Source organism: Candidatus Flexifilum breve (assembly GCF_016713355.1).
The window spans coordinates 1-55927 of the sequence record NZ_JADJPI010000021.1 but is presented as its reverse complement, the minus strand read 5'-3'; the positions used below and the strand labels follow the sequence as shown (position 1 = coordinate 55927).

Annotated in this window: 60 protein-coding genes, 1 tRNA gene and 3 pseudogenes; 30 read left to right on the top strand and 34 right to left on the bottom strand. The window is 58.2% G+C overall.

The genetic code is table 11. The features are described 5' to 3' along the window. The first annotated feature begins 32 nt into the window (after positions 1 to 32). The 4 genes from IPK17_RS18705 (at position 33) to IPK17_RS18690 (ending at position 3567) form a co-directional block, all read left to right on the top strand. On the top strand, positions 33 to 863 hold the full coding sequence (locus IPK17_RS18705; RefSeq protein ID WP_343419211.1) for a prolipoprotein diacylglyceryl transferase: 831 nt from the start codon (positions 33 to 35) through the stop codon (positions 861 to 863). 358 nt (positions 864 to 1221) lie between these two features. Continuing rightward, positions 1222 to 2079: a nitrilase-related carbon-nitrogen hydrolase gene (locus IPK17_RS18700; protein ID WP_343419210.1), complete on the top strand. Its 858-nt coding sequence runs from the start codon at positions 1222 to 1224 to the stop codon at positions 2077 to 2079. After that, positions 2076 to 2906 carry an NAD+ synthase gene (locus tag IPK17_RS18695; protein WP_343419209.1) on the top strand — a complete coding sequence of 277 codons (831 nt, stop codon included), beginning with the start codon at positions 2076 to 2078 and terminating at the stop codon, positions 2904 to 2906. Before IPK17_RS18700 ends, IPK17_RS18695 begins: the two co-directional genes overlap by 4 nt. 262 nt (positions 2907 to 3168) lie before the next feature. Continuing rightward, entirely contained in the window at positions 3169 to 3567 is a 399-nt protein-coding gene (locus IPK17_RS18690; protein ID WP_343419208.1) for a type II toxin-antitoxin system VapC family toxin, read from the top strand. Here the strand turns inward: IPK17_RS18690 and IPK17_RS18685 are convergent. The 9 genes from IPK17_RS18685 to IPK17_RS18645 all read right to left on the bottom strand — a co-directional run bounded on the left by IPK17_RS18685 (position 3541) and on the right by IPK17_RS18645 (position 12949). Next, on the bottom strand, positions 3541 to 5040 hold the full coding sequence (locus IPK17_RS18685) for a phytoene desaturase family protein (protein ID WP_343419207.1): 1500 nt from the start codon (positions 5038 to 5040) through the stop codon (positions 3541 to 3543). The two genes, IPK17_RS18690 and IPK17_RS18685, sit on opposite strands and share 27 nt — an antisense overlap. Positions 5041 to 5251: 211 nt before the next feature. After that, positions 5252 to 5614, bottom strand: coding sequence for a DUF2200 domain-containing protein (locus IPK17_RS18680; protein ID WP_343419206.1), 363 nt, complete (start codon positions 5612 to 5614; stop codon positions 5252 to 5254). Between the two features lie 54 nt (positions 5615 to 5668). After that, the gene (locus IPK17_RS18675; protein WP_343419205.1) at positions 5669 to 7015 is read right to left on the bottom strand and encodes a DsbA family protein; all 1347 of its coding nucleotides are present in this window, start codon (positions 7013 to 7015) and stop codon (positions 5669 to 5671) included. Between the two features lie 138 nt (positions 7016 to 7153). Then, positions 7154 to 7537, bottom strand: a complete 384-nt coding sequence (locus IPK17_RS18670) for a PH domain-containing protein (protein ID WP_343419204.1) — start codon at positions 7535 to 7537, stop codon at positions 7154 to 7156. An 81-nt stretch (positions 7538 to 7618) separates the two neighbouring features. Continuing rightward, entirely contained in the window at positions 7619 to 7972 is a 354-nt protein-coding gene (locus IPK17_RS18665; protein ID WP_343419203.1) for a response regulator, read from the bottom strand. 63 nt (positions 7973 to 8035) lie between these two features. Then, a complete protein-coding gene (gene lon, locus IPK17_RS18660) occupies positions 8036 to 10525 on the bottom strand; it encodes an endopeptidase La (RefSeq protein ID WP_343419202.1) in 2490 nt (829 codons plus the stop codon). Further along, complete coding sequence (locus tag IPK17_RS18655; RefSeq protein ID WP_343419201.1) at positions 10518 to 10952, bottom strand: Hsp20/alpha crystallin family protein; 435 nt, start codon at positions 10950 to 10952, stop codon at positions 10518 to 10520. The genes lon and IPK17_RS18655 overlap by 8 nt, the downstream gene beginning before the upstream one ends. Positions 10953 to 11327: 375 nt before the next feature. Then, positions 11328 to 12263, bottom strand: a complete 936-nt coding sequence (locus IPK17_RS18650; protein ID WP_343419200.1) for a serine/threonine-protein kinase — start codon at positions 12261 to 12263, stop codon at positions 11328 to 11330. Continuing rightward, entirely contained in the window at positions 12215 to 12949 is a 735-nt protein-coding gene (locus IPK17_RS18645; protein ID WP_343419199.1) for a serine/threonine-protein kinase, read from the bottom strand. The genes IPK17_RS18650 and IPK17_RS18645 overlap by 49 nt, the downstream gene beginning before the upstream one ends. 148 nt (positions 12950 to 13097) lie before the next feature. Here IPK17_RS18645 and IPK17_RS18640 point away from each other — a divergent pair, with 148 nt between their 5' ends. Further along, the gene (locus IPK17_RS18640; protein ID WP_343419198.1) at positions 13098 to 14108 is read left to right on the top strand and encodes a polysaccharide deacetylase family protein; all 1011 of its coding nucleotides are present in this window, start codon (positions 13098 to 13100) and stop codon (positions 14106 to 14108) included. On the opposite strand, the gene IPK17_RS18635 is transcribed toward IPK17_RS18640, so the two are convergent. From IPK17_RS18635 to IPK17_RS18610, 6 genes are all read right to left on the bottom strand, one after another. Further along, positions 14109 to 14729, bottom strand: coding sequence for a metallophosphoesterase family protein (locus IPK17_RS18635; RefSeq protein ID WP_343419197.1), 621 nt, complete (start codon positions 14727 to 14729; stop codon positions 14109 to 14111). Then, entirely contained in the window at positions 14714 to 15487 is a 774-nt protein-coding gene (locus IPK17_RS18630) for an enoyl-CoA hydratase-related protein (protein ID WP_343419196.1), read from the bottom strand. Before IPK17_RS18630 ends, IPK17_RS18635 begins: the two co-directional genes overlap by 16 nt. A 364-nt stretch (positions 15488 to 15851) precedes the next feature. Beyond that, on the bottom strand, positions 15852 to 16172 hold the full coding sequence (locus tag IPK17_RS18625) for a hypothetical protein (RefSeq protein WP_343419195.1): 321 nt from the start codon (positions 16170 to 16172) through the stop codon (positions 15852 to 15854). An 86-nt stretch (positions 16173 to 16258) separates the two neighbouring features. Next, positions 16259 to 16771, bottom strand: a complete 513-nt coding sequence (locus IPK17_RS18620) for a GNAT family N-acetyltransferase (protein ID WP_343419194.1) — start codon at positions 16769 to 16771, stop codon at positions 16259 to 16261. Between the two features lie 215 nt (positions 16772 to 16986). Then, positions 16987 to 17985 carry an NAD-dependent epimerase/dehydratase family protein gene (locus IPK17_RS18615; protein ID WP_343419193.1) on the bottom strand — a complete coding sequence of 333 codons (999 nt, stop codon included), beginning with the start codon at positions 17983 to 17985 and terminating at the stop codon, positions 16987 to 16989. A gap of 473 nt (positions 17986 to 18458) precedes the next feature. Further along, positions 18459 to 19955, bottom strand: a complete 1497-nt coding sequence (locus IPK17_RS18610) for a TadA family conjugal transfer-associated ATPase (protein WP_343419192.1) — start codon at positions 19953 to 19955, stop codon at positions 18459 to 18461. A gap of 128 nt (positions 19956 to 20083) precedes the next feature. Between IPK17_RS18610 and IPK17_RS18605 the strand changes: the two genes are divergently transcribed. Then, entirely contained in the window at positions 20084 to 21184 is a 1101-nt protein-coding gene (locus IPK17_RS18605; protein ID WP_343419191.1) for a YihY/virulence factor BrkB family protein, read from the top strand. 62 nt (positions 21185 to 21246) lie between these two features. On the opposite strand, the pseudogene IPK17_RS18600 reads toward IPK17_RS18605, so the two are convergent. After that, a pseudogene (locus tag IPK17_RS18600) lies at positions 21247 to 22718 on the bottom strand (succinic semialdehyde dehydrogenase). A gap of 636 nt (positions 22719 to 23354) precedes the next feature. Here IPK17_RS18600 and acpS point away from each other — a divergent pair. Further along, on the top strand, positions 23355 to 23714 hold the full coding sequence (gene acpS, locus IPK17_RS18595; RefSeq protein ID WP_343419190.1) for a holo-ACP synthase: 360 nt from the start codon (positions 23355 to 23357) through the stop codon (positions 23712 to 23714). A gap of 9 nt (positions 23715 to 23723) precedes the next feature. On the opposite strand, the gene IPK17_RS18590 is transcribed toward acpS, so the two are convergent. From IPK17_RS18590 to IPK17_RS18575, 4 genes are all read right to left on the bottom strand, one after another. After that, positions 23724 to 25196, bottom strand: coding sequence for a serine/threonine-protein kinase (locus tag IPK17_RS18590; RefSeq protein WP_343419189.1), 1473 nt, complete (start codon positions 25194 to 25196; stop codon positions 23724 to 23726). Beyond that, complete coding sequence (locus tag IPK17_RS18585) at positions 25193 to 26377, bottom strand: hybrid sensor histidine kinase/response regulator (RefSeq protein ID WP_343419188.1); 1185 nt, start codon at positions 26375 to 26377, stop codon at positions 25193 to 25195. The genes IPK17_RS18590 and IPK17_RS18585 overlap by 4 nt, the downstream gene beginning before the upstream one ends. A gap of 195 nt (positions 26378 to 26572) precedes the next feature. Further along, positions 26573 to 26917: a hypothetical protein gene (locus IPK17_RS18580; RefSeq protein WP_343419187.1), complete on the bottom strand. Its 345-nt coding sequence runs from the start codon at positions 26915 to 26917 to the stop codon at positions 26573 to 26575. Then, on the bottom strand, positions 26901 to 27497 hold the full coding sequence (locus IPK17_RS18575; RefSeq protein ID WP_343419186.1) for an RNA polymerase sigma factor: 597 nt from the start codon (positions 27495 to 27497) through the stop codon (positions 26901 to 26903). Before IPK17_RS18575 ends, IPK17_RS18580 begins: the two co-directional genes overlap by 17 nt. A 332-nt stretch (positions 27498 to 27829) precedes the next feature. Between IPK17_RS18575 and IPK17_RS18570 the strand changes: the two genes are divergently transcribed. Further along, on the top strand, positions 27830 to 30232 hold the full coding sequence (locus tag IPK17_RS18570) for an endonuclease MutS2 (RefSeq protein ID WP_343419185.1): 2403 nt from the start codon (positions 27830 to 27832) through the stop codon (positions 30230 to 30232). A gap of 581 nt (positions 30233 to 30813) precedes the next feature. Here the strand turns inward: IPK17_RS18570 and IPK17_RS18565 are convergent. The 4 genes from IPK17_RS18565 to IPK17_RS18550 all read right to left on the bottom strand — a co-directional run bounded on the left by IPK17_RS18565 (position 30814) and on the right by IPK17_RS18550 (position 33312). Then, entirely contained in the window at positions 30814 to 31104 is a 291-nt protein-coding gene (locus IPK17_RS18565; RefSeq protein ID WP_343419184.1) for a hypothetical protein, read from the bottom strand. A 231-nt stretch (positions 31105 to 31335) separates the two neighbouring features. Then, positions 31336 to 32445, bottom strand: a complete 1110-nt coding sequence (locus IPK17_RS18560; RefSeq protein WP_343419183.1) for a hypothetical protein — start codon at positions 32443 to 32445, stop codon at positions 31336 to 31338. Continuing rightward, positions 32369 to 32974, bottom strand: a complete 606-nt coding sequence (locus IPK17_RS18555; protein WP_343419182.1) for a hypothetical protein — start codon at positions 32972 to 32974, stop codon at positions 32369 to 32371. Before IPK17_RS18555 ends, IPK17_RS18560 begins: the two co-directional genes overlap by 77 nt. Beyond that, the gene (locus IPK17_RS18550; protein ID WP_343419181.1) at positions 32974 to 33312 is read right to left on the bottom strand and encodes a hypothetical protein; all 339 of its coding nucleotides are present in this window, start codon (positions 33310 to 33312) and stop codon (positions 32974 to 32976) included. The genes IPK17_RS18555 and IPK17_RS18550 overlap by 1 nt, the downstream gene beginning before the upstream one ends. A 215-nt stretch (positions 33313 to 33527) precedes the next feature. On the opposite strand from IPK17_RS18550, the gene IPK17_RS18545 reads away from it, so the two are divergent. From IPK17_RS18545 to IPK17_RS18530, 4 genes are all read left to right on the top strand, one after another. Next, positions 33528 to 33992 (top strand): hypothetical protein, encoded by a 465-nt coding sequence (locus tag IPK17_RS18545; protein ID WP_343419180.1) that lies wholly within the window; start codon positions 33528 to 33530, stop codon positions 33990 to 33992. A 559-nt stretch (positions 33993 to 34551) separates the two neighbouring features. Next, positions 34552 to 35721, top strand: a complete 1170-nt coding sequence (locus IPK17_RS18540; protein ID WP_343419179.1) for a hypothetical protein — start codon at positions 34552 to 34554, stop codon at positions 35719 to 35721. Position 35722: 1 nt separating this feature from the next. Continuing rightward, on the top strand, positions 35723 to 36673 hold the full coding sequence (locus IPK17_RS18535; protein WP_343419178.1) for a sensor histidine kinase: 951 nt from the start codon (positions 35723 to 35725) through the stop codon (positions 36671 to 36673). Positions 36674 to 37035: 362 nt separating this feature from the next. Beyond that, the gene (locus IPK17_RS18530; protein ID WP_343417257.1) at positions 37036 to 37341 is read left to right on the top strand and encodes a hypothetical protein; all 306 of its coding nucleotides are present in this window, start codon (positions 37036 to 37038) and stop codon (positions 37339 to 37341) included. Between the two features lie 143 nt (positions 37342 to 37484). Here IPK17_RS18530 and IPK17_RS18525 read toward each other — a convergent pair whose 3' ends face one another. Beyond that, entirely contained in the window at positions 37485 to 37913 is a 429-nt protein-coding gene (locus IPK17_RS18525) for a hypothetical protein (RefSeq protein ID WP_343419177.1), read from the bottom strand. Between the two features lie 104 nt (positions 37914 to 38017). Next, positions 38018 to 38626, bottom strand: a complete 609-nt coding sequence (locus IPK17_RS18520) for an SH3 domain-containing protein (protein ID WP_343419176.1) — start codon at positions 38624 to 38626, stop codon at positions 38018 to 38020. Positions 38627 to 39096: 470 nt separating this feature from the next. Here IPK17_RS18520 and IPK17_RS18515 point away from each other — a divergent pair, with 470 nt between their 5' ends. The 7 genes from IPK17_RS18515 (at position 39097) to IPK17_RS18485 (ending at position 41749) form a co-directional block, all read left to right on the top strand. Continuing rightward, the gene (locus IPK17_RS18515; protein WP_343419175.1) at positions 39097 to 39642 is read left to right on the top strand and encodes a hypothetical protein; all 546 of its coding nucleotides are present in this window, start codon (positions 39097 to 39099) and stop codon (positions 39640 to 39642) included. Beyond that, positions 39626 to 40024, top strand: a complete 399-nt coding sequence (locus tag IPK17_RS18510) for a hypothetical protein (RefSeq protein ID WP_343419174.1) — start codon at positions 39626 to 39628, stop codon at positions 40022 to 40024. The genes IPK17_RS18515 and IPK17_RS18510 overlap by 17 nt, the downstream gene beginning before the upstream one ends. A 287-nt stretch (positions 40025 to 40311) precedes the next feature. Further along, on the top strand, positions 40312 to 40728 hold the full coding sequence (locus IPK17_RS18505) for a hypothetical protein (protein ID WP_343419173.1): 417 nt from the start codon (positions 40312 to 40314) through the stop codon (positions 40726 to 40728). Then, positions 40628 to 41266, top strand: coding sequence for a DVUA0089 family protein (locus tag IPK17_RS18500; protein WP_343419172.1), 639 nt, complete (start codon positions 40628 to 40630; stop codon positions 41264 to 41266). The genes IPK17_RS18505 and IPK17_RS18500 overlap by 101 nt, the downstream gene beginning before the upstream one ends. Continuing rightward, positions 41208 to 41393 (top strand): hypothetical protein, encoded by a 186-nt coding sequence (locus tag IPK17_RS18495; protein WP_343419171.1) that lies wholly within the window; start codon positions 41208 to 41210, stop codon positions 41391 to 41393. Before IPK17_RS18500 ends, IPK17_RS18495 begins: the two co-directional genes overlap by 59 nt. Before the next feature lie 17 nt (positions 41394 to 41410). Further along, positions 41411 to 41578 (top strand): hypothetical protein, encoded by a 168-nt coding sequence (locus tag IPK17_RS18490; protein WP_343419170.1) that lies wholly within the window; start codon positions 41411 to 41413, stop codon positions 41576 to 41578. 98 nt (positions 41579 to 41676) lie between these two features. Then, positions 41677 to 41749: transfer RNA gene (locus tag IPK17_RS18485), tRNA-Arg, on the top strand. A gap of 244 nt (positions 41750 to 41993) precedes the next feature. Here the strand turns inward: IPK17_RS18485 and IPK17_RS18480 are convergent. Together IPK17_RS18480 and IPK17_RS18475 are read right to left on the bottom strand one after the other, a co-directional pair. Beyond that, on the bottom strand, positions 41994 to 42377 hold the full coding sequence (locus tag IPK17_RS18480) for a restriction endonuclease (protein WP_502748954.1): 384 nt from the start codon (positions 42375 to 42377) through the stop codon (positions 41994 to 41996). A gap of 241 nt (positions 42378 to 42618) precedes the next feature. Beyond that, positions 42619 to 43172: pseudogene (locus tag IPK17_RS18475) on the bottom strand (hypothetical protein). 105 nt (positions 43173 to 43277) lie between these two features. Between IPK17_RS18475 and IPK17_RS18470 the strand changes: the two are divergent. Then, positions 43278 to 44417, top strand: a complete 1140-nt coding sequence (locus tag IPK17_RS18470; RefSeq protein WP_343419169.1) for a DNA cytosine methyltransferase — start codon at positions 43278 to 43280, stop codon at positions 44415 to 44417. 17 nt (positions 44418 to 44434) lie between these two features. Here IPK17_RS18470 and IPK17_RS18465 read toward each other — a convergent pair whose 3' ends face one another. Beyond that, complete coding sequence (locus tag IPK17_RS18465; protein ID WP_343419168.1) at positions 44435 to 45235, bottom strand: alpha/beta hydrolase; 801 nt, start codon at positions 45233 to 45235, stop codon at positions 44435 to 44437. A gap of 276 nt (positions 45236 to 45511) precedes the next feature. Here IPK17_RS18465 and IPK17_RS18460 point away from each other — a divergent pair, with 276 nt between their 5' ends. From IPK17_RS18460 to IPK17_RS18435, 6 genes are all read left to right on the top strand, one after another. Next, a complete protein-coding gene (locus IPK17_RS18460; protein ID WP_343419167.1) occupies positions 45512 to 45814 on the top strand; it encodes a hypothetical protein in 303 nt (100 codons plus the stop codon). A 192-nt stretch (positions 45815 to 46006) separates the two neighbouring features. Further along, positions 46007 to 46249, top strand: coding sequence for a tRNA (N6-threonylcarbamoyladenosine(37)-N6)-methyltransferase TrmO (tsaA, locus tag IPK17_RS18455; protein WP_343419166.1), 243 nt, complete (start codon positions 46007 to 46009; stop codon positions 46247 to 46249). A gap of 809 nt (positions 46250 to 47058) precedes the next feature. After that, positions 47059 to 47373, top strand: a complete 315-nt coding sequence (locus IPK17_RS18450) for a CU044_2847 family protein (protein WP_343419165.1) — start codon at positions 47059 to 47061, stop codon at positions 47371 to 47373. A 51-nt stretch (positions 47374 to 47424) separates the two neighbouring features. Further along, positions 47425 to 48690 (top strand): trypsin-like serine peptidase, encoded by a 1266-nt coding sequence (locus IPK17_RS18445; protein WP_343419164.1) that lies wholly within the window; start codon positions 47425 to 47427, stop codon positions 48688 to 48690. Between the two features lie 8 nt (positions 48691 to 48698). Next, positions 48699 to 49457, top strand: coding sequence for a tyrosine-protein kinase family protein (locus IPK17_RS18440; RefSeq protein ID WP_343419163.1), 759 nt, complete (start codon positions 48699 to 48701; stop codon positions 49455 to 49457). A gap of 679 nt (positions 49458 to 50136) precedes the next feature. Then, positions 50137 to 50409 (top strand): hypothetical protein, encoded by a 273-nt coding sequence (locus IPK17_RS18435; protein WP_343419162.1) that lies wholly within the window; start codon positions 50137 to 50139, stop codon positions 50407 to 50409. A 103-nt stretch (positions 50410 to 50512) separates the two neighbouring features. Here the strand turns inward: IPK17_RS18435 and IPK17_RS18430 are convergent, their stop codons facing one another. The 4 genes and pseudogenes from IPK17_RS18430 to IPK17_RS18415 all read right to left on the bottom strand — a co-directional run bounded on the left by IPK17_RS18430 (position 50513) and on the right by IPK17_RS18415 (position 53292). Beyond that, the gene (locus IPK17_RS18430) at positions 50513 to 51064 is read right to left on the bottom strand and encodes a DUF4231 domain-containing protein (protein WP_343419161.1); all 552 of its coding nucleotides are present in this window, start codon (positions 51062 to 51064) and stop codon (positions 50513 to 50515) included. A gap of 457 nt (positions 51065 to 51521) precedes the next feature. Further along, a complete protein-coding gene (locus IPK17_RS18425; protein WP_343419160.1) occupies positions 51522 to 52433 on the bottom strand; it encodes an FAD-binding protein in 912 nt (303 codons plus the stop codon). 10 nt (positions 52434 to 52443) lie between these two features. Beyond that, positions 52444 to 52692 (bottom strand): FAD-binding protein, encoded by a 249-nt coding sequence (locus tag IPK17_RS18420; protein WP_343419159.1) that lies wholly within the window; start codon positions 52690 to 52692, stop codon positions 52444 to 52446. A 79-nt stretch (positions 52693 to 52771) separates the two neighbouring features. After that, a pseudogene (locus IPK17_RS18415) lies at positions 52772 to 53292 on the bottom strand (FAD-binding protein). A gap of 170 nt (positions 53293 to 53462) precedes the next feature. Between IPK17_RS18415 and IPK17_RS18410 the strand changes: the two are divergent. From IPK17_RS18410 to IPK17_RS18395, 4 genes are all read left to right on the top strand, one after another. Further along, on the top strand, positions 53463 to 54107 hold the full coding sequence (locus IPK17_RS18410) for a LysR family transcriptional regulator (RefSeq protein ID WP_343419158.1): 645 nt from the start codon (positions 53463 to 53465) through the stop codon (positions 54105 to 54107). Positions 54108 to 54200: 93 nt separating this feature from the next. After that, complete coding sequence (locus IPK17_RS18405) at positions 54201 to 54374, top strand: type 2 periplasmic-binding domain-containing protein (protein WP_343419157.1); 174 nt, start codon at positions 54201 to 54203, stop codon at positions 54372 to 54374. Between the two features lie 592 nt (positions 54375 to 54966). Then, on the top strand, positions 54967 to 55284 hold the full coding sequence (locus tag IPK17_RS18400; protein WP_343419156.1) for a PAS domain-containing protein: 318 nt from the start codon (positions 54967 to 54969) through the stop codon (positions 55282 to 55284). Further along, on the top strand, positions 55226 to 55729 hold the full coding sequence (locus IPK17_RS18395) for a hypothetical protein (protein ID WP_343419155.1): 504 nt from the start codon (positions 55226 to 55228) through the stop codon (positions 55727 to 55729). Before IPK17_RS18400 ends, IPK17_RS18395 begins: the two co-directional genes overlap by 59 nt. On the opposite strand, the gene IPK17_RS18390 is transcribed toward IPK17_RS18395, so the two are convergent. Then, on the bottom strand, positions 55689 to 55927 hold a 239-nt coding region (locus IPK17_RS18390), incomplete at its 5' end, for a hypothetical protein (protein WP_343419154.1). The two genes, IPK17_RS18395 and IPK17_RS18390, sit on opposite strands and share 41 nt — an antisense overlap.

The window sequence follows — 55927 nt, the reverse complement described above, 5'->3', positions numbered from 1 at the left end:
AAACTACACTAAATCGTCGGAGCAAAAGTCGCGTGCTTGACCCCGTCCTGTATTTTGGCGCGTTCCGCCTTCCCGTTTACAGCCTCATGCTGCTGGTGGCCGTGGTCACCGCCTTTGTGAGCGCTGTGTATCGCTCACCCTACCGTTTTGCGCAGGTGATCGATGTGGCGTTAGCGGCGGTGGTGCTGGGGTTGATCGGCGCGCGGCTGGAATACGTGGCGCTGGCGTGGGACTACTTCGCCGCGCATCCCGCCGAACTTCTGCACCCGGAATTGGGCGGGCTCGGCTGGCACGGCGCAGTAATCGGCGCGTATGCCGGGATGGCGCTCATGGCGCGCTGGCGCGGTCTGGATCGGCGGGAACTGCTCAGCCGCGGCGCGTGGGCGCTGCCATTGATCGCGCTGGCGGGGTGGGTCGGGTGCGCAGCGGCGGGCTGCGGCTACGGGCGCGAAGTCGATACGCTGGCGAATTACGCTGATTGGCTGGTGTGGGAGACGCGCGACGTATACGGTATTCTTGCGCCGCGCTACGCGACCGCCCGTTTCGGCGTGGCGCTGGCGGTGGCCGTCGCGCTGGTCGGGGCGCTCACCCGGCGTGAGCGCCGCGTCTGGGTCATGCTGGCGCTGCTCAGCGCGGGGATGTTCGGCATCGGCTTTTTCCGCGCGGACGCATCACCCCTGGTTGGCAGTCTGCGCGCGGATCAGATCATCGATGCTGTATTTCTGGTCATGGCAGTACAAAGACTATTAACCACAGAGAACAGAGAACACAGTAAGGTAGGATCACGGCGTGCCGTTAGCTCGGCAAAACGGGCTGCAGTCGCTATGGAAGCAGGGGACGCCATGATGCAGTTTAACTTATGACGGCGGAGTAGCCCCCCCCCGCCCCCCCCCCCCCCCCGGGGGGGAGGCCCCGCAAAACCCCCTTCTCCCCCCCCCCCCCTTTCCGGGGGGGGGGGGAGGGGGGGGGGGGGTCCATCTCTTTTTTTTAAACCGCAATAGCGCCCCCCCCCCGGGGCCGGGGCGTGTGCCGGAGCGCGATTTGTCGCGTCCGCCAAATCCAAAAACTGATCTCTAAATCGGCTTCACGGTATTCTCTGCATACACGCCTCTATGGAGATCGATTGGCCAGCTTACCGAATTGATCTCTAGTTCATTTTAATCTATTTCTCTGTGCCCTCTGTGTTCTCTGTGGTTCAATCTTTCCTAAGGAGTTAGCGGTATGCATGTGAACGTGGGGTTGGCGCAGATCTACCCGAAAATCGGGGACGTGCGCCATAATTTGGAGAAACATCTCGCCTACATTGAGCAGGCGGCGAGTCAGAACGTCGACCTGTTGGTGTTCCCGGAACTCTCGCTGACGGGGTATCAGGTGCAGGATCTCGTGCCGGAAGTGGCGATCCGTACCAAGCGCAGTGACTCGACGTTCGCGGCGCTGCTCGACGCGAGCCAGCGGCTCGACCTGATGGTCGGCTTTGTGCATGAGGACGAACGCCAGCGGTATTACACGGCGGCGGCGTATCTCTCCGGCGGGGAAGTGGTGCACATCCATCACAAAATCTACCTGCCGACCTACGGCATGTTTGACGAGGGGCGCTACTTCGATCAGGGTGAACACATCCGCGCGTTCAACACGCGCTTTGGTCGCGTCGGCATGCTGATCTGTGAGGATTTCTGGCACACGTCACCCGCGTATGTGCTGTGGCTGGATGGCGCGGACATGCTGCTGTTCCAGAGCGCCAGCCCGTCGCGCGGCCTTGACGCTGGCGATCGGCTGTCGGGCACGCGCTGGGTCGAACTGGTGAATCAGGCGTATGGCAGCATGTTCACCAACTACGTGATCCACTGCAACCGCGTCGGCTATGAGGACGGCAAGAACTTTTGGGGCGGTTCCTCGATTGTCGACCCGAACGGCGAATTTCTCGTCCACGGCGTGTACTTTGACGAAGCCCTGCTCACCCAGACCATCGACCTGAATCAACTGCACCGCACGCGCAGCCGCCTGCCCCTGCTGCGCGACGAACGGCCGTCGCTGGTGCAGCGCGAACTCGCCCGCATCCTGTCGGAGAACCCCTCATGAGCAGTATTGTCGAACGGTTGGCAATCAACACGGAGATCGCCCGCAAAATGCTGACCGGTTTCATCAAGGATGAGATCGCTAAATCGGGCATGAAGCGCGCAGTGCTCGGCCTATCTGGCGGCATCGATTCGGCGCTGTCAGCGTACCTGTCCGCCGAAGCGCTCGGCCCGGAGAACGTGCTGGCAGTCCGCATGCCCTACCGCACCTCGTCAGCGGACAGCCTGAGCGATGCCGATCTCGTGATTCAGGCGCTGGGCATTCAAAGCCTGACTGTGCCGATCACCGATATGGCGGAACCGCTGTTCGCGCAGTTCCCTGACATGAGCAATGGACGCAAGGGGAACATCATGGCGCGCCTGCGCATGACGGTGCTCTACGATCAATCGGTGGCCTTCGGCGGGTTGGTGATGGGCACGAGCAATAAGACCGAACTGCTGCTCGGCTATTCGACCATTTACGGCGACAGCGGCGTCGCGCTGCATCCCATCGGTGACCTGTACAAGACGCAGATTCGCCAGCTCGGGGCGGCGCTCAACCTGCCGGAATCGGTGCGCACGAAAGCGCCGTCGGCTGACCTGTGGGTCGGGCAGACCGACGAGGGCGAACTCGGCTTCACGTATGCGGATGTGGATCAGGTGTTGTATCTGATCGTGGACGAGCGGTATACGCTGGATGAAGTGGTCGCGGAAGGTTTCGCCCGCCCGTTCGTGGAAGGCGTATGGCGGCGCGTGAAGATCAATCACTACAAGCGCACCATGCCCAACATCGCCAAGCTGAGCCGCCGCACCATCGGCCACGACTTCCTGTATCTTCGGGATTATACTTGAGGCAAAGGTGGAGGAGGGGTAGATGAGCGATCAGGTGATGGACGATAAAGTTGACGAACTCGTCAATCAGGTCACCGAACTCCGATGGAGAGCAAATGAGGTGGTCGAGCGTCTTTTGGCGCGCATGAAATACGGCTAGCCAGGAGAAACCACGGAAGTCATTCTATGGGTTGCTGGCCGGGCGTTGATGTAAGCCAGGAAGACATTGCTGAAGTGCGTCGGGATATGATGAGAAATTTCCCACGAGAGGACTTCTAGATGTTTGTCGCCGTCGCCGATACCCACACGCTCCTCTGGTATCTATTTCAGAACCCTAAGCTCTCTCAACGGCTGCGAGAACGGTTTCGAAGCGGGCGCAAGCACTGAAGATCAGATCGCCATCTCATCGATTTCGCTGATCGAAATGGTGTATCTCATCGAAAAGGGACGTATTTCGTCCGAGAGTATGACCCGGACTGTCGCTGTCTTTGAAGATCCAACTGCGCTCTTTGTCGAAATTCCGGTTGAGCGGCAGATTGCCCGTGCCTTGGCTCGTGTTGATGTCACGCAAATCCCCGATATGCCGGATCGCATCGTCGCGGCGACGGCGGTACACCTCAATGTGCCGATCATCAGCCGCGACGGACGGATTCAGTTATCCACGCTGCGCACGATCTGGTAAATCCGCCAGCAGCATCTGGGCGGCGACTTTGCCCGAGAGCGTGACCATCGGCACGCCGCCGCCGGGATGGGTTGTGCCGCCCGCGAAGTATAGGCCGCGCACATCCCGCGCCCGGTTATGCGGACGCCGCAGCGCGCTGAACTTGTCATTCGACGATGCGCCGTAGAGCGCGCCCCGCCGCGCCCCCGTCAGCCCGGCGATGTCGACGGGGGTGAGCACTTTTTCCACGCGGATTTTCCCGCGCACATCATAGCCATACGCTGCCAGTCGTTCCAGCACGTGATCGCGATAGGCAGCGGCTTGCGTTGCCCAATCAAAGCGCGCATCGACAGCGGGGGCGTTCACCAGCACGAACCAGTTCTCGCAGCCCTCCGGCGCATGATCACGATCCGTTTTCGAGGTGATTGACACGTAGATCGTCGGATCATCCGGCGGGACACCGCGCGCGAAAATATCGTCGAATTCGCGGCGGTAATCACTCGAAAAGAAGATGTTGTGATGCGCGAGTTCCGGGTGTTCGCCGTCCACGCCGAGCAGCAGAATGAATCCCGAGCACGAGGGTTCGACGCTGGTCAATTGAGCGACTCGGCGCGGCTTGACCGCTGCCCGCGGCAGCAGCTTGTCGTACACCGTCGCCACATCGACATTGGCGATCACGGCGGAGGCGGCGATCTGCGACCCATCCGCCAGTGTGACGCCCGTCACCGCGCCGTCCCGCACATCGATCTGGCGCACCGCGCAGCGCGTGCGGATTTCCACGCCGAGTTCTTCCGCGCGCCGCTGGAACGCCCGCGCAATGGCGTAAATGCCGCCCTGCGGATACCACACGCCGCCGGACAGCTCCACATCGGCGATGACGTTGAGCGTAGCGGGAGCGAGATAGGGACTCGCGCCAACATAGGTGGCAAAGCGCCCGAGGAACTGGCGCAGCTTGTCTGACTTGACGAACGACTGGATCGCGCCGTGCATGGTGCGCAGCGGGTCGACGGCGGGCATGTCGCGCAGGGGCGTGCGCGCGACGCGCCACAGCGTCGGCGGGTCGTTGTAGATGAACACACCGCCCGTGATGTCGTGAATGCGCTTAGCATAGTCGAGATATTTCAGGTAGCCCGCCGCGTCGTCGGCATCCGCGAACTGGCGCAGAACCTCGGTCATCGCGGCGCGGTTCGCCAGCGCGTCGAAGCGCGTGCCGTCCGGGTAGAAGTAGCGCGTGAGCGGATCAACGGGGACGAGCGTCAGGTAGTCGGCGAGGCGTCCGGCGAACGTGTCGTCGAAGACATGGCGCATGGTGATGACCGATGGCCCCGTATCCCAGCGAAAACCCTCGGCGCGGATTTCGCTCATTTTGCCGCCGACCGCCGCGTTCGCTTCGAGCACGAGCACGCGTTGACCCGCCGACGCCAGCCGAATGGCCGCGCTCAGGCCGCCAATCCCCGCGCCGATGATGATGATAGGAAGGTTCGTCAGAGGCATAGATCACCTAGAAAACAGGACTGAGGACTGAGGTCAAAGGACTGAGCGATCATCGGTTGGGGGTGAGGGGTAATCCGTATCGTTTTCTTAAACTGCATCATTGCGTCCCTACGAGCAAAATGCTTGTTTTGTAGGGACGCCCAACCGGGCGTCCGCTGCTTCTAAACCGCCTTCACGCTCGTCCCGATCAATCTACCGCGGAGAGATGAGGTTAAGCTGAGTCCGGGGTGCGGAGAATCTTGGTCATGGCTTTGCCGCGCGCTAACTCATCGACCAGTTTGTCGAGGTAGCGAATCTCGCGCATGGTCGGTTCTGCGATGTCTTCCACGCGCACGCCGCAGACCACACCCTTGATCAGGCTCCGGGCGGGATTCATGTGCGGCGCATCCGCAAAGAAGGTTTCAAAGTCAGTCTGGTTGGCGATCTGCGCGTCGAGTTGTTCCTGAGTATAGCCCGTTAACCAGCACACAATTTCATCGACTTCCGCTTTGGTGCGCTGCTTCTTTTCCGCCTTGGCGACATAGAGAGGATAGACTCTGGCGAAACTCATCGTATAAATGCGATGTTTAGGCATGCTGCCTCCGTTACACTAGCAGTCGTACAAGTCACCACGACGAATACCGCCCGCTTAAGGCGTCTCCGTCGCCTCCGGCAGCACAAAGCGGACTGTATCGAGAATGGCTTGCAGTTCACCCTGCGCCGTATCCATCGCCGTGATCGGATCGGTGTACACGTAGAACAGGAAGTTCAGGTTGAACTGCTGCAAGCCCGCCAGCCAACCGCGCGTATCCGGTTGACCGGGACAGTCCACAGCAGCAAAGGAGGTGCCGACTGCGGCCAGCCCGCCAATCGAGTATTCGCGGCGCAAATCGGTGCCAATATTGCAGCGCTCTTCGACGACGGCGAGGCGCAGCAGGCGCGTGCCGTCGAGATACAGATCGGGTGCGACGGCCGTTTCCTGTGCGAACGGGTTGCCCGCTGGGAGCAGATTCGGGAACGCCCACAGCACGATGATCGAGCCCGTGCCGCCCGTCACTGGCCCCTGATAGAGGGCGAAGGGGATGTTGCGCACGGCGTCAATGTCCGTCAGCACGACCGTGCTGTACGCGCGGCCCCAACCCGCGGGCAGATCAAGCTCCAGCGGCGGCGGCGCACCCTCCTGCGCCAAAAGTGGTGCGAGCGTTGAGTCGATCACCGGGTCGATGGTGGGCGTGGACTGCGCGTCTTCCGTGCTCCCCGCCGAGGGCGTGGTCAGGAAGGTTTGATCAAACTGCTGCGCGGCCTGTGTGATGGTGAAGTTGAGGCTGGCCGCGTCGGTGAGCGAGGGCGCGCCGTTCACGGTGACATAGGGCGTGCTCGTGAAGTCGGGTTCGTTATCTGCCGCCTGCTGCGCATCGTCGAGGCGCAAATCGGCGCGGTCGCCGAGCAGGCAGGTGTTCCACGTGTTGACATCGATGCCGACCGCCGCGCCGCCTGTGAGCAAGCGATCTCCGGCAAACGGATCGGTCGGGAACTCGGTTTGCCAGCCGAACAGCAGATCATGGAACTGCCAGAAGGCGTTCTGATCGCCCGCGCACAATGCCGCGCGAGCTGCGCCGCGTCCGCCGGAGAGCGTGCCCGTGACCAGCGGCACGTAGATCAGCCGCGCTTCGCCCGTGCGCACGCGGTCGAGCAGCGCGGGGAAGCTGTCACGGTAGAACGTGCCGGAGGCGAGGTCGTCAAATGCGCCGTAGATCACCACATCGACGGTCGCGCTCGGAAAGCCGAGCTGCGGGAAACCCTGCACGGTCACGTCCTGTGGGAGTGCCGCATAGCGATCGGTGCCCGCGGCGGCAGGTGTCGGTGAGGCGGGCGGCGCGACGGTGCTCGTCGGGGGGGCGCTGGTCGGTGGCACGGCGTTACCGCCACACGCGGCGGTGATCAACATGAGAAGCGCGCCGATCAGCGCGCCAAAACGATGCAGAGCATGGGTCATGGAGTCAATTTTCCTGCGGACATCACACTTTACCCGTGAGGTAAGCGGATGTAGGGACGAGGCATGCCTCGTCCTGCCGTACGTGAACAGAGAGGACGAGATATATCTCGTCCCTACAAACGACGTCAGAAGAACGAATTACAGCTTTTCTTCGTCGAGGCGTCCATCTTTGACGTCGAAGATCAGTTCGCGCAGCTTGTCGGGATTCTGCAGGCTGGTGAACGATATTTCCGCCGAATCCGAGCCTGCCGACTGGATGACGATGTCACCGTAGCCGAGAATCGAGCCGAGCAGCGATTTGTTCACGTTGATATCGGTCACGCGTTCGAGGCTCATCGCCGTTTCGTTACCGGTCAATACGTTACCGCGCCGCTGGGTGAGGCGGCGGGTGGTGAGCGAAATCTGGTTCAAGCGCCAGTTGGTGAGCACATACAGGCCGAGCGTGACAATCGTCCGCCACCAGAACCCCCACGAGCGCGGACTGCGGCGGAAAACAGCAACGGGTTTTTCGGGCGACTGCATCTTGGACTCCTTTGCGAGAAAAGTTTACAGTTCACAGTTTACAGCCAAAAACCGATCCCCGTGAACTTCAGACCTTGGGCGCTAAATCGCTTCTTTCAACAGCTTGGAGAGTGAGTCGGGATCGTACGGTTTGAGCAGGAAACGGTTCGCGCCCGCGGCGAGCGATTCCGCTTCTTTGTCCATGCCCGACGCGATGATGATCAGGGAATTGGCGAAGGCGGGCAGGGTGCGGAGCTGCTGCACCAATTCGACGCCTTCCATGTCGTGCAGATGGAAGTCGACGATGAAGGCCTCCGGTTGGAACGAGGTGGCCTGACTAATCGCATCACCGCCGCGTGTGACCGTCTTCACTTCGAAATCGTCCAGCTCCAGCAGGGTTTTCAGCAGATTAGTCATCGTGCGATCATCATCGACGATGAGGATTTTCTTCCCCACGCTTGCGCTCCCATTGAGAATGGGTGCGGCGTTTGCGCGCCGCACCCAGCAGAATCCTTACTTTCAGTGTACCTTTTTCTTGGTACGTTGTCCAACGAGCGCGGCGCTCAACGCCTCGTCAATCCCTTCGACCAGCACGAACTTCAAGCGGTCGCGGACATCAGCGGGCAGGTCGTCGAGGTCTTTCTCATTCTTCTTGGGCAGGATGATCGTGTTCAGCCCGGCGCGATCCGCCGCCAGCACCTTATCCTTGATGCCGCCGACGGGCAGCACCTTGCCGCGCAGCGTGATTTCGCCGGTCATGGCGACGTTGCCGCGCACCGACTTCCCCGTGAGCAGCGAGGCCAGCGCGACCGTCATGGTCACGCCCGCCGAGGGGCCATCCTTGGGCGTCGCGCCTTCGGGCACGTGCAGGTGCAGGTCGTGCTTCTCGAAGAATTCCGGCGTCAGGTTGAACGATTCGGCTTTCGAGCGAATGTAGCTCAACGCGATGCGCGCGCTCTCCTGCATGACTTCGCCCAACTGCCCGGTGTACTGGAAGCCCTTGCTCCCCTGCATGTAGGCCGCTTCGACGTAGAGCACGTCGCCGCCATAGGGCGTCCACGCGAGCCCGGTCGCCACGCCGGGACGATCCGTGCGTTCTTCCGACTCCGTGCGGTAGCCATAGCGCGGTTTGCCGAGCAGCTCCGTGATCGCCTTGCCATCGATGATCACCTGCGCGGTCGCACCTTCTGCGATGCGCGTGACGATCTTGCGCATGGCGCGCCCGATCTCGCGTTCGAGCGTGCGCACGCCCGCTTCACGGGTGTAGTCGCGGATGATGCTTTGCAGCGCGTCCCGCGTGACCTGGACTTCTTCGGTACGCAGACCATTCTCGCGGATCTGGCGCGGCGTCAGGTACTGCTGCGCGATGGCGATCTTCTCCTGTTCGGTGTAGCCGCTCAGTTGAATGATCTCCATGCGGTCGCGCAGCGGGCCGGGGATCGGCTCCAGTTCGTTAGCTGTGGTGATGAAGATCACTTCGCTCAGGTCGAAGGCCACGTCGAGATAGTGATCGCGGAACTCGTTGTTCTGCTCCGGGTCGAGCACTTCGAGGAGCGCCGAGGCCGGATCGCCGCGGAAGTCGCGCCCGAGCTTGTCGACTTCGTCGAGCATGATGATCGGGTTGTGCGATTCCGCGCGGCGGATCGTCTGGATGATGCGTCCCGGCATCGCGCCGATGTAGGTGCGGCGGAAACCGCGAATTTCGGCTTCGTCGCGCACGCCGCCCAAGCTCATGCGGATGAACTTACGCCCCATCGCGCGGGCAATGCTCGAACCCAGCGAGGTTTTACCGACGCCGGGCGGGCCGACAAAGCACAGAATCGCGCCCGCCCGTTCGCGGCGGATGTGATCGGCTTCTTCGGCCTGATGCGCGGTCATGCCGCGTTCCAGGCGCAGTTTGCGCACCGCGAGATATTCGAGGATGCGCTCTTTGATGTCCTTCAGCCCGTAGTGATCTTCGTCCAGCACGGTACGCGCGTGTGGGATGTCGAGATTATCGTCGGTGCGCTTGTTCCACGGGATGCTCGTCAGCCAGTCGAGATACGTGCGGATGACGCCGTATTCCGCCGCCGCCGTGGGCAGCTTGGACAGGCGATCCACTTCGCGTTCGGCTTCCTTGCGCGCTTCTTCCGGCATGCCCGCTTCGGCGATCTTCTTGCGGAACTCCTCGACTTCGACGGTTTGCTCGTCGCCTTCGCCGAGTTCACGCTGAATCGCCTTGAGCTGTTCGCGCAGGTAGTATTCGCGCTGGACTTTCTCCATCTCGGTCTGCGCTTCGGTCTGGATTTTGCGCCCCAGTTCCAGCACTTCGATCTCTTTGCTCAGGAGCGTCATCAAACGGCGCAGCTTGGCTTCGGTGCTGTCGAGTTCGAGGATGCCCTGCGCTTCCGCGAGATCGATGCGGATGTAGGTGGAAATGGTGTAGGCCAACTGCAGCGGATCGTCGACGTTGAGCGCCGACGAGATCAGCTCGCCGGGGATGCTCGGCACGAGTTCCGCCAGCTTGGTGAACTGGTCGACGACGTTACGCGTCAGCGCCTCAACTTCCAGCGATTCTTCGACCGCTTCCGGAATGGCGTGGACTTTCGCCTTGAGATACGGCTCGGTCGACGTGAATTCGTCCACCGTGATGCGTCCCAAGCCTTGCACGAGCATGCGGATCGTGCCATCGGGCGCGCGGAACAGGCGGTGAATCGACGCCAGCGTGCCGGTGCGATAAATGTCATCCGGGCCGGGCGTTTCCAGCTCGGCATCCTTGGACGTGATCAGGCCGACCATGCGGTCGCCCGCGACCACTTCATCCACCAGCTTGATGCTGCGCGGCTGGCCGACGGTCAGCGGGATGATGGTCTCGGGATACACGACGACTCCGCGCAATGGCAGAATCGGCAGTTCCGCGGGAATTTTCAACTCGGCGTCGTCACTGTTCGAGCCCGTGCGAATCTCGACGTCGGTCAGCTCTTCTTCGGTGAAATCGTCGATGACGGGCGACTTCGGGTTGTCACTCATTAGTTTCCTCATCTTCTCCAACGACGCGAATCCGGTTTTCGGGCAGGCGCGGCAGTTCGATCTGCAAGAAGCCGTCCCGATAAGAGGCGGTTACGCCTTCGCTGCTCAAGTTCCACGCGAAGGTGAGTTCGACGCGGAAGTCTCCATAATTGATCTCAACCTGATGATAGGCGGCATTGTGCAGGGTGGGCCGTTCACGCGTGCCGGTGATCACCAACTGCGTGCCGTTCAGCGAGACGTTGAAGTCGCTGGCGCGCATGCCGGCAAGCTCGACGATCACCACGATCTTGTCACCAAATTCGATGACGTCAGTCGGGGGTTCGAATTGGCGGCGCGTGTTCAGGCGCACGGAATACCCTTGAATCATCCACTGACGGCCAGTCGCCGGGTCGCCGGGACGTTTTTTCTCTTCCATCGCGAAATACATAGACGCATGACCCCTTTCTGCTGTCCATAGTAGTGTAGCGGGATCAGCGTATAAGAAATATAAGATTGGCATGATGGGTTTAAGAGTGGGGATTAACCGACCTCACCCCTCCGCGTAAACCTGAGTTAGGGAATGTTATCGTGTAGGGGCAGACCGGTGTGTCTGCCCGTTCTCGGGCGCACACGTAGGTGCGCCCCTACTACCTAAACGTCACTTAGGGATAAGCCTTATTTGCGGATCCCCCTCACCCCCAACCCCTCTCCCACGCAAGCGGGGAGAGGGGCGACGAACAGCGTTCTTGCTGTGTCCCCTCCCTGAATTCGGGGAGGGCCGGGGGGTGGGGTCAGAAAAGCGTTATCCATGACTCACGTTACTTTAGAGAGGGGAGGCAGACAGCCATGGGATGATCGATGGCAGGGCCGCGCCGTTTTGGACGAGCACGAACGCGATGATCAGCAGCAGGATGAAGACGACCACGGCGATCAACTGGCGTACGCGGCGCGGCGACAGACCGTTGTACTGCGACCGAATGCGACCGACGATCTTCTTCATCTGCCCGTCGAGGGCCGCATCGCTGATGACGACCGGTTCGGCGGCGGCGATGGGCTGTAAGCTTGGCGGCAGGTCGGCGGGCAGCGTCGCGCCGTCGACCAGCACGGGGAGAATCAGCATGCCGGGCTGCTTGAGCGCCGCTTCGATCTGAATGCGGATCGGGTCTTTGGGGTTGGTGATGCCCTTCGGTTTGCCCGCGGGCGTTTCGCCCACCCCCGCCCAGTTGCGCCCAATGACGATCACCATCACATCACTGTGCGAGACGACATCATTCGCCAGCACCAAGCGCGAGACGGTGCGGTCGGAGATGCGGTCGACATCGCGCAGGATGCTGCTTTCGCCAAATGTCTTGACGAGCTGTTCATGGATGCGCCCGGCGATTTCGCCCGTGTCTTCGCGCCGGTAGCACATGAAGATGATCGGCTCTTTGGATTTCTGGCGCGTTTGCGCGCTGGGACGCGGCGGCAGCGTCACCGGGGGCATGCTGCCCGGCGTGACGGGCGCGGTGCGCGCAGGCGTCGGCGCGGTCGGTTCGGCGGCGACCGGCGCAGGTGTCGGCGGTGCAGATTCCTGCACGGGCGCAGCTTCGACGGTTGGTGTCCGGTCGGTTTTGGGCGCGGGCTTGAGGATCGCTTCGATCTCTGCGCCGATAGCGCGCGCGCTGGGGAGGCGGTCTTCGGGTTTCTTCGCCATCATTGACTTGAGCAGCTCTACAACCGCATCGGGAATATCACTGCGGTACTGGCGCGGATCGGGCACATCGTCGCCGAGGATGGCGGCAATCGTGCCGACCGCCGTGGTTTCCTCAAAGGGAGATGTCCGGTGAGCATCTGGTAGAGCATTACGCCGAACGCCCAGATATCGGTCTGCTCATTGTACTTGCCGCCCTCGCAGATTTCCGGGCTGAGGTAGGCGACCGTGCCGAGCACGGTGCCGATCTGCGTGAGCATGGTGCCGGGCGCATCGCCAATCCGGGCGACACCGAAATCGGTCAGCTTGGGCATGCCGTCGTCGGCGAGCAGCACATTAGCGGGCTTGAGGTCGCGGTGAATGATGTTCAGGCGGTGCGTGCGCGTGAGCGCGTCGGAGAGATCGAGCGCGAGCTGGAGCGCACGTTCGATGGGGAGCTGCGGCGTCGTCTTGAGCAGCGCATCGAGCGAGCCGCCGCCAACATATTCCATGATGATGTAGTGGCGGTCGCCTTCGTTGAGCGTGTCCAGCACGCGCACGATGTTCGGGTGATTCAGCTTGGCGAGGGCGGCAGCTTCGCGGCGGAAACGTTCGAGCAGGGTCGGGTCTTCCTGCACGATTTGCGGCTTGAGCGCTTTGATCGCGACAGGCTGCCCCGTGGTCTGATCAAGTGCCTTGTAGACATCGCCCATGCCGCCTCTGTCCAGCAAGTCGGTGATCTGGTAACGGTTTGCAATCACGCGCGCTTCGCTCATGCCACCCTCGAATCATGTCAGATAAGTCACCTGATTGTAACATGAACGGTGGAATTGGATGATTGTCACACGGCAGTTGGGCGGCTCCCCTACGCCCACGAACGCGGCGTTACACTAGCCCATAAGATTTTTCTTCGGAGATAGCGCCGTGAAACGCACTCTATTCGCCCTACTGCTCATCACCCTCTTTTCGGTCTCCGCCCCCGCGCTGATTCAGGCTCAGGTCAGCGCCCCATTCCGCGTGTACCTCACCTTTGAAGATGGCCCGACGGACGCCTACACGCCGCAAATTCTCGACATACTGGCGCAATACAATGCCAAAGCCACGTTCTTCCCCAATGGCTATCAGATCGCCGGGCGTGAAGCGATCATCCAGCGCATTGTGCGCGAAGGGCATGCTATCGGCAATCACCTGTGGATTGAGCCGCCCGTGTATTCCGGTGCGCCCGCTGAACTGGTGATCGAGTCGTATCAGCGCACTGAAGACGCGATCCGCGCCGCGCTCACGCCGGAACTGCTGGCGATCTACGACGCACAGCCGCGCATTTTCCGGCAGCCGGGCGGCGGCGCGCAGCCGTTCCCCGCGGTGTCGGGCATTTCGGTGATTAGCTATAACTGGAGCGTCGATGCCGACGACTGCGGCTGGGGTGTGCCCGGCGGCGCGGGCGACAACTACGACGATGTGGTGATCGACAATGTGCTCAACACGCCGCGCTCACTCGGCGGCGCGCGCTGGAATGTATACGAGCAGGGGGACGGCGCGGTGATTGCCTTCCACGATATCAACCGTGTGACGGGACGCGTGCTGCCCGTCATCTTGAGCGAACTGCAAGCGGCGGGCGCAACGTTCGAAGCGCTGCCGCGTCCGTGGGATCAACCCGGCACGATGCCGATTGCCTTGGGCACGCGGCCCGTCTATGGAGCGGGCGTGCCCGGCTACACGCTGATCGGCGAGGTGCTCGACGTGGCGCGGATTCGCTCCGCGCCCGCTTATGACGCGGCGATCTTGTTCAGCGCGGTCGAACCGGGGACGCAGATCACGGTGAGCGGGCGGTCTGGCGACTGGATGCAGGTCAGTTGGGACGGGCAAAGCGGCTGGATGCACGGCGATCTGCTGCACGAGCGCGGGGCGGTGTCCGCGCTGCCGCTCGTGCAGTGATCAGCCGCGTTTCTGACGGTAGCGGGCTTCGGACGTGACCAGGTCGACGACGCCCGCAATCGTCGGGTCGGGGAGCGCGTTAGTCGGCAGGTCGTAGACCATGTGCGACACCAGCATTGACCCCCGCAAACGCGCTTCGCCGACCTGCCGCGCCTTCACGGGCGGCAGCGTGAGCAGATTATCCGTGAGATCGGCAAACTCGGCGGGCTGCATGCGGATTGTAAGTTGATCCGGGCGCGGAGCGCCGAGCGTCAGCCACACCCCGTCAACCTCGGCGGGGTGATCGGCGTCGATCAGCTTGAGCTGCGTCGACTCGCTGACGCGGGCGCGCGCTTCCGGTGTGAGCGACACGGTCGCCGCGTGGTAGCCCATGCCGTCGAAGGCGAGCGGCATCGACAAGCCGCCGCTCACACCGCAGTGCCACACGTCCGGCGCGCACGAGTCGCCGAGATCGAGCAGCAGCACGCGCCCGACTGGCGGCGCGGGGTCATCTTCGCATACCGGAACCGCCGCCTCGCTGTTGAGCGCGCGCAGTTGGCGGATTAGGGTGAAGAGGCGCGGCAAGCTGGCGAGATCACCGCGCAGCCCATAGGTGTAGAGGACGGTTAGCGGTGCTTCCATACCGGCGGTCGTTTCTCAACAAATGCGGTCATGCCTTCGGTCTTGTCCTCCGTGCCGAACGCGAGATAGAAATTGCGCTTCTCGTAGTCCAGCCCGGCTGACAGGCCGAGTTCTTCCGCCTTGTTGACGGCATCCTTGATCAACCGCACGGCGACGCGCGGCAGGCTGGCGATCTTCGCCGCCAAGTTGATCGCTTCCTGCAGGTAGCTCTCGACGGGGTAGACGCGGTTGACCAGCCCCGCCGCCAGGGCTTCCGCCGCGGTCAGTTTGCGGTCGCCGAGCATGACCTCCATCGCGATGGCCTTGCCGACCGCGCGCGTCAGGCGCTGCGTGCCGCCCGCGCCGGGGATGATGCCAATGCTGACTTCCGGCTGACCGAACTTGGCACTCTCCGACGCGACGATCATGTCGCACATCATCGCCAGTTCGCAGCCGCCGCCCAGCGCCCACCCGCTCACCGCGCCGATGATCGGCTTGCTGACGCGGCTCATGCGCGACCAGTCGGTGAAGTCGTCGCTCAGCATGGCGACGGCGGTCTGATCGGCCATCTGCTTGATGTCCGCGCCTGCGGCGAAGGCTTTGTCGCTGCCCGTGAGCACCATGGCGCCGATGGTCTCGTCGTGGTCAAAGGCTTCCAGCGCGGTGAACACCTCGCGCGTAATCTGGCTGTTGAGCGCGTTGAGGGCTTGCGGGCGGTTGAGGCGCACCAGTCCCACGCCGGGGACGGGCGTTTCGATCAGAATGGTTTCGTAAGTCATGTCGGGTTCTCCAGTGAAGTTCTATACCCACGACACCCGGTAGAAGCTTTGCACCGTGTGTCCGGAAAAGCTATACAGTTTCTTGGAGCGAAGCTGTTGTAGGGACAAGGCATGCCGGTAAGTGCGTAGAACAGCGTGAAAATGGGTTACAGGTCGGTTTTGGGCTGTTGCGGACGCGATTCATCGCGTCCCTACGAGAAGATTGTCTTTGTGTAGGGACGCAATTCATTGCGTCCGCTGCCCCCAAACAGACTTTACACTATTCTACGTAGCTACCGGCCTGCCTTCTCCTCTGTATCCTTCTATAGAAATCAGTACGAGGCCTGCCTCGTCCCTACACAACTGATTTCCTGCTCAGGTCAGGTTACGGGTAGCGATCCATGAAGTCTTGAATCGCCGTGTCGATCACGTCGGCTTCTTCTGTGCTGAGCGAGGCGATTACGTCTTCGAGGCCGAGCTTCATCTTCTCGTAAGCGTCCTCCGCGGTCGGCTTGTCGGCGATGAAGCGGGTGTGTACCAGCCAGCCATACACGCCGCAGGTGATCGCAAAGGGGACGCCCATATGCGTCTCTTCCTCCAGCGTGATGCGCGCGCCATCCGGGCATTCTTCATCGCGCAGGATGATGCCGCCCTCGGACCCGGTCGAGCCGATGGTCTTGCCGTCTTCGTAGGTGATCCATTCCATGAGCTGTTTTACCTTACCTAAACCTCACCCCCTAATCCCCTCTCCTACAGGCGAGGGGGAAATGAGCGAGGTGCTGCGCACTGCGGCTAAAATTGCCGCTCGATATACCATTTGAGATAGCCGCCCTGCTTGCCCGTGCAGGTCATCCCCAGCTTTTCGAGGATGCGCTTGGAGCCGAGGTTGTCGGGCAGGCATTCGGCGGTGACGCGTTGCACGCGCGGGTCTTGCCACGCCCAGTTGATAAGCGCGGTCGCTGCTTCGAACGTGAGTCCCCGGCGGCGGTAGTGCGGCGAAATACCATAGCCGATTTCGATCATCCCCTGATGATTCGGCTTGCCTTTGAACCCGATAGAGCCGAAAACCATCTGGTCGGCGGTGTGCTTCATCAGCCACAGGCCCCAGCCGAGCATATCGGGGTCGCCGCGCAGTTGGTAGTCGTAAAAGCTGAGCAGCCCGCGCCCATCTTCGTCCAGCCATTCGTCGTCCAACCGCGCGCCCAACAACGATTCCAGTTGGCGCTTGCCACCGCTCGCCGCGCGGGCGATTTGGGTGGGGCAGGCGGTCAAGGTGAGTCGTTCGGTCTGAATCTCGTAAGTCATGGCTGGTACTCCGATCTTTTTAACGTGATTATAGATCGGCGTATTCACTTTTACCGTAACAACATGCCAAAGTTATCAGTTCACAGTTGACAGTTCACAGCTAAAATCGCGTTCCGAAAGTCCCCGTGTAGGGGCAGACCGATGTGTCTGCCCCTGTTCGGGGACACACACAGGTGCGCCCCTATCGAAACGAGCCCCTAAAGACTGTGAACTGTCTACTGTGAACTCTGTTTCTCTTTCCACAACTTGAGCAGTTCGGCTTCACGGGCCGGATCGAGACCCGCGCGGCGCGGCTGATCCGCCGGGAGCGTCTGCTCAAAGGCCAACGTGTCACGGACGGTGTCAGCAAACGGGCGGAAGGTCAGCCCGGCATCGACGGCGCGCTGCACGCTGACGGCGAAGACGCCTGCGTATTGTTCCGGCACCCAGAAGGGGAGCTGCATGCCGTTGACCTGCTGTTCTTCCAGCCACGCATCGTCCACCCACGTAAACGTGGCGTCACTGCCGAGCGCGTCACGCATGCCCCCGACCCAATCCCCCCACGCAAAGGGCTGCGTTGCCCCGGTCGCGTTATACACACCGAGCGTACCGTCTTGCAGCAGCTTGAGCTGGAACGCGCCGAGATCTTTGCCGTCAATCATCTGCACAGGGCGCTGGGCATGGCCGGGGACGAGCACTTCGCCACCCTGCGAGATGCGCTTGACCCAATACGTGAAGCGATCGGTCGGGTCGTACTGGCCGACAATCATGCCGGGACGCACGATGATCGCGCGTTCGGCGAAGATCGACTGCGCCGCCAGTTCGCACAGCACTTTGAGACCGCCATAGGTTTCGCCCGTGACCTCTTCAGTCGCTTCGTCGGTCAGCTTTTTGAGCGGCGCGGTTTCGTCAGCGCCCGCTGGCATACCGTCGTCGTAAACCGAAATTGTCGAGATGAACAGGTAGCGATCCACCGCGTCTCTGAGCACTTCGCCCGCCTGCCGGACGGCGCGCGGCACGTAGCCGCAGGTGTCGATCACGGCGTCCCACGTTTTGCCCTTGAGCGCCTCGTAATCGCCCGTTTCGCGGTCGCCGTGCAAGTGTTCGACCTGCGGGAAGAGATCGGCGTTGGTTTTGCCGCGTGTGAACAGCGACACTTCATGCCCGCCCGCCAGCGCGAGTTCGACCACATGCCGACCGACAAAGCGCGTCCCACCCAGAAGCAAAAGGCGCATGCTCATCATCCTTTTGAAAAAGTTTTAAACGATGGGGAAAATTTAACTTGAAATTGCAGGATGGTCAATGGGGTGGGGAGAGCGAAAAGTCCGAGGCTTGTCGGTAGCTCCGTACGATAGCTTGAAGTCTGCTTAGGGGGACAGCGGACGCAATGATGCACTTTAACTAATCACGCGGTCAGTGCCCACGGCCCCCCCCGGGCCCCTCCCCCCTCTTTTCTTAAACTGCATAATTGCGTCCCTACACAAAGACAGTTTTTCTCGTAGGGACGCGATTTATCGCGTCCGCTGCTTCCGCGCCGCAGCCTTTCTCCTCGCTTGCGTCCGAGGGGGAGGTGGGCTTGCTCTGAAAACAAAGGGAAACCCCCCAGGAGGAGGCCAGCCCCCAAATTTCTTCTAGGACCAATCGCCTAAGAAGCTTAAGGCTTTTAAACACTCTGCCTCGTCCCTACAGTTGGTGTGATTCGGGCGGATTACTTCGCGCCCGGCGGCTTCTGGCCGACGCCGAAGATGCGCCCGCCGAGCTTGAAGCCATTTTCTTCGAGGCGGTCGATGAACTTCGGGCGGTAGCCCATCGCCTCAAGCCGACCGCCGCCGATCGAGGCCGGGGCGAGGGTCGTTTGCCCGGGCATACGGTACATGAACAGGTCTTGCAGCGTGACCGAGTCGCCTTCCATCCCCTGAATTTCGGTGATCTGTACAATCTTGCGCGAGCCGTCCTTGATGCGCGCGATCTGCACGATCAGGTCGACCGCGCTGACGATCTGGCGGCGGATGACCGACACGGGCAGATCCATACCCGCCATCAGGCACAGCGTTTCCAAACGCGCGACGCTGTCACGCGGGTTGTTGCTGTGCACGGTGGTCAGCGACCCGTCGTGACCAGTATTCATCGCTTGCAGCATGTCGAGCGCTTCGCCACCGCGGCACTCACCGATGACGATGCGGTCAGGGCGCATACGCAGTGACCCGCGCACGAGATCGCGGATGGTCAGCATGCCGCGCTTGCCATCACCGCCGGGCGCGGGCGGCGCGGTTTCGAGGCGAACGACGTGCCGCTGCGCGAGCTGAAGTTCCGCCGCGTCTTCGATGGTCACAATGCGTTCGTCATCTGGGATGTAGCCGCTCAACACGTTGAGCAGGGTGGTTTTACCGGAACCTGTGCCGCCAGCGACCACGATATTCAGACGCGAATGCACGCACGCCTTGAGGAATTCGGCGGCTTCGGGCGTGAGCGACCCAAACTTGATCAGGTCTTCAACGGTCAGGCGCTTCTCGGGGAATTTACGGATGGTGATCGTCGTGCCCATCAATGCGGAGGGTTCGGCGACGATGTGCACGCGCGAGCCATCGGGCAGACGCGCATCCACCATCGGTTGATTGCGGTCGATGGTACGCCCGAGTGGGCGCACAATGCGCTGCGCCGTGTATTCGATGTGTTCGTCATCGTCAAACACGAGATCGGTTTCCAGCAGCTTGCCTTTGATTTCGGCGAAGATGATCTCCGGTCCATTGACCATGATTTCCGAGCACGCCCGGTCGACGACCAGCGGCTGAATTGCGCCGAAGCCGAGCAGATCGTCCAACAGCAGATCGCGCAATTGCTCAAACTCGCTGGGGTTGAGCGCGTATTCGCGGCGCTCTGATGCGATCTTTTCGAGCATGGCGCGCATACGGATGCTCAGCATCGTCTCTTTTTCGGCGTCACCGCGCACCCATGTATCCGCTTCATCCGGCGATTTGAGGATTTTCGCGCGCATCAGCTTGCGCAGATACGCCAGCTTCGCAGGCGTGCGGGCTTTGTCCGGCACGACGTAGGCTGGTCCGGCGGCGTGGGCAGCCGGGGGCGGGGGCGCAGCCGGCGCTACCGGGCGCATCGGCGCTGCTGGCGTTTCCGCGACGGGATCGGCTTCGGGTTTGCGGGGATCGCGCCCCGCTGGATCGTTGAGTCTTCGCTGCATGAATGACATGGCTGGTTTCCACCCTCTCTATGTCTTCAGATTACGGGAGTTTAGAGTTTGTGATCAAAAACGTTTCGTGAAGGGGAAAATCTTTATAATAATTACAATTGTGATTAATGAAATGAGGCGATGTCAGCATGGAGCCGGTCAAGACCTTTCTGAGCCTGTTAAAAGAGACGTTCGACGAATGGAACCGCGATAAAGCCCCGCGGTTGGCGGCAGCGCTCGCCTACTATACTGCGTTTTCGATTGCCCCGCTGATGATCGTGGTGATCGCGATTGCCGGGCTGGCGTTCGGGCAGGAGGCGGTGCGCGGACAGTTGGACAATCAACTTCAGGGACTCGTCGGGGCGCAGGCCGCCGACGCGATTCAGGAGATGGTCGCTGGAGCGAATCATCCGGAGACCGGCGTGATCGCCAGCATCATCGGCGTGGTGACGCTGATACTCGGCGCGGCGGGGTTGTTCGGACAGCTTCAGGACGCGCTGAATACGGTATGGGGGGTCGAACCCAAGCCCGATCAGGGGATCGTCGCGACGCTGCGGGCACGCCTGCTTTCGTTCACGATGGTGCTCGGAATCGGCTTTTTGCTGCTCGTTTCGCTGGTGATCAGCGCGGTGCTCTCGGCGCTCAATGCGTGGATGACAGGGGCGCTGCCGTTTTCGCCCGCCATTTTGCAGATCATCAATCTGGTGATTTCGCTGGTGGTGATCACGGCGTTGTTCGCGGTGATCTACAAGGTGCTGCCCGACGTGAAGATCGCGTGGCGCGACGTGGTGCTCGGCGCGTTCGTGACGGCGCTGCTGTTCACCATCGGCAAATTCCTGATCGGGCTGTACCTCGGGCACAGCAGCATCGCGTCGTCCTATGGGGCGGCGGGATCATTTGTGGTGCTGCTCTTGTGGATCTACTACTCCGCGCAGATTCTGCTGTTCGGCGCGGAGTTCACGCAGGTGTTCGCGCGGCGCTACGGCTCGAAGATCGTGCCCGACGACAACGCGCGTTTCGTCAGCGCGGAGGATTTGGCGCGCCAGGGGCAGCCGCACGCGTCGCTGAAGGGCAAAGCGGGACGCGCTTATCAACCCGCGAACCTTGGGGTCGCCGCGCAGCAGGCGAAGGTCACGCCGACCGCGCCACCGCGCCGCGAGGGCAGCCTGCCGACGGTCATCCTCGGGGTGATCGCCGCGCTGGCTTCGTTCCTCGTCGGGCTGATCATCAGCAACGATCAGAAGAATTAGGTCAGCCGTTAGCCATTAGCGCTTAGCAGATGGCTAAAAGCTAATGGCTAAGTGCTAACAGCTTACAGATACGGCAAAAAGCGGTGCAAAATGCGCATGACGCGCATGCCGAGCAGCGAGATCGGATCGGCTTGCGTCAGGTCGGTCGGCGCGATGAGCAGTGTGTCCGTGATGAGCGACTGCGTTTTGACGAAGCGCATCAAGCCTTCTTTGCCGTTGCGGCGACCCACCCCGCTGTTCTTCTCCCCGCCCATCGGTACGGAGGGCGTGCCGAATACGATCTGCGGGCGGTTGATGCTCACGTCCCCGGCGTTGATGCGGCGTGCCAGCCGTTCACCGCGGCGCAAATCGCTGGTGAAGATGGTCGCGGAGAGACCGTATTCGCTGTCATTCGCCAGTTGAATCGCTTCTTCGGCGTCTTTGACCTTCATGATCGGGATGATCGGTCCGAACGTCTCTTCTTTCATGACCTTCATCGAGTGATCGACGCCGATCATGACGGTCGGCTCGAAGAAATGCGGGCCGAGGTCAGGGCGCGCCTTGCCGCCATACAGCACCTGCGCGCCGTTAGCGACCGCCTCGCGGACGTGTTCCTCGCAGCGCAGCAGTTCGCGCCGGTTGGTCAGGCTGCCCATGTGAATGTCATAGCCTGCACCATTGCCGATCACCAGCTTGTTCGCGTACTCGACGATCTTCTGCACAAAAGCGTCATAGATGCCGCTCTCCACGTACACCCGCTCGACGCACACGCAGGCCTGCCCCGCGTTTTCGAGCGCGCCGCGCAGCGTGCCCGTGGCCGCGGCGTCGAGATTAGCATCGTTGAGGATGATGACCGGGTCTTTGCCGCCGAGTTCCAGCGAACAGGGATCAGGCGTTCGGCGGCGCGCAGCGCGACCTTTTTGCCGTTGGCGGTACTGCCTGTGAACATGATGTAGTCGACGTAATCAACCAGCGCCGCGCCTGTGCGGCCGTCACCTGTGACGACCTGCACCACGTCTTTGGGGATACCGGCCTTGTGCATCATCTCGACGGCATAGAAGGCGGTGTAGGGTGTCACTTCGCTGGGCTTGAGCACGGCGGTGTTGCCCATCGCCAGCGCGGCGATGAGATCCGAGAGCGCGTTCATAAATGGGTAGTTCCACGGCGTGATGAAGCCGACTACGCCATGCGGTTTATAGGTGACTTTGGCGCGGTGCAGCAGCGGGATGAACGACGGGCGGTACTGGTCACGCAGCAGACCGGGGGCGCGGCTGACGTTGTAGTCAACAGCGGAGTCCAGAATGCACAGTTCGATGAAGGCGTTGGCGTCGGTTTTGCCGGTTTCGCGCCGGATGATCGCCATACAGGTCTTTTGATCTTTCCAGATCATGTTTTTCCAGCGGGTGAGCAGACGCCCGCGCTGCCGCACGCCGAGCGCTTGCCACATGGGCTGCGCCGCCCGCGCCCGGTCAACCGCCGCGCGAATATCGTCCGCGGTCATCACGGGGATGCTGCCGAGTTCTTCTTCGGTCACCGGATTCTTGATAGTGATCATTTCCCGCTGACCGTTCAGGGATTGCTGTTCTAAGACCGCCATAACGCATCCAATCTAATCAATATTTGATTTGTGCTTCGATTGTAGCAAAATCCGTCATTGGTGGGGTAACGATTAGCCGCTAGCCGTTAGCCATTAGCTTTTAGCCGTTAGCTAAGCCAATGACCGTTTGTCAGCCAAATGACAAGGCAGGCCAGTAAGTGCGGAGCATGCCGTGAAACCGGGTTATCTGTCGGTCTTGGGCTTTTGCGGACGCGATAAATCGCGTCCCTACCCTTCTCGTAGGGCCCCCGTCCCCAAAGACTCTATGCTATGTAGCGATTGGTCTGCCTTGGCCTGTTTTGTCGTATTTCGGACACTGGCTTAGTGGCTCGCTAAGTCAATGGATGTCGCCGTCATGTCGGACTACCTGACCATCGAAACGCTTGTGCTGGGGTTTTGGTACTTAGTGCTCCGTCTGCTAAATGATTCAAGTCGTAGGGGCAGACCTATGTGTCTGCCCGACTGAGGGCGCACACACAGGTGCGCCCCTACGCTAGAATCAATCCTATTTTGGCGAACTTGTCGGATCTAATACTTAGCTTTTAGCTAGATGCTAACGGCTAAGGGCTAATCGCTAACCGCTATGAGGAAAATATGCTGCGTTGTGGAATTGACCTGATCGAAAATCAACGGATTGCGGACGGCATTGCCCGGTTTGGCGACCGCTTCCTCAACCGCTTCTTCACGGCGGATGAGCGTGCCGACTGCGAGGATCAACCGCACCGGTTAGCGGCGCGGTTGGCGGCGAAAGAGGCGGTCGCCAAGGCGCTCGGCACGGGGATCGGTGATGTGAGCTGGACGGACATCGAGATTCGCGGGGGCGAGCGCGGGCGTCCGCGTCTGGTGCTGCACGGTGCGGCGGCCGCCATGTCGGCGGAACTCGGCCTGACTGAGTGGGATATCAGCCTGACGCATACGGCAGAATTGTCGAGTGCCATGGCGGTGGCGCGCTAGACAGGTCGGCTATACGCCGGGGGCTTGCAGCATGGGTAGGGCGAGCGCGCAGGTCATGCTGCCGCGGCCCGTCGTCGCCGCGCAGGTGGCGGTGAGGTTGTCGCCGCGCTTGACCGTGAACTCGGAGAGCCAGAAGAAGCGCGTGGTATCGGCGAAGAACGTCTGCGTGAGCACTTCGCGGCAGCCTTCGGGCAGACGGCTCGCCAGCCCATCCTGCAAAATGCGGATGCACATGCCCGGCGGGAGCGACGTGCGCCGCAGCGCATCGAGACTGAAGACGACATCCCCGCTCTGGAAGACCAATCCGCGCAGATCGACCGGGCTGCTGCTCGTGTTGACGAGGTTGAACTCATTCGACGAATAGACCACGTCGACCGGCAGAAAGTCGACGGCGCTTTCGGCGATAAAGAGCGTTGGTTCAGGATCAGTGCCTGAAGTGCCGTTGTTGTTGTTGAGTACCAGCGAGAGGATCTCCGCGCCCACCAGCGTGAGCACCACCAGCGCCAGCAAAATGCGCACCAGTGGGCCGCGTCGCTGCGGCGGTTCGGGTTGCAGTTCCGGCGGTTGGTTGAGCGTGGTGTTGATCGGCGTGTCTTCAGGCACAAAGGCGATGGTCGGCGAGGACATGCGCGTCTGCGCCGTGCCACCGGGATCAATCGCCGCTTTGACGGCTTCGATGAGTTCGGTCGCCGTGCCTTGTCGCTGCGTTGGGTCTTTGCTCAGCGCGCGCATGATTTCGTGATCGGCGTCTTCGGGAATCTCCGGGTTGAGCGAACGCGGCGCGGGCGGCGTGTCGTTGACGTGCGCCAGCGCGATCTCCATCGCCGAGGTGCCGGTGAACGGTGTTTGCCCGGTCAGCATTTCATACAGGATGATCGCCAGCGAGTACAGGTCACTTTTGGCTGTCGCTTGATCCGAGGCGATGGCCTGTTCCGGCGAGATGTAGCGCGGCGTGCCAAAGGCCGTGCCGAGCGTCGGGTCGCCTTGCGGCTGAAACACCAGCCCGAAATCGGTCAGGTAGGCGCGGTCATTGCCGTCGATCAGGATATTTGATGGTTTCACGTCGCGGTGAATGATGCCGTTGCTGTGGGCGTAATCCAGCGCGGAGGCGATTTGCCCGAGCAGGCGCAGGCCGCGCTTGATGTCCATGCGGTGACCGGCCCGCCGCGCCGCGGTGAACTCCTGCGCGAGGTCGCGCCCGCGAATCAAAGGCATGGCGAGGAACAACACGCCCTGCGTTTCACCGTACTGATAGATGCTGATGATATTGGGATGATCGAGTTTGGCGACGGCGCGGGCTTCGCGTTCGAAGCGCGCGGGCAGGGTGTCATCGTCAACTTCTTCGCGACCGGGATCCAGTTCGAGGACTTTCACGGCCACGTGTCGACCGAGGCGCACATCTACGCCTTCGTAGATGCGCGCCATGCCCCCCGTCGCAATTAGGCTGACGAGGTTGTAATCACCCAGTCGCTTGCCAATCACGGAATGAGACCCAGCTCCCGCGCTTCATCGTAGGAGATGGGGCCACGCCCGCGGCGGCTTTCGTTCGCCAGTTCTGCCAGCTTTTCGGGGTCGAACAGTTCATCGGCCAGCGAGGTATCTAACTGCATGCCGTCGAAGATGCTCTCGTCAAAGTTGGCGATGGGTTCGAGCTGAATGATGTCCGGTTCCGGCTCCGGCGGCGGCGCGGGATCGGCCCACGCGTCGGCTTTGGCCAGCGGCCCGGTTTCGGGCAGCGGCTTGGGCGCGGCGACCGCTTTCATTTCCATCGTGGATTTCTTGCGGCGGCGCGGCTTGTCTTCGGTGGGCGCCGTCTGCAGGATGAAAGCTTGTTTGCCGATCAGCGTGATCAGGTCTTCGGCGGTGCGGCGGCCAAAACGGTTGACCGCGCCGAAGTAGCGGTTGCCCGCGTTGCCGTCAAAAGTGAGGCACATGTAATGGTGGAAGCCGACCGAAAGCACAAACACGTCGACGATATCGCCGTCGAAGAATTGGAGCGTCGAGACTTGATCGCCACCCACGACGGGCGCCATATTGATGATAAGACGCACATTGGGGCTGAGCGAGGACGCGAGCAGGTCCCGGTTGAGGAAGCCGAGCGCGCCGCGTTCGAGCAGCACTTCACCTGTGCGCGCCACCAGTAAAATCGATTTCGCGCCAACGTCCGTGAGCAGCGAGTCGATGAGCTGCTGCGCGGCTTTCATGTCGAGCTGCGGCGCGGGACCGTAGTCTTGATCGCTCGTCACTTGCGCCGTCGGGGCGGGAAAGGCCGTGTAGATGTCATTGCCGTCGACGGCGGCCTGCAGCACGCGGACGAACTGCTGCGGGTCGAGCGGACGCTTGAAGAGCAGGAATGGTGCTCCCTGGAGGCTTTCCTCGTCAAGCTGGCTGACTTCGTCTTCTTCACCGATGACGATCAGACCCGTTTCGGGCATGCGTTGGCGAGTGCGCAGCGCCAGATCGACACCATTGATCCCGTTGTCGAGGGCGAGTGCCGTCACCAGCAGGTGATACTCACTGTTGCTCAGTTCTTCCCAGGCATCGGTCGCGGTGGGTACGTCGACAAGGATGACCGGACGTTCGGCCAGATCCAGCGCTGCCCGGACGAACCGCGCAGCATCTCCGTTCGGATCTACGGTTAAAATTCTTGGCAAAGAAGCCATGAGGAAATCCGTGTATTTAGCGTAACCATACACCCCGATTATAAGGCATTCACCAACGAATAAAGCCGTAAGACCATTGATGTTTGCCGGAGAAGTATTGAAATTTACAGTCTGAAACAATCGATTATCAATGGTAGGTGCAGTCTGCGCCACGGAAATGCATTGAGCACAGGCTGCACCGAGCAGTCGAAAAGTCTACGCGCACATCAGTTTATTGGCAGGTTCAACCCAGCGCACCTGCGTTTTGTAGAACGTGTACGGGTAGTAGTAACGCGGGGCACTGGCGCGTTCATAGGCGGACGAATCGAGGATTAGGGAGTGCAGCAGTTTCGCCGAACTGGCGCGCAGCGTCTGCAGCTTGTCCAGCCAGCGCGGCGCGGCCGTTTCGGAGGCCGCCAGCGGCGGCAGTTGGGTCTGCTGCTGGGCACGCACTTGCAGACGTTCCCACGCCGCCGCTTTTTGGCCGGGCGTGAGGGTCGTCTCAAACTTCAGCGTGCGGCTGATATCCGCATCAAGTTGCTTTTCAAGTAAGTCCTGCATATCCGTGTGCCATCTCTTGCACGCGGTCGGCATCATCGAGCCGCCGCCGCAAATTCTCGCGGGCATAATACAACCGACTTTTCACCGTACCAACGGGGCAGTCCAGCATCTCCGCGATCTCTTCGAGGCTGAGACTGCACAGATAGTGTAGCACGATAACGACGCGCTGATTGAAATGAAGTTCACTGATCGCGTGCCGGACCTGGTTCTGCGTTTCGTTGTGTTCTGCCTGCTGATCGGGTGCCGTCCACGGGGGACTCATGAGATGATCGACGAGAGCTTCGAGGGAAATTTTGCGTTTCTGACGGCGGGAAATCCACGTGTAGCTCAGGTTGACGGTGACGCGATACAGCCACGGCGCGAGGGGGAGAGACACATCAATGCGGTGCGCGTACTGGTGGAGCTTGAGAAAGCAGTCCTGCGCAATGTCTTCCGCGACGGCATTATCGCGGGTGATAGCGGCGGCTGTTCGGTACACCTGCGTATAGTACCGGTCAAACAGGGCGCCGAGCGCATCGAGGTCGTTGGTTCGCAACTGTTCGATGAGATGCGCGTCGCTCACATCCTCAGTTAGAGTCATGGTCTCTCCAATAAATCATCCGCCCGGAATCAGCGGAAGTCACAAAGAAACAAGTTTAGTGAAACGATGTATAAAGTGATAGCCGAACTCAATCCTACAACCTTTGGGTAAACTACACAAGTAATTGGTGGTTTTATTCAGATAGAACTGTACGAATCATCTGATTTTGGTGATAAATGCCTATCTCCAGACATAATTGTGTAAGCCAGTGAAAAGGCCATAACGCCGTTATGAACCGTTAAGCGCCCTTTGTGAACCTCGGGATTGCTTGCCGCCTGCGCCTCGGTTATAATTACCTTCATCTTCTGTAGTGTATTGAATTGATCTCCCTGATGAATGAAAAAACGGTAAATGTCCTGGAACTACCGAAAATCCTCGCGCGGTTGGCAGGTTACTGCACGTTTTCCGCTGGCGCGGAACTGGCGCGTGATCTCCGCCCCACGACCGATATTTACGAGGCGCAGCTCTGGCAGAAAGAGACCGCCGAAGCCCGCCTGATGTTCGCAAACCAGTTCAATGCCTCGCTCGGTGGCGCGCGCGATGTGCGCGAAGCGGCGATGGCGGCGACGCGCGGCGTGATGATCGAGGCGCAGGTGCTGCTCGATATCAAGAATACGCTGCGCCGGGCGCTGACGCTCAAACGCACGCTCGGACGCATGAAGGGGACGTATCCCCTGCTGTCGGATCACGCCAACGAAGCGGAAGAATGCGCGGCGCTGCAAGAAGAAATCGGTCGCGTGCTGGATGAAGGCACCGGCATGGTCAAAGACAGCGCCAGCCCGCAGCTCGCGACGATCCGCCGCGACATGAAGGTCGCGTTTGACCGCTTGCAGACTAAGCTCCAGCGCATCATCGGCAGCAGCACGAATCAGGTTTTGCTGCAGGACGCGCTGATCACCATGCGCAATGGGCGCTATGTCGTGCCGCTCAAAAGCGAGCATAAGGGCAAAATCCCTGGCGTCGTGCATGACTCGTCCGCCAGCGGCGCGACCCTGTTCATCGAACCGCTCGAAACGCTGGAACTTAACAATCGCTGGCGTGAACTGCAGTTGGACGAAGAGAAAGAAGTCCGCCGCATCCTGCTCATGCTCACGGAGCGCGTCGCCGAAGACTCCGAACGCATCGTCCGCACCGTGGAAGTCCTCGCCAACCTCGACCTGATCCTTGCCAAAGCCCTGTACGCCGACGACCTCAAAGCAGTTGAACCCGCCCTCGTCCCGTTCCAAGCTCACCATCACAATCCAGCTCACCCGGGCAGCACCATCTACATGTGGGGCGCGCGGCATCCGCTGCTGAGCGGCAATGTCGTGCCGATTGACATCGACTTTGATGAAAACACGTGGGTGCTGGTCGTGACCGGGCCGAATACCGGTGGCAAGACCGTATCACTCAAGACGGTCGGTTTGCTCACGCTGATGGCGCAGTGCGGCCTGCATTTGCCGTGCGAGAAAGCGCGCGTGAGCGTGTTCGAAGGTGTGTACGCGGATATCGGCGACGAGCAGAGCATTGAACAATCGCTGAGCACGTTCTCGTCGCATATGACCAACACCATCCACATTCTGCGGGAATGTGATGAGCACTCGCTGGTGCTGCTGGACGAACTCGGCGCGGGCACGGACCCTGCCGAAGGCTCGGCGCTGGCACGGGCGATCCTTACGCATCTGAAAGACCGCAAGGTCACAACGATGGTGACGACGCATCACCCGGAACTCAAGGTCTACAGCGTGGAAACGCCCGGCGTGCGCAATGCCTCGGTCGAATTTGACCTCGAAACGCTCGCGCCGACCTACCGCCTGATCATTGGGCTGCCGGGGCGTTCCAACGCGCTGGCGATTGCCAAGCGGCTTGGCCTGAACGATGAAATCCTCGAAGAGGCGCGCGGCATGGTCGCGATTGATGACCTGATCGCGGATGATTTGCTCGACGAAATTCACCGCACGCGCGAAGACATTCGCCGCCAGCAGCAGCAGATCACCGAGGAGCGCGAAGCGATTGAAGCGGCGCGCGAAGAACTGCACCTACAGTTGAGCGGCGCGGAAGACGAACGGCGCAACATCATCGCCGCCGCGCGGCGCAGCATGCAGCAGGAAATGGAAGACTTCCGCAAGGAAGTGCGCCGCCTGCGCGGTGATCTGCGCGATGCGTCGCTGCCGCTGGAAAAGCTGCGCGAAGTGCAAATGGCGGGCGATGCGCTCGACAAGGCGCTGAATCAGCCCGTTGAAGCGTCGCCGAAGGTGCAGCAGACCGACATCACCTGGATTCCCCGTTTGGGCGACGCCGTGTGGCTGGACGCGCTCAAGGCGGAAGGCACGGTGATCGAATTGGACAAGGACGACGCGGTCGTACAGGTCGGCTCGCTTAAGGTGCGCGCGAAGATCGTCGAATTGAAGAAGCCGACGCGCAGCGAGAAGAAAGCGCTCAAGAAGAAGTACGCCTCGACTTACGAATCCGACGCGAATGTGACCGTGCCGAAAGGCGTGTCACCGGGGCTGGAACTTGATTTGCGGGGGACGCGCGTGGAAGAAGCGCTGGCGCGGCTCGACGACTACATCGACGCGGCGTATCTGTCCGGGATTCCGTTTGGGCGCATCATTCACGGTAAAGGGACGGGGGCGCTGCGCAAGGCCGTGCAGGAGCGCGTCGGCGAACACCCGCTGATCTCGAAGGCCGTCGGCGCGCCCCCGAAAGAGGGTGGCGACGGCGTGACGATCATCTACATGGTGCCGCCGACGTAAACCGACCTCATCCCGTTTCGCTGAAGATCAAATGTCCAAACCGTGACTGTAGGGGCAGACCGATGTGTCTGCCCGACTTTGGGCTTTCCGACCCCACCCCCGGCCCCCTGACAGGGGTAGCTTCTCACACTTCCTAATCGAACACAGGTTTCCTTCGCCAGAAAACCTGTAGGGACGAGGCATGCCTCGTCCTGTTTTTCTTCTGGATAGGGTAACCCACCCGTCATCTGCTCTCATAACTGGGAGAAATCGACGCATTACGCGGAGCGGTTCTTGTTCGGTTTTCAACCGAGGACGAGGCATGCCTCGTCCCTACAATTAAAAACCTACCCCAGTTAGCCCCCGGCCCCTCCCCGAATTCAGTTGAGGACAGGACACTTTTAACAATAGAGAGCGGACGCCAGGGCGTCCCCACCGACGTTGGAAGACGGCCGAACTTATGCCGCCGGAACCGCCCAGGGAGGGGACCAACCACCTCGTCAAACCGAATTGGTTTTCGTAGGAATGCGATTGATCGCGTTCGTTGTGATTTAGCCTCACCCCCCAAATCCCCTTCGCCGGGGTTAGGGGGTGAGGTGTTTTTACATCTGCCGGAAGCTGACTTCCCACGGGCGGACGTTGTCGGTCGGGTCGATGTTGAGGCCGAAGCGACCATTGGTTTCGACGCGAAACGCCTGCGATCCGCTCCCGACTTGATGAGCAGCACCTGTTCCGGCGCTGTCGAGATCGATCAGCTTGAGGGCGACGGGTGCGGCCTCCGGGAACTGGTATTCGAGGCGGTAGACGCCCGCATAGAGGGTCAGCGTGCCGCTGGCATAACTCCCCTTGCCGCTGTGGTGAAACGAACGCGCCTTTTTCGCGCTCTTCCACACGGATCACTTTCTCCGCGCTGTTGGTGCGCACCGTACGCTTCGGCTTTTCCAGCATCGCGGCGCGGCGGCGCAGCGCGGGCACGATATACATGAACGTCACGGCGAAGATGATCAGCGCGACGAAGAACATCTCACCAAAGCCGACGACAAATCCCATAGCAGACTCCTGTTCTTAGCCTCACCCTCAGCCCCTCTCTGTTCGGAGAGGGAATTTAGGGGTGAGGCTTTATTCTACTGGATCGTGGTGGCGGCTTGGGGGGCGAGTTCTGTATTAGCCGACCAGTTGCCCGCGAGATCGACTGCCCAGGCCGCAAATTCGACGCGCGAACCGCTCGACCCGGTATAGGTCGCTTCGAGGCTGGTCGTTTGCTGCCACGGCTGCCATTCCCCGCCGTCGACGCGCACCCACACGAGATATTCGGTGACGCCGCTGTTATCGGTCGCGCCCCAGCGCACGGTGAAGCTCGCCGGACTGGAGTCGGGCAGCGGGTCAACATAGGGGAGCGGAGCCTGGGTATCCAGCGCGGGATCGGTGGTCGGGCGGGCGGTGGGGGCAGGCGTGATGGTTGCCGCTTCGATGACGCTGATCGCGCCCGGTGTAGTGGTGAGCGGCGCGCGTGGTGACCCGCCTTCGAGCATAATCCGCGTGGTGTCGGCGGGCAGCCCATTGTACGCCTCGACGAGGATCACGGGTTCGCCGCCGAGCGCGTTATCGGGCGTAGTGAGCGCGACGAGCTCGCCGCGTGTCGCGCCGTCCAGGGCAACACGATACAGCCCATCCAGCGGGGTGATCGCCTGCTGGTCGCCGATGCGGTAGAGCATCGCGTTCGTGCTGCTGGCGGGCAGCATCACGGCAGTACGGTCGGCGGTGTCGTTCCATACGACGTAGATGCGCTGTCCAACGCCGTTGTTCGCCTGCTCAAAGATGAGCACAGTCGCGTTGTTTTCCAGATAAATCGGATCGAGCGCGACAAACGGGCGCGAGCCGAAAATCTGCGCCAGCAGATAGAACGCGCTCGCGGCGATCCGGGGCGTCCCCGGCTGCGGGTGCTGACGGAAGCACACGGAGCTGCGTTCGTTACGGTAGAGGCCGTGCGCGTCGCCCCAACACGCCTGACCCGCCGTGCACAAACTGCCATCGTTCGGCGGGAAGTCCGTGCCGCCGGCCTGATTGCCACAGTCATCGTAGAGCTGATGGAAGAAGACGGCATCGACGCCCGCCGCCCACGCCAGAGTCGTGTTCTGGATGACGTAGATCGCCTGTTCAGCCTGCGTGCCGCGCCAGCGCCGTTCGGATGGCAGCAAGGCTGTCCACGTCGGACCGGGGTAGTCGTCCCACACGGGGACGCCGCTCGTTGAGCCAGATGGGACGCTCAAGGCTGTAGCGCGACAGTTCGAAGCGCACCTGCCCGATGAGCGTCACCGTGCGGCGGGCGCTGCTGTAGCTGTGCATGGCGATCTGATCAAAGTACCAATTGTTTGAGCCGCGCGATGGGTCCTGCCCGATGGTGTCAAGCACCTGCCGCAGCCAGAAGGCGGTGTTCGCCTGCGCGAACGACAGCCCGCCGAACATGACCGTCGCGAATGGATCGGCGTGTTTGATCATCACGTAGCTGACGCGGAGCAGGCGGGCGTAGTCCTGCGGCGTGCCGCCCCAGAACATCGGCAAATCCGGCTCATTCCACACTTCCCATACGCTGACACCGCCGGCCAGTTCCCAGTTCGGCTGGCTCGCGAGCACGCCGCCCGGCTTATAGCGTTGGACGGCGGCAAACACATACTGCGCCCACGGATCTGCCGGGTTGGGCGCTTTGCCCGCGCCCGGTAGTCCGGACCCGTCGCTGAAGATCGGCTGGTAGAGGCCGCGCATCAACGCCCCCCGCCGCGCATGCCCCGGAACGCCCAGCAGAATGGCGTTGGTCTGAGGCCGTGGCGAATGTCGTCGGTGACGACGCGGTCGAGCGCGTGCCAATCATAGTTCCCGGCAGTCGCCTCGACGTGATCCCAGTAGAAGGGGTAGCGATTCCAGCCCGCGCCGAGCAGGAGCGCGTTGCGGTAGCGCGTTTCATTGGCGGGTTGTTCGGCGGAACTGATGAAGGTAATGCCGAGGTAGGGCGACCGAATGTAGCCGCTCTGCGCATGCACATGCGGCGCAGTAGTCAGGATCAGCAGCAGCGTGAAAAAGCAGACGAGGCGCAAGCGATTCATGGCTCAAGGATCTATGTGTCAACAACGTTGTTATTGTAACGTAGCGTAACACTTTCGTGCGTGTTGAAATTCGCAGAAAATTCCGCTGGCGGGCGTGCATACTTTGGCAACATTTTTAGAAAGTCTTTTTACAACCTCCGGCATTTCTGGTAACAATTGATCCGTAATCTGGGGATGTACAAGTTCGCCCAACGAGTTACAGGAGTTCCACTACCATGAAGAAACTTGCTCTGCTCCTCCCCCTGCTCACCCTGCTGATTGGGGCAGTCGTCCCCGCCTTCGCTCAGAGTTCGCGGACGCTCACGCTCACCGAAGCACAAGTCAACAGCGCTTACGCTGTATCGAATCCGCGCAACCGCAATTTGTCGAATGTATTTGTCGACCTCCAGCCGACTCAGGTGGTGTTGAACGCGACCTATACAACGCGTGTAGGGCGGGCGACCACTTCCTATCCCGTGTCGGCGACGATTGTGCCGAGCATCAGCAATGGGCGCGTGGTGTGGAATGTGACCAATATCACCGTGAACGCGCAGCCCGCCGCAACCTCGCTCATCAGCCAGATCAACGCCAGCATCGACTCGTCTTGGCGGCGCTATGTTAATGCGAACGCGCCGACCGGGCGGGTGACCGCTGTGACGGTCACCGATGCCGATATCAGCTACACGTACACGGCGCGGTAACGCGGTAAGTGCGTAGAATTGCGTGAAGTTGATTTCGAACTGGAGTTTTACCGGGCTGCGGACGCGATTTAGTGCTCCGTCCGGCAATTGATTGCAGAAAAGGGCGTTGTGCCGGCCGCACCCTTGCCTCTGAGTGCCAATAAGCCCCTCGATTTCGACCCCTTCTCCCACGCCAGCGGGGAGAAGGGGAGAAAAATTGTTTTTGTCCCTCTCCCCGTTTACGTGGGAGAGGGACGGCTTGCGGAGCAAGCAGGGTGAGGGGTGTCGAAAACCCTTTTTAGACACCCTCTAAATCGCGCCCTACGGAAACACAGTCTGAGTGGAAGGATGCAATTCATTGCGTCCGCTGTCCCTAAACCGATTTCACGGCAGCATATGAGCCACCACTAAACCTTCTCCAGTTTGTCACCGCGCCTCGACACCTTCGAGACGCGGTGCTTTTTTCCCCTTGGCATTCCCTGCCCCCGGCGGGCTTTTTCGTTTTAGATGTCGCTCTGGTATAATGTTAGGCAGATCGTTAGTCCGTAATGCATTTCTGAATAGAATTACGGCGGGAGAAATGAACATAATTGTGAATCAGCTTCTCTCCACGCATACGACCCAGGGACTCCCAGTCGAGCAGGTCGCTTACTTACTGCAAAATATGGCAACGAACCTGCCGATCGATGTGGCGTGCGTGTATGAGTACCACCCGGAGACCGGTCACTTGCATCTACTGGTGCATCACGGCGTGACCGATCTGGTGGAAACTACCCGCGAGACGATTAACCGCATTTTCGAAGATTTTGCCGACCACGCACTCGTCAACCATGCGCCCAAGCTGCTTGGTGCTGACGAACTGTCCGGGACGCCGTTTCAGTCGGCTTTGCTGTTTCCGTTCGTCGTGGATGCTCAGGTGCGGGTCGTGCTGGCCCTGTGCTCAATGGACGGCGACGCCTATACACTGACACAGGCGGATCATCCGCTGCTGCACGTGATCTGCACGCTGCTTGAAAACCATTACACCGTGTCGCGGCTGGCGCAGGACTATGCCACTGCCGAATCGATCCTCAAAACGGCGCGGGCAATTGCCGATAATCCGTCCCCGCAGCATGTGGTCAATCTGCTGCGCGAAACACTGTTCGACCCGCACATTTCCACCTGCGCTATGCTGATCTACGGCCCGCAGCGCGGCGACAGCCCCTTTGAGTATCTGGAAATACGTGGTACATGGTCGCGGCGGCTCAACGAGTTCGGCATCGCGACTGGAATCAAGCTGTATTTGAAGGATTATCCCGAATTGCTGGCGACGCTGGAGAAGCGCGGCGTGGTCACGGTGAAAGTGCGCTCCAAGCTCGACCGCTTCGATCCGCTGACGCGCAGTTTGCTGCGGGCGGAGCGCGTGCGCGCGCTGTCGCTGGTGGCGTTGGGCACGGGCGCGCATAAGCTCGGCGTGCTGGCGCTAGGTACGGATAAACCGCATGATTTCACCGCGCACGAGCTCGACAATTACCGCACGGTCGGCGAATTCCTCGCGATCAGCGCGATGGCGCAGGTGCTGCGCAGCCAGCGCGACCGCGTGGAGCAGGCGCGCAGTGCCATGACCGAAGCGGGCACCGACGGTGTGCTGATGGTGCTGCCCGGCGGCGCGGGCGGGCATGTGCTCACCGTGAACAACCGCTTTCTGACGCTGTTCGGCATGCTGGAAGCCGACGCGACCGGCATTTCCGCTGCTCGATTTGCTCAATGAGATGCAGGTTCCGGAAGGCGTACGCGCGGATCTGCGCCACGAATGGCAGAGCACGCCCGTGCACGACCCGGCGATCCACCGCGGTGAATTCAGCATGGTGCACACCGAGGGCTACCCGATTGACACCGAGTGGTACAGCGCGCCCGTGTATCAGGACAAAACGGTGCTGGGGCGTATCTACATCTTCCATGATGTGACGCCGGAACGCACGGCGCAGCGCTTGCGCGCCAAGTTTCTCTCCGGCATTTCGCATGAACTGCGCACGCCGCTCACGGCGATCCGCGGATCTGCCGAGTTCATCCTCGAAGCGACGGGCGATCAACTGCCGGATCTGGCGCGGGAGTACACCGAGATCATCCTCAACAGCAGCAAGCATCTCAACCGCGTCTTCAACGACATGATCGAGATCACGCGGGCGGATGCGGGTGAGATGAAGCTCAATAAGAGTGATATCCATCTGCCGGATGTCATCATCGACGTGGTGGCGCGCCTGCAATTGCAGTACAAGGCGAAGAAGCAGAAGGTCATCATGGATCTCGACGATGATCTGCCTGCCGTCCACGCGGACATCGACCGGATGTCGCAGGTGGTGACGAATCTGCTCACCAACGCGATCAAGTATTCGCCGGAGAAGGGGAACATTTTTCTCTCGACCCGTCTCATCCGCGAGACAAGCGAGCTGCCGGAAGCCGCGCCGCACGATCTGCATTTGCCCGCCGTGCTGGTCACAGTGCGTGACGAGGGCAAAGGGTTAAATCACGAAGAAGCCGAGAAGGTGTTCATGCCCTTCTTCCGCACCGAGGACGCCAAGCGCGCCAAGATCGAAGGCGTGGGCTTGGGTCTCGCCGTGACCCGCAGCATCGTTGAGGTGCATCGTGGCAAGATCTGGACCGTGCCCACTGCGAAAGAAGCGGGCGGCGTATTCATGTTCACCATTCCAACCGCGCGCTAGTAGATCAGCTGGTGGCTTCCACGGTTTCCCGGTACTGCACGCTTACCGTCAGGTAACAGACTGCGTTTCAAGCTGACCCTCAGCCCCAAAAGTTCATTGCAAACGCTTGTAATCGATCGAACTAGAGATTAGCTCAGTTTAGCGAAAACGGCCGTATCTGCTGCGGATTTGAGGGAAGGTCGAGCGCAATTTGAGCAGTTAAATGGCTGGTCGGAAACGCGCCAATGCCTGATGGAATTGTGAAAGCTCTGTGAACGTTTTCATAAATTCGATAAATTTGTTGCCATTGCAACAAATTAGTACAACTTTTTAGCCAGAATCCGTTTATACTAGAACCATCATGATTCACAGCAGGTGGCTTTATGCAGTCAATTTATGACGAACTCCAAACAGCGATGAACGCTGAACTCACACCCAAGGTGGTCGATCTGCTGGTTGACATTGCCGATCACTTGATCGACCGGGGTGAACGCGAACGTGCCGTCGAAATTCTGACTTTTGCGCTGATGTATCCGATGCGCTCGATCACCTTTGAAATCGCCGAAATGCGCTTCCGGGAACTCGAAGCCAGCATTTGCCCGCGCGTACTGCTCGATGCGCGCACCTTGGCGCAGGAACTGACGCTCGAGGATCTGGTCAAATTGATCCTCGCTGAATTCGCGGAATAAAAACTTTCCCTTCGGGCAAAGTTGCGATCGCAGAGTGGGCCTAGTCGTTGAAAACAACGGACGCGGTACTGCGCGTCCGGTTCAAAGCGTATGGTGTGATGGGCGCAGTCGAACACTGCGCCCATTTTGTTTGTCACTCGCGGTTAGCGCACCGTGAAACGGCAGGTGCCGGACTGCGACGGGTTGCTCGTGCCGGGGCCGAACTGGGCGAAACCATCGCTGATGGCGTTGTTCCACGTCACGCTGTAGGTGATCAGATGCTCACCTACGGCCAGCGGTTCTGACGACGGCATATACCAGAACACAATGTAGTGTCCCGCCGCATCGCGTCCAATGGATCCCGTAAACTGCCGCCAATTGGTGTAGGGTTCCCCATCCAACGCCACCTGATAGACGGCATTGGCAATATGGTCGCGCACCTGCTGTTCGGTCGCCGCGTACCAGCCCACCACATCAACCGTTGAGCCGGTGCGGAGGTTGGTCGGCGCGGGCGAACCGAAGGCACGATCATCGCAATAGGCGAGCACATCGACGCCCGTGCGCACGGAGCTATCGCCGCTGGGCGGAGCCACCGCTCCGGTCGGTGTAGCGGTGGGCAGCGGTCCACCCGTCGGCCCGCCGAGGAGGGCACTCGTGGTCGGCGGGAGCGAACCGCCCCCGGCCAGCGCGGTCGCCGTCAGGTTGATCGCCTCAATGTGGGCAGTTGGATGCCGGACGTGACCGTCGGCAGACCCGCCGTGGTTGTGCCGGGCAGCGTCGCTGTGACGACGGAGCGCGGTGGAGTCGGCGTGACCGTGCCACCGCCGAACAAGGCGGTCGGAAGCGGTGTACCGAGGAAGAGGCTGGTCAGGTTGGGACTGGGCGTTAGCGTCGGGAAGGGCGTCGGCGTCTCCTGAATGCGCACCAGCACGGCGGAAACCCAGCCTTCGGTGCCATCTTCGAGGCGCACATTGAACCAGTCACCTTCGAGATTCGTGCCGAGCACTTCGAGGCGCGTTCCCGGGCGCAGCGCGGTGATCGCCGAGAACGTCACATCGGGACCCGTACGCAGGTTAATACTGTTGACCGACTGGACGCTGCCCATGATCGGCGGCGTCGCCGAGGGCGTAAAGGTTTCGGAGGGCGTCGGCGGAATCGTCGTGGGCGATTCGGTGAAGGTCGCTGAGGGCAGCGGTGTCCGTGAGGGCATCGGCGTGGCTGTGAACCGCGGCGTCATGCTGACGATGGGCGCGAGCGTGGCGGTGGGGAGCAATCGCCGCTTCTGCCGCCGGTCGTGCCACCGCACCCGGCAACCAAGAGCATCAGCACGAAGAAGAGCAAGGATATATAGCGCATAACATCTCTACTCAAAACACGGACGCATCAAACTATGCAGAATAGCAGCAAACGGTCACGAACGCAAAAGCCTTGTGCATGGCGTTGGATTCCCGGCAGCTTAGCGGAGGTTTGCGAAAGCACCACGGCGGCCGAGGGACTTCACGGTGACTGCTTCTGAAGATCGATAGACTTAGCTTACCCCCGAGTAATCAGGGGTTTTTGCACGCGGGTTTAGGGGTTGTGCTGCGCCCCTTCTTCGCCTGCGCAGGGCGAAAATCACGGTAAAGATATGGAGTTGTCACGAAACCTTAATGTCTTCTCCGACTTTAGCCCTTTGACAAGCGTCCCTAGAGGCCATTACACTGAAATTGTGGCAGTACCGCGAGGTAGTGCCGCGTGCGTTTTTGCGATAAACGATCTCAGGAGCAAGTACCCACTATGAAGTATACGCGTTTCGCAGTTCTGTTCTGCCTTCTGGCGCTGCTCGTCGCGGTAGTTCCGGCGTTCGCCCAGGATGAGACGTTTGGTCTCAGCCCGGAAGATTTCGCCCTATTCTCGGCGGCTAACGCCAACAGCGCTGCTGCTCAGAGCCTCGCCTATGATTTCACGCTGGACCTGACGGTGGCTGGCATCGAAGACACCGAAGTGAGCGGCTCGATCAACGGCACGGGCGAACTTAGCACCGCGGATATGCAGTTTTCATTGGCGACCACCGGCTCGCTGACGGCGAATGGTGAAGAAACCCCGACCATCGTCGAAGTGCGCGTGATCGGCGATATGGTGTATTTCAACATTGGCGAAGGCTGGCAGGGTTCGAAGCTGGAAGACCTCGCCGCGACGGCGGGTGGTGCGGCTGGCCTGCCCGTGAACCCCGGAAGACCTCGCGAGCGGCGATCTCTCTGGTATGGGCGACATGGGCGGCATGATGGGCGACCTCGCGACCTTGGACAGCACGGAATACGTGTCGATGGAACGGCTGGATGACATGGATGGTCGCGCGCACTTCTCGACCGCGCTGGATATCGCTGGCCTGCTCACCTCGGAAGAACTGTCGGGCGTGGTCGGCATGGCGCTCGGTGGCGCGATGGGCGGCGGCTCGGAGATGACCCCCGAACAGGCGGCGCAGATGGGCCAGATGATGGGCATGATGTTCGCTGATGCGACCTTCACGCTCGATCAGTACGTCAATGTGGAAACCGAACTGGTTGACCAGACGGTGCTGACGATCAACCTGCCGCTGGAAGCGATTCTCGGCGCGCCGGGTGCGGTTGTCTCGCTGACCTTCGACATCAACCTGAAGAACTTCGATCAGCCGGTGAGCATTGAAGTGCCGGAAAACGTGACGATGGTGGAAAGCGGTTCCTAACCTGCGTCCAGCGTTTCGCTCCTCAGCCTGAGGCGCATGTCTTGCAGGGCGACCAACACGGTCGCCCCGTTTTGTATGCGCTATAATGTTAGAAATAGTCTGTTATCAAGGGGCATGCCGCATGAATGCACGACTTTATGTCCTCCTGCTTCTGCTTCTCATCCCGTTCGGGGTCGCCGCGCAAGGTGGTACACTCAGCCCGAATACACCGCTCATCGTAGAAATGACAGATGGTAAACCCATCCAATTGAGCTATATAGCCGTGGGCAGTGAAGTGGTCACGGTCTATGTTCGCAGCCTCGAAGATGCAGATCAACCGATACGACGCTCGAAATTATCGCGCCGAATGGCGCAAGCCTCGCCGAAAAGATGATCACAATACCGATCGGATGGATCTGGCGCAAACGGATTCGCTCATCGCCGATTTGCCGCTCGTCGCCGCGGGCGAATATGTGATCGTCGTCGATACGTTCTCCGGCGTGGCGCAGGGCAGCATCGAAGTGCTGCTCACGACGACGGCGATGTCAGCCGCCGACCCCGGAGCCGAACACGAACGGTGGGCAGGGCAGCGAAATCATCGACGGGACGGTGGCGCAGGGCGATGTGTTTTCCTACGAAATCGGCGCGACTGCCGGGGAAACCATCACGATTACGGTGGTCGGCATCAACGGTTTCGATCCACGGGTCACCTTGAACGACAGTAAGGGGCGCACGCTGGCCGAAAACGACGATCATGGCACGGGGGACAGCACCATTGGCCGGTTCGACTCGCGGATCGCCGATTTCACATTCGCCGCGGGTGGCAGTTTCACGATTGTGATCAGCGGTTACGACAATACGGGCGGGGATTTCACGCTCGAAATTGTGCGTGGGGGTGAGCAGCCCGTCATCGACGATGGCACGGACTTCCAGACGCTGCAGGAGACGGTCAACCCGAACGAAGCTTACGCCTACGAGCTGAATGCGGAAGCGGTGATGTGTACACCATCAGCGCGCTCGCTGGATGACGCGTTGGATACAATCATCGCGATTTATGATCAGGCGGATAACTTAATGGCCTATAACGACGATCACGGTGATCCGTCGGAGGATCTGGCACGGGTTGACTCGCGTGTCACCCGCTTGATTGTGGCGGGGACGGGGCGGTACTTCGTGGAGGTCTCCGGTTATCATGGCGGCGGCGGTGAGTTTGACGACCCTCGAACGGATCGCCCAGAATGCGCCGACGAACGCGCCGGATGAGACGGTCTACACGGGCGACTCGAACGGGCAGTCAGCTTTCGAACAGACCTTCAGCGCTGACGCAGGCGACTGGGTGACCGTCGGTGTGCGCGGCTTGAGCGGGAGCTTTGATCCTATGTCGCGCTGATCGGGCCGGATGGCACAGTGCTGGCGGAAAACACCGATCATGGTCAACGGACGGTGACGCTCGCGTTCATCGATGCGCAGATTGCGAACTTCCCGATCAGCGCGAGTGGGGACTATACGGTCTCGGTGTTGAGCGAAGACGGTAACCCGGGCGAGTTCGCCATCACGGTCTCGATCCTGCGTTAAGTCGCCAGTCCGGGGATAGGCGCGTGAGTGTTCATCCCGGCTAAAATCGTGCCTTGACCCGACTTTCTAGCTGTGCTATCCTATGGACACAATGTAATGTGCCTATAGCTCAGCGGATAGAGCGCTTGCCTACGGAGCAAGAAGTCGGGGGTTCGAATCCCTCTAGGCACGCAAAAGGGGACACCCTGAGAACCCGCCACACAGCGGGTTTTTGTTTGCCTCGATTTTGCCTCATCAACACCCAGACTGCCGCTGCTGCCACCGCGCACCGCGTTCCCCAGATCTCTGAGGTAAGCAAAGGGCGGCTGCAGCTCTACATCCACAACTTCACACTCCTGGTTGAGATACAACACGATTTTGAACGGTATGCCGAACTTAGGGTAACATTGGTTGCTTACGGTGAAATTATCCGTTTTTACTGGTCTAGCGGAAACATAAATTGTAAGTAATTTTTCAGATCATGGGGATTTCCCAATCCATTCGACATCAACAATTGTACGATGTCTCTACCGGCAATGACGATGATGGGATGCTGATCTTCCCTGATCTCCTGATATGCTTGTTGTGCTACATAAGACGTTGTAACCAATACCCCAAACTGTCGATGACGCAGGCGTGAGATTAATCTCGACAGCTCTCTCACACCTACTGAATTACCCTCACCATAGCATTTTGCTTCAACAGCAAAGTCAATATAGATGCCTTCTCCTTCAACGCCTATGCGATACTGACCTATCCCATCTCTACCACCATCACGCGAAGGCTGCGTAACATCAATCGCCGTTACATTTCGATCCATGAGTTTCACAATCTCGCCAGCAAACCGCTCAAACAGATAAGGATTGTTCTGAAAATAATCCAACACGACCTGAAGCAAGGTGGCCTCTTGTTTATTGTAGGGCATCTGTTCTTGTTTTGTACGATATTGACGTGACTCGTTAGCCCTTAATGGGTCGTAATGACCTGTTTCAATCCAGAGTCGCCATGCCTCAGGACAATGGGGGCTTAACGGATTAGAATTCATCAGATCGTCTAACCATTCACGCAATAAGATCAACATCAAGAATTGTGAAAATCGCTCTATAGTTTTGAAAACGTTGCCCGTCTTTAATCTTCCAAACTGCAACAAGATCTTCCGTTTGTGAAACTGAATTTGCTCCCGGAACAGCAATTCCACGAAAAATCACATCTCGTCTTTGCTCACCTTTTGTGAACACAAAAAAAGGTGGAACACGCAATCTATCACCCATTCCACCGTGTGCAAGCTCAAATACTCTACTGAGGATTTTGTTTCCGCCTGCCCGTGTATTCTCAATTGCCGACCAGGTTTTTTGTTGTCACCATAGTATGTGATAAGTCCATTAACCAGATCAACGTAATCCGGCCAATCAGGGTCTGAGTTATCAGAGTAAATTGCGATAAAAGCATATCCGTTTCGATCAGATGTCAGCCGGGAACGGAATCCTCCCATATTGGCAACGCCAAGAAGTTTATGAATTGGGTCATCTCCGGCATTACCCGCAGTACCACTCTTGTAAAGGGCATCGAGAAAAAGATCGGAAATCGGTAATTCGCTGAATTCAATTCCGAGCATAGTGTTCACCTATCACGACAATATTAGTAAAGACCATAAAGCTGTTTTTACGATGTCTTAGACTAATATACCACACGCGATAGCCTCGTTATTTGGTTGTCCCGCTTGTCAGCATTTCTCCATTTCAAAGGGCAGCAAGCAGTTAGGAAAGAAGGTAAACGAGGAACGCTTTACCTTGAATTCATGCGTGCCGTTATTCAGCTGCAACCAAAGTTTTTCGTTTTTGAGAATGTGCCGGGGCTAGCGAGCGCAAATAACGGCGAGGTGTACAACATAATCCGGAGTGATTTAGGCAATCTTGGAGATAAGCAGCGTTTCGAAGAAATCTGTTCAGAAATGAATATTGGGGCCAGCTCATCTGATGCGCCACCTGGTTACGATATTTTGTTTGATGGTACTGTTGATGCTCCTAATCTTGGCATACCTCAAACCCGCCGCCGATTGATCATTATTGGCATCCGCCGTGATCTGTTTGACCGGTTCCATATTCTCAAACAGTACCAATATAGTTCTGAGTTTGAGCATCGACTTCAAGGCAAAAACACGCTTTTTCCCATCTTTCCGCTCACAGCGATTGAAGCATTCGAAGGCAAACCACTCCCTGAGCTTCAAGACAAATATGTAGAAATCATGCAAGCTTATGCAGACTTGGCTAAAGAAAGTTCTATATTGGCAGTAACCACATGGCGGGAAGACAAATGGAAGAATGTGAAATTCGACATCTTAGAAGATTATTTTACAGCCAACAATATCTCGAAAACCCCATTTCGCGTGAAGCAGTACGAAGAGGCAATGGATGAACATGAAGCGCTGCTGAAGGAAATGAATTGGCGCGACATACCGGTGGAAGGTCTCGATATCGAGGATGATACAGTCGAAGATCCCAATACTACGCAAGGTGTGATGGATCGCATGTTCATGATTCCCCCTGACGAAAACTATCAATTTGTGCATGGAACGCCGTGGCAGGTTGAAGGAAAGGGTATCAGCTTCATTTACCGCCGCTCTTCACCTTTGAAGCCCGCTTGGACGGTTGTCGCTTACGGAGGGGGTGGTACTCATGGTTACCACTACGAGCGCAATCGTGCTCAACTCACACTACGTGAACGTGCTCGTATTCAGACGTTTACAGATAACTATCATTTCACCGGCCCTGGGGTTCGCGCCCAAATTGGTGAGGCAGTTCCACCGCTTATGGCAAAAAGAATCGCAGAAGCCATTAGTTCTCTTCTCGAAGAGCTCTGATTGCGCTCTTGGGTTCGTTAGATGACAGAATCTAAGTCGGTGACAAATCTAGAAATCGATTGAAAGTACCGCTCCATCCCTACCATCAGAATGTCGTTATGACCAGCATGAGGGATGCGGAGAATGGTTTTGTTCTCAGCAGCGGAGGCATCGTAGAGCTGTTGCCCCTGTTTGATTGGCAGCAATTGATCCGCTTCCCCGTGAATGACCAGCAGTGGCAGCTTCACACTTTGCAATTTGCGCGCGTTACCGATAGGCGCGAGAAGCTGTTCAGGGACTGAAAACATCTCCGGTTGGATACCGAGCCGTCGCATCACTGAGGGCATGTCGGCAAATCCGCTTTCGATGATCAGCCCTTTGAAACGATCCGGGAAGGTGTAGGCTAGATGCACAGCAGGCGCGCTGCCGAGAGATCGACCCATCAGGAACAGCGGCACAGCGTCGACTTCTGCGTTGCTCAAAATAGAAGGCAGCGCCGGTACTACCGCTTCGGCATCGCTGAGCAGCTTGCTAGCGAGCGGTGATCCCGTGCTCCACCCGTATCCGCGATAATCGACCACCAGCAGGGACGTACCGATCTCGAAAAACAAGCGGGCAATCCCATCATAGTCACTGGCGATTTCACCGTTTCCGTGAAAATAGAGGATGACGGGTGCGTCAGGCTGATGAGCATAGAAGCGATAGCCAAGTGACACTCCATCATCAATCGGAATGTTGCCATCAACCGCTCCGGCGATGTGGCTGTATCCCGGACGATCTGCGCGCGGATAGAACAGCATCGGCGTAATCAACGGGTTGTCGAGCGGATGGGTTGACATGCACTTCTCTCCTGACTGAGGCTGCTATATCATCATTGAGTATAGGCACATTCAGACGCGCTGCAGCAAAATCGGCATCTAGCCTACCATCGCTTGTGAAACAAAAGGGGACTAATGAATCATTCTTAGCAAGATTTTGCAAATGCGGCACCTGAACTTGCGGCCTTTGGCGAACAGCGTTTCAAGACCCCACCGGCATATCTAGCAACCGTCCGCGCAAATGGACTGCCCCGCGTTCATCCGGTCACACCGATTATCGCCGAGGGGCACCTCCTGTTGTTTATGGAGCCAACGTCGCCCAAAGGTCACGATCTCCAACGGGGTTCCGGCTATGCACTGCACGCTGCGGTCGCCGATAGCGGTGGTGGTGCAGGGGAGTTCGCTGTGTCAGGTCACGCGGTTCTGACCGATGATCCCGTCCTGCGCGAACTTGCCACACGCTATGGCTACCAGCCGAAGGACAGCTACATTTTGTTTGAGCTGAGTGTCGAAAGTGCGTTTTCGACGACTTATCCGGACGGCGGTGCCCCTGTACGGCAAAACTGGAAGGTACCAGTCAATGGAAGCAGCAACTTGTGACGAGTGACCAAGGTCAGCGTGGAAGGCAAATGATGGTGGACAACAGCTACACGCTTCATCCGGTTGGCGTTATTCGCTCTGACCTCACAGCGCTTGACGCTGCGCCGCGGCAGGGCTACGAAGGCGCTCCCGATGCTTGGATCGAAGTCTATCCACCATTTGAGCAGGCGCTTCATAGAATTGGCGTGGAGGATGAAACTGATCATTCTCACCTGGCTGCATCGTTCGCCGCGTGATGTGCTCCAAGTGCATCCCCGAGGCGATATCGAAAACCCGCTCACAGGCGTCTTTGCGACACGTTCCCCGGCACGCCCGAATCCCATTGGACTACATCGCGTGACTGTGTTTGAGATCAACGGGAGCTGCCTAAAAGTTGATCCCATCGAAGCGATTGATGGTACGCCTGTTATTGACATCAAAGCCGTGCTATCCTAGTCGGATGACTCGTAAAATGTGACTCTGATCCGCCAAAAAACCGTTCAAACCGTTCAAACTGATCAAACCGGTCAGGAAATACGGACGGCCTTAAATGCAATCCTGCGCCATTGCCGATATCAATGGTGCAGGTAGGTACTCAGAGCAACCAAAATCCGAGACAATAGTTGCAGGGTGTCCCATGCCCAACCGCAAAAGGAAACGAACTTAATCGTCAAGGCTCCTAGCATTTTCCATCGCTTCCAGCATAAGCTTGGGCACATCAAGTCCCATTGGCAACCGAGCGCCGTGAATCCTTGCAATCATGAACTTTTATCCCTACTCTTCGATCCTTAAATCCCTGGTGATGGCGGTGAATTGCTCAAGCGCGGCGCTCAGATCGTCCTTGATTTCCTCAGCGATGACCTCCGGCGCGGGCAAGCTGGCAGTATCTTGAAGGCTCTCTCATCCTTGGGCCAGAAGATGTCAAGCTGACCTTATCACTTGCCAACAATTCATCATAGGTGCATGCGCGCTAACGCTCCTCCGGGTTCGCCTCTGACCCGGCGACCTGACGTTGAAAGCGGTTTTCCGATCCCCCACTTCGCTTGAGTACTGGACAGCTTTACGCGTTTTCAACAAGCACCCTGAACCTATTCTGAACTACAACTGATTAATGCTAGACTTTGACAATACACCCGCTTCTCTGAGTCCCTCGATATTTCTCACTCTGAAATGCAAGTCTAGATAAAAATAGAGTAGTATAAAGTTACTGCTCTTAGAAAGTAGGTCAAAAGACGTCTTTTTCAAGATTTCAAGGACATGCCACTATGAACGACGAAAATGTTTCGATACTTGTTGAGTATGATGAACCTGGATGGGAACAGGTTGGCATAAACGATTTTGGAAAAGATCAGGTCGAGCAGGCAAAAGTAGCAGTTGATAATGCATTGAATGTTGTGCGCTGGATGGCCGAAAAAGCGCGAGAGATGTTGGATGCTGCACATGACAGGCCCGATACAGTCGAACTTGAGTTTGGGATCAAAGTTGGTTCAAAAGCAGGTATATTGGTGGCTCAGGCAGACGTTGAAGCTCATATCAAAGCGAAAGTTGTATGGAATAAACCTACTCCTAAACAGGAGTAATACAATTTCAAGTTGCCTTATATAGCTAATGATTTATCTGAGGCTGGTCTTATGCAACAATATTCGCCGACTTCAATTGTCCGTATCTGCCGTCCCGATGGCGCAACTGTAGGTGCAGGGTTTCTAGTAGGTAAGAGGCAGATATTTACGTGCGCGCATGTTGTTGCATTTGCGTTAGGGGTTCCAAAAGAAAGCCCAGATCGACCTGAGGGGGTTTTACGTATTGAGTTTCCTTTCTCAAAATCAGTAGACATTCGCCGTGAAGCCAGTGTCGAAGTTTGGCAGGCAGCCCAAGCGGATGGAAAAGGCGACATTGCCGGTCTGTCTCTTGTGACCGATGCTCCTGAAGACGTACAACCTGCCCCACTCAAAAGTTTTGACCCTCACGACCGCAGAGGAGTCATGGTTTATGGCTTCCCTAAGGGTTCGGAACGGTTTGGGAGATGGGTTGATGCCACACAACACGGGCCGCTCGGAAACACTTTTGTACAGCTTCAAGTCAACGAAGGTGAATTTCCTGTCGAACAGGGATATAGCGGGACGCCGGTCTATGATTATGAGACGAAGAATGTGATCGGAATAGTCTCCCAAGCCTTTCGGACTGACCGAGCAAATGCTGGAGCTATGATCTCGAAAGATTTGCTCCTCCAAGCTTGGAATAATCTAGAATCAATAAAGGAGCTTGAAGCTCAAAAGACGTACAAATACGCATGCTACATAAGTTATGCGCCGATCTTATTTAGTGATGATGTTCGGGATACCACAACTGCATTCGCGCAAGCACTGCGCGAAAAATTGCAGACTACAATGCAGATGATATTTCCAGATAAGCAGGAAATATACGTGGACGATGAGCGTACCTCAGATTTCTTTAACTCAGACAAAGCGCAAAAACTATGTCAAAGCGCATCTATGCTCGTCATATGCTTCCCAATGTATTTTGGTCAAAGAGACTGTGCGCGCGAATATACGACGATGGAGAACTTACATCGGCACCGCTCCGAGATGTTGGGGCCGTACCGAGATTCAATTTTGCATGTCGTTCTTCGGGGTCATTCACTTCTTCCAGAGGAAATTCGAGTTCGTTCATATAATTTAGAAGTAGAGACTCTTCTCTATTCTGATATGAAATCAAGCGTTTTTGACAAAGATATGTGGAAAATTGCTGAGCACATCGCCGAATGCTGCTATGCATTACTCGATCATCCTGAAGTGTTTTCGGAGTGCGACGAACCACCTTTATCCCAAGAGCAACAGATACAGCAGTTCATGACGCGAATGCGTTATCGTCGAACTTCACTCCCTACCCGCAGCTAGGAGAAAATATGTCCACTACGCGGGGACAAATCGTCACATTTTACTCATACAAGGGCGGAACAGGCCGAAGTATGGCGCTGGCGAATATCGCCTGTTTACTGGCACGGCGTTATTCGGTGCTCGCAATTGATTGGGATCTAGAAGCCCCAGGCTTACATCGTTTTTTCCGACCTTTGCTTAAGGAACGATTTCCTTTAAATGAATCGGGAGAGTTTGAACTTAATCGACACCCGGGGCTTATCAATTTGTTTACTGAAATTGAGAAAAGTATTTCAGAAGATCGACCAGTTCTAAATCAGAGTGTCGTCAAAAATCTCTTCTCTCAAAATCAGCTTGAACGGTATATCCTGAAAACAAGTATTAACCGACTGTCAATTCTGAAAGCTGGCAGTTTTGACGATACCTACTCCAATTTGATTAACAGTTTCCCCTGGAATAGCTTATTTGAAAGAGCGCCCTGGCTATACCTTGCATTTGGGCAACAGCTAGCACGTCGATATGATTTCGTTCTCATTGATTCCCGTACAGGGTTAACTGATACCAGCGGCATTTGCACTATGCTTATGCCCGATAGACTAGTTACAGTTTTTACTCCCAATTTTCAAAGTAGTTCAGGTGTATTGGACATTGTGCGCCGTGCGGTATCCTTTCGTCGTTCGACGGATGATCTACGTCCACTTATTGTCTTTCCTCTCGTGTCTCGTATTGACCCAACCCGAAGCGTGGCAGAACGTAGTTGGGGCTTGGAAATCCAGCGGAACGTATAGAGGGTTATCAACCTCAATTCACAAAACTTTTCCAAGATGTCTATCAAATAGAGTCGTGTGACCTAACCGAATATTTCGACCAAGTCAAAATTCAGCATAATGCGGATTTTGCTTACGGTGAACGGGTTGCGGTACTTGATACTTCCGGGGAACAGACTACAGACCGCCTATCTCTAACTGTTGCTTATGAGACTTTTCTAGATCGCTTGCTGAACTTACGTCCCGTGGGAGCATCGCACTACAGAGATAGACGAAAGTGTTAAACCTGCTCAAAAGCCTTTCCCTCGAACTAAAAGTCCGGAAAATGTTAGTGGTCCATCCATGAGTGCTAAAGCGATCCATGCTCTTTACTCTGCTTTCGATCGGTTTGTACTCGAAGATCAACGTGCCTACTACAAAGAACGTCTTAGGAAAAGCCGGATAGCAGCCGCACAGGTTAATCGATTACGAACACTCTTTCTTCTGTTTACCGGGTTTGCGTCAGCACTCCTTGGCTTCGCAATCACTACCAGTAGTCAACAGTGCAATGGTGGAATTGCTACGCCTGAATGTGGCGGCTGGACACCGATAATTATTATTTTAGCGGGAATTGCAGGGCTTTCCCCGATTATCGCGCTTGTTCTCTGCGTTACCAGACCTTTTTCAGTGGGATCGTACTGCCAATCTATATGATGTAGCATTGGAAAATCTAGAAGTTGCGGATGCTCAATCCCCACTTGCAGGAATGGCGCCAGATTTGTATGCGGTAGCCTATCGCAATTACACCCAGGTTGTATTGAATGTGATGATGAAAGAAAGTAATCAGTGGGGGCAATCTCTGCAAACACCGTCGCGTCTCCAAAATTATATTGAAGAGGCTCGCGATAGCGCCAGATTAGCGGAGTTTAATGAAGATGATTCCCCGGTCCCCCCATTAAGTGCCGAGGAAAATTCATATGACTCTGCTGGATAAATTCTATAGATCCAGCAATGACTGCTCTTCAGGAAAAACACCACGGTTTATATCAGCGGCACGTTCTGAGAGCTTTAGTCTGCGCTCGACACCAACTAGGCGATCATAAGGGGCAGCCGAAAAGATAGCGGAAGTATTCGCGGCGGAGTTGTTCCGCCCGACGACGATAGCTCAACCAAAGCTGTAAAGGTGGCTCCCGTCCAGAAATGGTAGTAAGAAATATACCCAACAGGGCGACAATTGTTTCAAAGAGCGCAACAAAGGGAATAAGTTGGAGTTGCATTAGTATAAGCAAGGCCAGGATAATGACCGCAAAGACAGCAGCGAATGCAGCGAGCAGTAAGAAAATAATAACGTACAATCGATATCGATTCTGCTGGAGCTTCGCTGCGTAATCGCGTTCACGAAAAAGCCGCATTAGCTCAAACTCCAGAAAATCAACATCGGACTCCATCTCGCGTACTGCTACAGGATCCTCATCACGCAAATAGTCGCGTAATTCCTCTTTCGAGACGAGCTGAAATGTCTCATCCATAGGGGGAAAGCCCCGCCAGTAAGGCATCTCTTGTAGTAAGACTCCTCCTCGGCGACGGTTATTTGCAGGCGTTTTGGGAAGCACCTGTTGAGAAGGGGGGTGATTCAGTTCCATACTCATTAAAATGCCTCCAACTGATCATTCGCCAAACACATTATACATTCTAACTGGAGGCATAATGCGGATGACAAATCCGCACCGTCTCATCGACCGTAGTAATGCTGACTACATTGGGGTGGAGGATGGTTTCTTTGAGACGATCCAGCTGATCTTTGAGTTCGGGATATCCCAAGATATGCGCCTGTTGTTCGACGGTCAGACGAAGCTTGCCCCTTGGCGATCGGTGAACATCAGTGTGTCATCGCTCTTTCTTCCCCGTCCCCATCTGACTCGGTATTCCGACCCACGCGCTATTTGACAACGCGCTGTTGAGAAAGTGTGACGTCATACCCTCTGGAACGCATTGCAGAAGATCTGTGGTGCAGGAGGAGGATATGCACCAATAAGCCAAGCAAGAATTGCAGATCAGGCGTGAGCTTAGTGAGTGGGAATTTCCCGGCGCGGCCACGCGAAACGTTCAACGACCGCGCCGAATGAAAAGGTGACTTTGGGTTATTCGAGAAGCCGACCAGCCACTTCCAGCGGATGGTCGTGCATCCACATTTCCAGTTCGGTGGGAGGATCGAGCGCTGGTTGTGTCCGCAGCACCTATTTGGCGTTCACCGTTCAAACCGATGATGAAATTGACGCGGAGTGTATCATCGACGTTGGGGAAATCGCTGCGCTGATGCGCTCCACGGCTCTCGCGCCGTTCAATGGCAGAGCGAACCGTTGCTTCAGCAGCCGTGAGGGCCGCGCGTAAATCCAGCGCCAGCGCCAAATCTTGATAGCCTTCCGCCGAAGGGCGCACATCCAACGCTTGGGTCGCCGCGCGCAGGTTGAGCAGTCGTTCCAACCCTTCCTGCAAGCGTTCACCCGAGCGGACGACACCGCAGCACTCCCACATCGTGTCGCGCACGGCGCGCTGCAATGGACGGGCAATCTCTGTGCCGGGTTGGATCAAGTGATCGAGGTCTTCATAGGCGGCCCGAATGACTGGATTTGAACGGTGCTGCGCGGGGATATTCTGCGCATAGCGCGCGGCGGCTTCGCCTGCTCGCCGACCAAACACTACCGTTTCCGCCAGCGAATTGCCACCCAAGCGATTAGCCCCGTGCAATCCGCTCGTGACCTCACCCGCCGCGTACAGCCCGACGACCTGAGTTGCTCCGGTGTCTGGTTCCACGACCACACCGCCCATGCTGTAGTGGGCCGTCGGCGCGACTTCCATCGGCTTCTGGCTGATGTCCAGCATCTGGCTTTCGAGGAACTGGCGATACATACGTGGCAGCTTTTGCAGGATGTATTCTTTGCTTCGATGGCTGATATCCAGCAGCACCGCGCCATTCGGCGTACCGCGTCCTTCGATGATCTCGGTGTAATTTGCCATGGCGACCCGGTCACGGTGGAGAGTTCCAACCGTTCAGGTCGTATTTGCTCATGAAGCGTTCGCCGAGCGCGTTGTACAGATGACCGCCTTCGCCGCGGACCGCCTCTGTCACTAACGTACCCGCCATACTCTCCGGCGTGACCATCCCGGTCGGATGAAACTGCACCAGTTCCATGTCCGCGAGTTCTGCACCTGCCCGCAGCGCTAAATCGAGTCCGTCGCCAGTATTCTCGTCACGACGGCTGGAACTGCGCGCCAATAAACGGGTGTGCCCACCGGTGGCCGAATCACCGCATCCGCCAGATACACCGTGCGCTGCCCGGTATGCAGATCGAAGGTCAGCGCGCCGAAGCACAACCCCGCATCGACCAAGACGCTGACACGTACTGCTGCTCGTGAATTGGAATCCTGAGCGCCTCGACACGATCCGCCAGCGCGAACAGGATCGCGCGTCCGGTATAGTCGCCCGCATAGCAGGTGCGGCGGTAGGTATGCGCACCAAAATAGCGTTGATCCAGTTCCCCGTTCGGCTGCCGCGCGAACTGCACACCGTAATCGACGAGTTCCGTAATGGCGCGCGGCGCTTCTTTCACCAGCAGTTCGACCATGTGCGGGTTCGCTAATCCATAGCCATCGCGATAGGTATCGACGAAATGCTTTGCCAAGTGTCTTCAGGATCCACCGTGCCCAACGCCGCGTTGATCCCACCGGCGGCCAGGACGGTATGCGCGTCACGCTTCAGGCTTTTCCCCACCAGCACCACATCGCAGCCCGCTTCGTAAGCGGCAATCGCTGCGCGCAGCCCGGCCGCGCCGGTTCCAATCACCAATACGTTCGAGACATGCGTTCGAGACTGCATCTTCATCCCTTTCCAATAAGCCAATTTCCCGGCGTTGTGCATGGACTTCCGCCGTTAAGTTCTCTCTATGCAATTTGCCGTATGACATTTGTCACGAGAATCATATGACATTCATCGTCACTGAGTAGACATCAGGATATGATAGGGGTATCAGATGAAGTGATAACGCTATGGTTACCCTGCATAAACTCAAGCTGTTCATCGTCGTGTACGAGCGCGGCAGCCTGAATCAAGCGGCACAAGAACTGTACACGACTCAGTCGGCCGTGAGCCAGAATATTCAAAGCCTAGAAGCGGCGTTCGGCGTGAAGCTGTTCGAGCGTAGTCCGCGCGGCGTGCAGCCCACGGAGGCGGGCGACAAGCTGTATATGTATGCGCGTCGTATCCTGCAACTGCTGACCGAAGCCGAACGTGAGATCATGCCGCTGGGCGAGCATCAGTCGTTGAGTGTGGGGGCGACCCCCGGTGTGAGCGTTTACCTGCTGCCGAATTGGCTGCAGCAGTTTCAGCGGACGCAAAGCGGCCTCAGTGTCTCGCTGCAAACGGCGCTTACCGTCGACGTTGTCGCCGACGTCCTGAACGGGCGCTACGATCTCGGCTTTCTGGAAGGGGAACTGGCTGAACTCGATCAGGCGACGCTCGGACGAATGCGCGTGCAGGATATTGAGTATTTCGTCACGGTGAGCGCCGACCATCCGCTGGCAGCGCAGGCAGCCATCTCGATACACGAACTCAGCAAGTTGCCGCTGATCAATCGGCAGCCAACCAGCCGCGCCCGCTGCTGGCTGAAGCTCAGTTACAAGCCTACGGTGTGAACGCGCCCAGTGTGGTGGAATTGGACAGTCCCGGAGCGATTAAATATGCCCTGCTGAGTGAGGGGCAAATGGGTTACGCCATTCTGCCCCGGTATGCCGTCGAGCGAGGTGCAGCGCCACGAGCTGCTTTTGATCCCGCTTAGCGAAACCGAACTCAAACGGCCGCTGCTGCTGGTGTGGAATAAAGAGAAGCCATTTACACCGATTCAAAGAGCATTCATCGCTCTCCTGGCGCAGGACGCGCCCCAACTGCAAATTCTGCTATAAGGAAAGCAACTTATTCCCATTGGTCTACATCGCGTGACTGTGCTGAGATCAACTGGAAGCAGCTAAAGTTGATCCCATCGAAGCGATTGATGGTACGCCCGTGATTGACATCAAAGCAGTGCTCTCCCAGTCGGATGACTCGTAAAAACGCGACTCTGATCGGCGGAAAAACAACTCAAACCGAATCAAACTGGTCAAACCGGTCAGGAAAGCTTGTGATCTATCCCTCATGAACTAGCCCAAGTAGAGTGAGAACTGTCCGCGGCAGGTAGCGAGCTTGCTGTGCTAGCGGCGGTGACTGCCCGCCTGCCACTCCTCAGTCATGATCTGTTCCTTCTGCCCGGCGACTAAAATCTAGCGCTCTCTTCCCCGTCGGACGTAAGTTCGCCGCGTAAATCGGGCGTATAATGAAAATAGGACGCAGCGGTTATCGTTCGATTTACGGCAGATAGGTAGTCTCTCATGGCCGAAGGCTCAGCAAACGACGCAGGGTGGTGATCGCTCTTACGCTTTGCAGCAGTTTCCACCCGACAAGGCCGGGCTTCGCCGGCGCTGCTAGCCAGCGAAAAACGCTGGCTGACTTGTGGAAGCCATGAATGATGGACTAGTGTGCATCGATGCCGAACTCAAGATCAACTACGCCAACCACCGCTTCACGGAATTGCTCGGCTACTCGACGGAAGAACTGTTTGGCAGAACGCTCCATGTGTTTATGGAGACGACCAGTCAGGCGGTCTATGATGCTCAAATTGTTCTACGACGACAGGGTAAACAAAGTCTCTACCAAATCGATTGGATCCGGCGCGACGGTACGCCGATCACGACCCTTGTCTCAGGCACGCCCTTCCTCGATGACCAAGGGCGGTTTCTGGGGGAGCTTTGCAGTCGTCACCGACCTCACCCTGCGTAAACAAGCGGAGGAAGAACGCCTCGCTCATCTTCGCTACTTCGAACGCATGGATCAGGTTAACCGCGCGATTCAGGGCACTAATGATCTGGATCAGATGCTGCGGGATGTATTGGATACATTGCTGGCGATCTTCGAGTGTGATCGCGCGTCATTTGTTTACCCCTGTGATCCGGAGGCCCCCCTGTGGTGTGTGCCGATGGAGCGCACCCGTCCGGAATACCCCGGCTTGCTCCCAATCGGCGTAGAGCTCCCGCTTGATCCGGTGGGCGCACATGTCTACCGACTCCTGCGCGCTTCCCCTGACCCCGTTCTGTTCGGTCCAGGGGCCATGCATCCGGTTCCCTTTGAGATGGCAGCGGCTTTCCACGTCCAGTCGTTCATCGCCATGGCGTTTTACCCGAAGGTCAGGAATGCCTGGTCTTTTGTGCCATCAATACTCGTATAGGGCGGGTGTGACCTCGAAGAAGATCCGGTTGTTCAAAGAAATCAAAACGGCGCTTGGCCGATGCCCTGTCGACAGCTCCTGAGCTATCAACGCTTGGAGGCTGGCGAAGATCCTTTACCGCAACCTCTTCAATGTGATGGACAAGGGTGTTGCCATCAATGAGATTATCCGGGATGCTCAGGGACAGGTTGTCGACTA

Coding starts and splice junctions, on each gene's coding strand:
- IPK17_RS18700 (WP_343419210.1), top strand. CDS start 1,222: ATGCATGTGAACGTGGGGTTGGCGCAGATCTACCCGAAAATCGGGGAC.
- IPK17_RS18695 (WP_343419209.1), top strand. CDS start 2,076: ATGAGCAGTATTGTCGAACGGTTGGCAATCAACACGGAGATCGCCCGC.
- IPK17_RS18685 (WP_343419207.1), bottom strand. CDS start 5,040: ATGCCTCTGACGAACCTTCCTATCATCATCATCGGCGCGGGGATTGGC.
- IPK17_RS18680 (WP_343419206.1), bottom strand. CDS start 5,614: ATGCCTAAACATCGCATTTATACGATGAGTTTCGCCAGAGTCTATCCT.
- IPK17_RS18675 (WP_343419205.1), bottom strand. CDS start 7,015: ATGACCCATGCTCTGCATCGTTTTGGCGCGCTGATCGGCGCGCTTCTC.
- IPK17_RS18670 (WP_343419204.1), bottom strand. CDS start 7,537: ATGCAGTCGCCCGAAAAACCCGTTGCTGTTTTCCGCCGCAGTCCGCGC.
- lon (WP_343419202.1), bottom strand. CDS start 10,525: ATGAGTGACAACCCGAAGTCGCCCGTCATCGACGATTTCACCGAAGAA.
- IPK17_RS18655 (WP_343419201.1), bottom strand. CDS start 10,952: ATGTATTTCGCGATGGAAGAGAAAAAACGTCCCGGCGACCCGGCGACT.
- IPK17_RS18645 (WP_343419199.1), bottom strand. CDS start 12,949: ATGAGCGAAGCGCGCGTGATTGCAAACCGTTACCAGATCACCGACTTG.
- IPK17_RS18635 (WP_343419197.1), bottom strand. CDS start 14,729: ATGGAAGCACCGCTAACCGTCCTCTACACCTATGGGCTGCGCGGTGAT.
- IPK17_RS18630 (WP_343419196.1), bottom strand. CDS start 15,487: ATGACTTACGAAACCATTCTGATCGAAACGCCCGTCCCCGGCGTGGGA.
- IPK17_RS18625 (WP_343419195.1), bottom strand. CDS start 16,172: ATGGAATGGATCACCTACGAAGACGGCAAGACCATCGGCTCGACCGGG.
- IPK17_RS18620 (WP_343419194.1), bottom strand. CDS start 16,771: ATGACTTACGAGATTCAGACCGAACGACTCACCTTGACCGCCTGCCCC.
- IPK17_RS18615 (WP_343419193.1), bottom strand. CDS start 17,985: ATGCGCCTTTTGCTTCTGGGTGGGACGCGCTTTGTCGGTCGGCATGTG.
- IPK17_RS18610 (WP_343419192.1), bottom strand. CDS start 19,955: ATGTCATTCATGCAGCGAAGACTCAACGATCCAGCGGGGCGCGATCCC.
- IPK17_RS18605 (WP_343419191.1), top strand. CDS start 20,084: ATGGAGCCGGTCAAGACCTTTCTGAGCCTGTTAAAAGAGACGTTCGAC.
- acpS (WP_343419190.1), top strand. CDS start 23,355: ATGCTGCGTTGTGGAATTGACCTGATCGAAAATCAACGGATTGCGGAC.
- IPK17_RS18585 (WP_343419188.1), bottom strand. CDS start 26,377: ATGGCTTCTTTGCCAAGAATTTTAACCGTAGATCCGAACGGAGATGCT.
- IPK17_RS18580 (WP_343419187.1), bottom strand. CDS start 26,917: ATGCAGGACTTACTTGAAAAGCAACTTGATGCGGATATCAGCCGCACG.
- IPK17_RS18575 (WP_343419186.1), bottom strand. CDS start 27,497: ATGACTCTAACTGAGGATGTGAGCGACGCGCATCTCATCGAACAGTTG.
- IPK17_RS18570 (WP_343419185.1), top strand. CDS start 27,830: ATGAATGAAAAAACGGTAAATGTCCTGGAACTACCGAAAATCCTCGCG.
- IPK17_RS18555 (WP_343419182.1), bottom strand. CDS start 32,974: ATGCGCGGCCTCTACCAGCCGATCTTCAGCGACGGGTCCGGACTACCG.
- IPK17_RS18550 (WP_343419181.1), bottom strand. CDS start 33,312: ATGAATCGCTTGCGCCTCGTCTGCTTTTTCACGCTGCTGCTGATCCTG.
- IPK17_RS18545 (WP_343419180.1), top strand. CDS start 33,528: ATGAAGAAACTTGCTCTGCTCCTCCCCCTGCTCACCCTGCTGATTGGG.
- IPK17_RS18540 (WP_343419179.1), top strand. CDS start 34,552: ATGAACATAATTGTGAATCAGCTTCTCTCCACGCATACGACCCAGGGA.
- IPK17_RS18535 (WP_343419178.1), top strand. CDS start 35,723: ATGCAGGTTCCGGAAGGCGTACGCGCGGATCTGCGCCACGAATGGCAG.
- IPK17_RS18530 (WP_343417257.1), top strand. CDS start 37,036: ATGCAGTCAATTTATGACGAACTCCAAACAGCGATGAACGCTGAACTC.
- IPK17_RS18515 (WP_343419175.1), top strand. CDS start 39,097: ATGAAGTATACGCGTTTCGCAGTTCTGTTCTGCCTTCTGGCGCTGCTC.
- IPK17_RS18510 (WP_343419174.1), top strand. CDS start 39,626: ATGGAACGGCTGGATGACATGGATGGTCGCGCGCACTTCTCGACCGCG.
- IPK17_RS18505 (WP_343419173.1), top strand. CDS start 40,312: ATGTTCGCAGCCTCGAAGATGCAGATCAACCGATACGACGCTCGAAAT.
- IPK17_RS18480 (WP_502748954.1), bottom strand. CDS start 42,377: ATGGATCGAAATGTAACGGCGATTGATGTTACGCAGCCTTCGCGTGAT.
- IPK17_RS18465 (WP_343419168.1), bottom strand. CDS start 45,235: ATGTCAACCCATCCGCTCGACAACCCGTTGATTACGCCGATGCTGTTC.
- tsaA (WP_343419166.1), top strand. CDS start 46,007: ATGAAACTGATCATTCTCACCTGGCTGCATCGTTCGCCGCGTGATGTG.
- IPK17_RS18450 (WP_343419165.1), top strand. CDS start 47,059: ATGAACGACGAAAATGTTTCGATACTTGTTGAGTATGATGAACCTGGA.
- IPK17_RS18445 (WP_343419164.1), top strand. CDS start 47,425: ATGCAACAATATTCGCCGACTTCAATTGTCCGTATCTGCCGTCCCGAT.
- IPK17_RS18440 (WP_343419163.1), top strand. CDS start 48,699: ATGTCCACTACGCGGGGACAAATCGTCACATTTTACTCATACAAGGGC.
- IPK17_RS18430 (WP_343419161.1), bottom strand. CDS start 51,064: ATGAGTATGGAACTGAATCACCCCCCTTCTCAACAGGTGCTTCCCAAA.
- IPK17_RS18425 (WP_343419160.1), bottom strand. CDS start 52,433: ATGGCAAATTACACCGAGATCATCGAAGGACGCGGTACGCCGAATGGC.
- IPK17_RS18410 (WP_343419158.1), top strand. CDS start 53,463: ATGGTTACCCTGCATAAACTCAAGCTGTTCATCGTCGTGTACGAGCGC.
- IPK17_RS18405 (WP_343419157.1), top strand. CDS start 54,201: ATGCCGTCGAGCGAGGTGCAGCGCCACGAGCTGCTTTTGATCCCGCTT.
- IPK17_RS18400 (WP_343419156.1), top strand. CDS start 54,967: ATGAATGATGGACTAGTGTGCATCGATGCCGAACTCAAGATCAACTAC.
- IPK17_RS18395 (WP_343419155.1), top strand. CDS start 55,226: ATGACCAAGGGCGGTTTCTGGGGGAGCTTTGCAGTCGTCACCGACCTC.